Origin of the sequence: Frankia sp. Allo2, assembly GCF_000733325.1 — a bacterium.
GTDB classification, from domain to species: domain Bacteria; phylum Actinomycetota; class Actinomycetes; order Frankiales; family Frankiaceae; genus Frankia; species Frankia casuarinae.
Genome location: NZ_JPHT01000013.1, coordinates 40,421 through 98,091 on the forward strand (window position 1 = coordinate 40,421; position 57,671 = coordinate 98,091).

A 57,671-nucleotide genomic window follows, 5' to 3' on the forward strand; every position below is an offset into this window, starting at 1 on the left:
GACCTGCCGGCTGCCGGCCGGCGAATCTGGGGGACCTGAGCACAGTTTGCGGTCCCTGGACCGTGACGGGCTCCCCCAAATTCGGCCGCCGCGCGATGGTGGTCACTGCATGAGCTGACCGTCTACCGGACTTCGCGGCCGCCGACGTCGCGGGGCTTCCGGATCCGGATCTGGTCTGGCCTGGCCTGGTCTGGCCTGGGTTATCCGGCTCGGACGGTCTGCCCGCATCGCCTGCCCGCATCGCCCGGAGGTGTCCGCCCGGGACAGGTCGGGACGGGGTTGGCAGGTTGTTACGCCGGTTTCGCGCCTATGAAGCCATTGTTTCCGTCCGCAGGTTGCGGGTTATCCCGTCGACGGGGTCGTGGTGGGTGGTTTGGGTCGGTACTCTCGGGGTGGAGAAACCTAGGATGATCGGGGGTGTCCGTGCTCCTCTGGTCCAGGTAAGTATGAAGCGAAGTCACCGAGACTGATGTAGCGCCGATCGAGACGTGAGGGCCGGGTAACGGTGGGTGCACCAATACTGGTGGATAATGCCGATCTGGCGGTCAAGACCCTGGGGGTCTGCCGGATTGACTCCCCGCTCCTGCCGCTGCTGGGGGAGCGGCCGACGACGCAGCATTACATCGATGAGTCGGACAAGGTCCTCTACGACGACACCGCCCTGATGATCTCCTCGCGTGGTGTCGCGCTCGATGACCTGCCCGGATTCGAGCCGGCCGGGCCGCGCCGNAAGATCTACTTCGACCCGTCGAAGACCCGGGTGGGCATCGTCACCTGCGGTGGGCTCTGTCCCGGGTTGAACAACGTGATCCGCGGTCTGGTGCTGGAGCTGACCTCGCACTACCGGGTTCGGCGGATCTTCGGATTCCGCAACGGGTACCAGGGCTTCATCGCCCGCTACGGCCACGACGTCGTCGATCTCACCCCGGAGAGCGTCGCCAACATCGACGAGGACGGCGGGACGATCCTCGGCAGTTCCCGCGGCCAGCAGGATCCCGCCGAGATCGTCGACTGCCTCTCCCGGATGAACATCAACATCCTGTTCGTCATCGGCGGNGACGGCACCCNGCGCGGGGNCGGGNAGATCGCCCNGGNGGCCGAGACGCGCGGGGNGAAGATCGCCGTGGTCGGCATCCCGAAGACGATCGACAATGACATCCCCTACATCGACCAGAGCTTCGGCTTCCAGACGGCCTTCGGCAAGGCCGCGGAGTCCATCCGGGTCGCGCACGCCGAGGCGACGTCCGCGCCCGGCGGGCTCGGCGTGGTCCGGCTCATGGGCCGCCACTCGGGATTCATCGCCTGCTACGCGACGCTGGCGAAGAGTAACGCGGACGTGGTGCTCATCCCGGAGTTGCCGTTCAAGCTGGAGGGCGACGGCGGTCTGCTGAACTACGTGCGTCGCCGGGTGGCCGAGCGCGGCCACGCCGTCGTCGTCGTCGCCGAGGGTGCCGGCCAGGAGCTTGTCGTCGGCCAGCCGGAGAGCACCGACGCGTCCGGGAACCGCAAGCTGCACGACATCGGCCCGGAGCTCTCCCGCCGGATCAAGGAGTACTTCGACGCCGAGGGCATCGAGCTCAACCTGAAGTACATCGATCCCAGCTACGTGATCCGCAGCGTGCCGGCGAACCCGTACGACAGCGTCTACACGATCCGGCTCGCCCACGCGGCCGTGCACGCCGCGATGTCCGGCCGCACGGAGATGGTCGTCGGCCGCTGGCGGCGGCGGTTCATCCACATCCCGATCCCGCTCGCGATCAGCCAGCGCAACCAGGTCGACCCGGCCGGCGATCTGTGGATGTCCGTCCTCGAAGCGACCGGCCAGCCCCCCCGCTTCGAATAGCCGAGTAGCCAGCCCCCTCTCTTGCCTTTCCAGAGGGATAAAAGGGACGTCGAAGCCTCTGGATAGGCAAGATTCCCGGTGTGGCCGTGCGTGTCCACAAGGACGAATCGGGCTCGGGGCCTCTGGACAGACACCCACCGGAACAGCCCACGGTGTGCCGCGATCAGGTCGGGCCGGGTCAGGCCGGGTCGGGCCGGGTCAGGCGGCGGATCCACCAGAAGCAGAAGCCGGTCCGTCATGCCGGACGACGGGCGCCGATCACCGTAGGGTACGACGACAGACGCACCCGGCCCGCCGCGCCCGACCTGGATGTGCTGGCCGGACACTGTTCGGACCTGGTGGGTAGGAGGGCAGGGAGTACGTGGAGGTCTTCGAGACTCATCGGAGCCTGATCGAGGACTATGCGGCCTTCACCGACTCCCTCGTCGAGGTTCGCGACGAGAAGATCAAAGATTATCTCGAGCGGGAGCGGGCGGCGAAGGTCCGCTGGCCTGACCCGTGGATCTCGCTCAACCCTGCGTTCGCCTCCGGCGGCACGGTCGACGAACTGGTCGGCACAGGTCTGCTGCACCCCGACTGCGGCAGATTCTTCCGGGTCAAGAGGGATTCCGGCGATCCCGGCGGGCGGTCGCTGACGCTGTATCGGCACCAACGGGAAGCCATCGAGGCGGCCCGGGACGGCAGCAGCTATGTGCTCACCACCGGCACGGGATCCGGTAAAAGCCTTTCCTACATCGTGCCGGTCGTGGATTCCGTCCTCCGTGACCCCCGCCCGAACCGCATCTCGGCGATCGTGGTCTACCCCATGAACGCGCTGGCGAACAGCCAGCTCCACGAGTTGAAGAAGTATCTCGAATGGGGAATACCCGTGGATGGCCGGTCGGTCACCTTCGACCGGTACACCGGGCAGGACTTGGCCGAGTCCCGGCAGCGGATCCTGGATCGGCGTCCCGACATCCTGCTGACGAACTACGTGATGCTCGAGTACATCCTCACCCGGCCACCCTCGCAGCCTTCGGCGCGCACAAGGCACGGAGCCACCTCCCGGCGACCAGCACGCCCTCTGGTAGCCGCGTCCCCGGATCTCTGCGTACGATCTCAGCGCCGATCTGACTTCACCCGATACCGACGGGTTCTGTGGGCCGCCGGGATCAGCCGCGAAGCCTCACAGGTCGGTATAGCGATCGACATACAGAGTGGGCTTCTTGTCGCCGAAGATGCGCTTGGTCTCCTCTTCTTCCTTCTCGCGCATCCGCTTCTTGACGGCCTCNCATTTATCTGGGTCGAAGGTTTGGAGTCGGTCCATCCCCTCATCGAACTTCTGTGAACGACGAGCGTCGAACTCCTCGTCGGTTTCCTTGCCTTCCATGCTATGCTCCTTTTTCTCGTGAAACCATCTGTCTGATATTCGGATTGTGCGGGTAGCTGGTCGTCGAAGTGAAAATTATTGGTTTTCGCCTCGATCGGTGTACAGTGATGCCGGCCCCATGGCTTCTGGATTAATGTTTATTTTATTTTGAAATTTATCGTACGATCCTTGGTCGAGAATTGTCAAAATTTCGCCCGCCCTCTTGCGGGCGATCTGTCGGGGTTCAGAGTTGGTGTCATAAAGACGTACTTTATCGGCCTTCTCGGCATAACCTTCGAAGCCCTGGGAGAATCCACGGTGTGCCGCAAGCTGGTGGTCAACGGGAACATAGCGGCCGGACTTTGCGGCGCGGTCCGCGGCGCGCGTGACCGCGAGCTCCGGATCGGCACTCACCCCGAATAGGCGAACCTCGTATCCCTTCGCATGCGCGTCATCGATCAGCTTGGCGGTCTTCTCCGGGTTGCCGAGGGTGCTATCGTAGATGATATTGAGGCGGCGGTCCATGGCCTGTTGAAGGACTCCCTTCGCGAGTGAGCTGCTCTCTTCATGGACCACCTCAGCCGCGCGCGAGTCTCCTGCACCCATGATCTCGTCGAACTCGGGGATCATTTTCTTGATCTCGTCGGGATCAAGATGGACTACGTTCTCGGTGGGTACTTGGCCTTCGTCCTTGAGGTACTCCAGCACGAAGCCCTTGCCGGAGGCTCCGCCGCCGCCCATGAGGTCGAGGGTGGGGCTGCCCTGCTCCGGCGGCTTGGCATCGCCGATCACCTCCTTCACCAGATTCTCCCGGAGGGCGGCGCGTTCGGGGGTGTTGATGGTGTCCGTCGGGGTGAGGAGCGGATGGTCGTCCGGCAGAGTCCGCGGTGCCTCGCGGACGGCCCAGCGCTCCCGACCGGGGGCGGGCGCGTCCGGGGGCTCGGGGCGGTAGCGGCGGGCCGCGTCCTCCAACAGCGCCAGCTTGGCCTCGGTCCGAGCCCGGTCGCTGTTCCCGGGCTCGGTGGGCGGGCGGACCTCGGACGGCCGGTCGCCGGTGGTGTCCGCCGGCGTAGCCGCGCCGCCGCCGGAACGGGCGAGCGCCGCCCTGTCGAGAAGGTCCAGCTTGGCGTCGATGCTGGAGGTGTTCCGGCTGGGAGCATCCCGGCCGGCCGGTCGCTCCTGATGGCAGGGCTCGGGTGAGTCGCCCGGGGAGGCGGCGCGGTCCAGCAGGTCGAGCTTTCTGTCGATCTCGGTGACCCGAGACTGCTCCGGGACCGGCCCACCGCCTGCGTCGGGTCGTTCCGGGGCGGTTTCGAGGCCACGGAACTCGGCCGGAGTCACCGCGGTAACCTGGCCGGAGACCGGCGAACAGCCATGGACGCTCCCGGGGCAGAAGAGAGCCATTCTCGTGACCGGGCCAACGGTATCGTATTCAGAAGCGCCTGGCACTTGTACGGCATCCCGGCGCGGAGAAGCGAGCCGGGCGGGATTGCCGCCTGTAATCACCTCCGGCGATCGGGGGGCGTATTTCTCCGCGGTCCACGTGAGCCGGCGCCGCGCGAAACAGATCGGTTCGCGCGCCTTCATGCTCGCGGTGAGGACGCTCCTGCCGGCCTGTGTGCCTGCTCACGGCAGCATCGATCTTCGGTTGCCGGCAGGCCTGCCGGGGGCGACGGGCGTTCGGTGCGTGAGGCGTGTGGACGGCGACAGCGGGAAACGGACGGCTCGATACCTCTCCGGACGGCCTGGCTGGCTCACCAGAATGATCACTCTGGGTAGTGGAAGTTTCGTTCGCTATGAGTGCTTCGTCGTTGTCTGATGACCTGATGAATAATTGCTCCCGATCAGATCCTGCGGGTGGATCGTCTCGGGGGCGGGTGCATGGCGGATCAGCTAGAGATCATCGGCGGGCTGCTGTACCGGGTTATGCGGATCTTGGCGGAGGTCGGCGAGGCGTCTCCGGACGAGCTGTGGATGCGGATGCGTGCGTCCGATGCTGGCGCCGATCCCGGATGGCGGCGCGGATCAGGTGACGACCCGCGGAGCGCCGTCGCAAGGAAACTCGTCCTGCGGGGCGCTGTCTNCCTGGCCNGGGCCGGTCATCTGAGTGAGAGCAACCGCCGGTGGCAGGCTACCGGAATCGGCCGGGATGCGTTGCGGGCGTCCCCGGACGAGGCCGCGTGGTGGCGTGATGTCACGGAGCACAACACTTACTGGCGGGAACACCGGAGCAGCCTTGGCCTGGTGGACGACGTCCTCGCGGTGCTGCCCGAACAGACCTGGGTCAGCGTCACGGATCTCTCGACGGTGGCCGATCTGACGGTCGATGGCCTCGTCCGCCATCTGTGCGGCTTCCGCCCCGAGGGCTGGTCGCGCGTACTCGACCCGGCGGGCCGGCCGCCGCGCGAGGCCCTCTTCACCGAGGACGAGTATCGCGACTGGCTGGACTGGTTCGAGGTCGAGGTCGGCGACCTGACGGCGGGGCGGGCTGCCGGCGAGCTGCGGCTGCCGCTCGACGACCTCCGCATGCTCGTCGAGTCCATCGCGCCGGAGCGGATCCCTCGCCGGGCCTGGCTGGTGCGCGGCGCGGACCGGCGTGGCCGTTCGCTGGCGCGGGATCTCTGGCTGGCCGACGAGGTCTGTTCCCTGCCCGGTGACCGGCTGGAGGTGCGGCCCGGGGTCGACCGGGAGCAGGTGCGCCGGGCGGTCGACCGCGAACACGCCTCGCTCACCTCGGCCCGGCGCGGCCGGCTCACCAGCGAGTACCACGCCTTCCTGAGCCGGATGCGGGAGAACGACCTCGTCGTCGTGAACGACCGTGACGAGTACTACGTCGGGGAGATCCTCGGACCGCCGGTGTTCGTCGCGAGCGTCGGGGGCGTCGCGGACCTGCAACGGCCGGTCCACTGGCGCAACGCCGACGAGCCGGTGAACTACCTCGATCTACCCGATCGGGTGGCGGCCCTGCTCGGCAACGCGGAAGCGCGCATCGTCGATCTTTCCGATTTCGTCGCCGACCTCGACGCCCTGGTGCCCGCGCCCGCGCCGGTGGCATCGATCGCGACGACGGGGGCCGCCCCCCAGAGCGCCGACGCCGACCTGGCCGGCCAGGCCCTCGCCGGCCAGGCCCTCGCCGGCCAGGCCCTCGGCGGGGACGATCTGCGCGAGGTCACGGACGAGTTCGCGGACGGCCTCTTTTACAGCCGGGACTGGTTGCGCAGGTGCGTCGAGCTTCTGCGGGACCGGCCGCAGCTCATCTTCTACGGCCCGCCCGGCACCGGCAAGACGTACCTCGCCCGGCGCTTGGCCTGGCATCTCGCCGACGATCGGCGCGAGAACGTCACCCTCGTCCAGTTCCATCCGTCCTATATGTACGAGGACTTCTTCCAGGGTTTCCGTCCGGTGCAGGTGAAGGGCGGCGACGGTGACGCGGCCACCACCAACCGGATGTCCTTCGAGCTCGTGGACGGTCCGCTGCGCCGGCTCGCCACCGCCGCCGAGCTCAATCCCCGCCAGGCGTTCTTCCTGATCATCGATGAGATCAACCGGGGTGACCTGGCCAGGATTTTCGGTGAGCTGTACTTTCTGCTGGAATACCGCGGGGAGGCCGTCACCACCCAGTACGCCTCCGCGGACACGCGCGACTTCCAACTACCGAAGAACCTGTTCATCATCGGCACGATGAACAGCGCGGACCGTTCGATCGCCGCCTTCGACCAGGCGCTGCGCCGGCGGTTCACCTTCGTCGGGCTCCATCCGGACGTCGAACCGACCGCGTCCGTGCTGCGCCGCTGGCTTGCGGCAGGCGACCTGCCCGACGAGGCGGCCCGCCTGCTCGGCGAGCTGAACCGCCGCATCGACGACCCGGACGCCCGCATCGGCCCGTCCTATCTGATGCGCGACCGCGTCCACCAGAGTGCCGACGGCCTCGACCGGGTGTGGGAACATCAGATCCTGCCGCTGCTGGCCGAACACCACGTCGGCGAGACCATCGATCTCGCGGCCCGGTACGGCCTACCGGCGCTGCGGCAGTCCCTCGGCCTGGCCGCGGTGGTTCCGGCCGCGGTGGTTCCGGCCGCCGGAGTCCCCGCGAACACCATCCCCGGCCCCGCGGCAGGCTGATGCCATGCTTGCGCCGGTGGAGCTGACCGAGGGCGCCGGGTGGCAGCGGCGGAAGCTGAGCCCGGGCCAGGCCGATGCGCTCGATGCCAGCGAGGTGGCGCAGGTGCGGCAACGGCGTGCCGACGGTACCTGCGAGGTCAAGGACAACGCCCTGGTCGGCACCGTGCGCCTCGGGTCGGGCGAGGATACGTTCGAGGTTCGCATCCGACCCAAGGTCACCATCCGCCGTCTGCTGTTTCTGCTTGGCTACGCGCAGGATCGCGGCAGGTGGTTCGAGGACGAGGTCCAGGCGGCGGAGGAACCGGATCTTCTGCCCGCGGTCGCCGCGGCGTTCGCCCGAACCGCCTCGCGGGCGCTCGCGCACGGGGTGCCGCGAGGCTATCGGCAGGTGGATGCNGCGCTTCCCGTCCTTCGCGGCCGGCTGCGCGAGTCCGCGCAGCTCCGGCAACGGTCCGGGGNGATGTTCCCCCTCGAGGTGCGCTATGACGAGCGCACCGTCGACACCGCCGAGAACCGGTTGCTGCTCGCCGCCACCCGCTCGCTGCTCGCCCTGGCCGGGGTGGCACCGGCCACCGCCCAGGAGCTGCGCCGTATCGCCGCCGCCCTGGACGGTGTGGCCGAGCCGGCGCACGGCCCCGTCAAGCCGCCGGACTGGGTGCCAACCCGGGTGAACGCGCCTTACCATGCGGCGCTCCGGCTCGCCGAGACGGTCTTGNGCTCGTCTTCCTTCGAACGGGAAGACGGGGAGACGCTCCGGGTGGACGGCTTCGTGGTGAAGATGTGGGAGGTCTTCGAGGACTTCGTGACCCACGCCGTCGACGAGGTCCTCACCCACCGCGGCGGTGAGGTCCGCCTGCAGGACCGCACCCACCACCTCGACGAGGACCGGACGCTGGAGATGTGCCCCGATCTCGTGCTGTACCGGCCGGAGGGCCCGGGCGGGCGGATGATCCCGGCGGTTGTCCTCGACGCGAAGTACCGGCTCGCGATCCGACAGGGCGCGCGCGCACACGTGTACCACCAGATGATCGCCTACTGTGCCCGGCTCGGCGCCCGGCAGGGATGGCTCGTCTACGCCGGCTCGGAGCGGGCCGACGGCCAGCCCGGCGGTCGTGGCGACGTCATCCGGAGCCGGATCGGGGGTCCCACGCCCATCGGGCTCGTGACGTACGTGCTCGACCTGAGGCTCCCCCTGGCCGAGTTGCGGGCCAGGATCGAGCGGATCGCCGACGATATGGTCACCCCGTCCGTCTGACGGAGCTCTCCGATCTCGCGGCCCACTTTCGCGGCCCACCTTGGATCGCCGTCACCNGGCCGGCCGGCTTCCTTTGGATAGGCAAGAGGCAAGAGGCGAGGAGCTGCCGCCGGGAAACGGGGCCGCGCGGTCAGCGTAGGCCGGAGCGGTCAGCGCGGTCAGCGCAGGCCGGAGCGCACGAACGCGTCGACGACCTGGCGCTGCAGGACCAGGTAGAGGGCGAAGACGGGCAGGCAGGCAAGGCCGGACCCGGCCATCACGGCGCCCCAGTTGTCGCCCTCGAGGGTCAGGAAACCGCGGATGCCCAGCTGGATGACGGAGTTCGCCCGCTGCAGCGCCAGCGCCGGCCAAAAATATTCGTTCCAGGCGGTGATGAACAGCAGGATCGACAGCGACGCCAGCGCCGGGCGCAGGTTCGGCACGACGACCGTCCACAATGTGGACCATGAACCCCGCCCGTCGATGCGGGCCGCGTCGAGCAGCTCCCGGGGGAAGGCCTGCATGTGCTGGCGGAGCATGAGCACCGCGAGCGCCGAGCACAGGTTCGGCACGATGACGCCGGCCAGCGTGTTCAGCAGGCCCAGGTTCGACAGCACCAGGTAGTTCGAGATCATCGTCACCTGGAACGGGATGAGCCAGGTGGCCACGAACGCCAGGTAGAACAGGGTCCTGCCGCGGAACTCCCAGGCGGCGAAGGCGTAGGCGGCGAGCAGGGACATCATGAGCTGGCCGGCGGCGGTGACGGCGGCGATCGTGAAGGTGTTGGCGAGCAGCACGCCGATGTCGAGACTGTCGAAGACGTAGCGGTAGTTCGCGAGGCTCAGCGGCCAGGGCAGGAGCGACTGGTCGAAGATGTCGTCCGGCCGGCGGAAGGAGGTGGCGAACATCCAGTACACCGGAAACAGGCTGATCAGGCTCAGTAGGGCCAGCATCAGATGGCTGGCCGCGGCCCGCCAGTGGGGTATCCGCGGTATCCGCATGCTGCTCATCGTGTGCGCATCCTTGGATCGGGGGACCGGGGTGTGTCGAGAAATCCGGTCGCCGAGGGTCCGGGTCAGTTGTCAGCGAAGCTGTACCGGTCGGCCAGTTTGACCAGCACTGCCGCCACCACCGCGAAGACGAGGAAGAACGCGATGCCCGCCGCGGAGGCCAGACCGGAGTCCAGGCTGCGGAAACCGAACTCCCAGAGCAGGTAATAGATGTTGGTCGAGGAGTCGGCGGGGCCGCCCTGGGTGAGCACGTCGAGCAGTGGGAATGTCCACTGCCCCGACAGCAGCACGGTTATCAGCAGCATGAACAGCAGGGTCGAGCGCAGCATCGGCAGAGTCACCCACCGGGTGACCTGCCAGCGCGACGCCCCGTCCATCTCGGCGGCCTCGGCGTAATCACTGCTGATGCCGGTGAGTCCGGCGGAGATGACGAGGGTGGCGAAGCCGAGGATCTGCCACGCGCAGATCGCCAGGATGGCGATCAGCGCCGTCCGCTCCTCCCGCAGCCAGCTGTAGTCACCAAGCCCGAGGGCGTGGTTCACCACCCCTTTGGAATCCAGCAACCAGCGCCAGACCGCGGCGGCGGGGACCGGCGCGACCAGCATCGGCAGAAAGACCAGCGCCCGGTAGACGGTGCGCGACCGACCGCCCAGGTCCCGGATGGCCAGCGCGATGGCGGTGGGCAGAACGATGGCGAACGGAACCAGGCCGAGGATGTACCACAGCGTGTTCTTCGCGGCGCCCCGGAGCTGCGGAAGGGTGAAGATCTGCCGGTAGTTGTCCAGACCGACGTAGGTCCGTGGCGAGTTCGGCAGCAGGTTCCAGTGGTAGAAGGACAGCTGGACGGCCTCGATGATCGGTTTGTAGGTCCATAGCACCAGGCTGGCCACTCCGGGCAGCAGGTACAGGTAGGGCGGGGTGGCGGCGAGCATCCGCCGGGCCAGCGACGGCCGGGCGGCCCGCACCGGCACGCGCGACGCGGCACCGGCGGAAACTGCGGCACCGGCGGGGACTGTGGCGCCGGCTGCCCCCGGGATGGCGATTTCGACGAACACGGTTCGGAAGCATCCTTTCCGGAGGCGCGGGAAGTCCGGAGGCGTGGGAAGGGCCGACGCACCGGACGGGGTCGGTGCCGGACGGGGTCAGTGCCGGACGGGGTCAGTGATAATCCGCCGCGAGCTGGACGACCTCGTCGAGGGTCATGTCGTAGACCACTTCGGAGGTGGCGATCGGTACCGCGGTGGCGACGGCCCCCTCGGGGTAGACGTCGATCCGGGTGTACTCGCCCCCCACCAGGCCGGTTATCCGGTCGGCCGGGCCGAGGGTGCGTATCCGGTAGGCGGTGGCACCCGCCACCCAGACCGGAACGCCGCTGAGCACGCCCGCGGACGCGTGGTGGGCGTGACCGGCCAGCACGATCTTCACGTCGCTGCCGGCGAGCACGTCGGCGAGGTTCTGCGGCTCGGCGAGCAGGAGCGAGTTCACCATCGCGAGCGGGGACGGCACGGGTGGGTGATGCAGGGCGAGGATGGTCCCGTCAGGGGCCGCGGTGGCCAGCTCGTCGGCGAGCCAGCGCAGCTGGGCGGTGCTCAGAAAGCCGCTGTGCTCGCCCGGTTCGGTGGTGTCGAGCATGATGATCCGCAGGTCACCGACCCAGTGCACGTAGTCGTGAGCCTCCGCCGTGGGTTCCGCGCCGAGCAGTCCCTCCCGGAACGGGCCACGCGAGTCGTGGTTGCCGACGCCGTAGAGCACGGGCGTGCCCAGGCGCGCCGCCGCCGGTTCGACCAGGTCACGCAACCGCTGGTAGGCCAGCAGATCACCGCGGTCGGCGAGGTCGCCGGTGAGCAGCAGGGCGCCGATCTTCAGCGTGGACGCCTCGATCTGGTCGAGCACGGTGCGCAGCGCGGCGTACGTGTCGACCTTGCCGTGCATCAGCTCACCCTCGCGGACGATGTGGGTGTCACTGATCTGGATCAGGATGTGGGTGGGCGTGTGCGCGGTCGGGTCCAGGAGTATTGGCATGGACATCCTTCCGGAGCGGGGTTCAGGGCGGGCGGGGTGGCGCATGGGGTGAGCCGCAGGCCCGAGGGGTGGGGACTTCGGGCCTGCGGCTCACCGGCTGGGGTTCAGCCCGCGGTCGGCGGACCGCAGTCCGGCCCGGCGTCGGAGGCCTCCGCCGGCACGAGCAGGGCCTCGACGAGGCGGTCCAGCGCGTGCGCCGTCGCCCCGTGCGCGAGCAGGTAGGTGCGGGTGTCCCCGTGCCGGGCGTGGATACGGTCCAGTGCGTGCAGGATGAGGTCGGGCGGGCTCGCCATCAGCGAGGCCGGCAGCTCCTCGCCGTCGGTGGACATCAGGGCGGANATGCGCTGGACGGCCGCCGCGGCCTCGTCCCGCAGGAAGTACGAGGTCAGCGCGAAGTCCTGCGCGATCACCTCGGCTGGCACCCCGGCGAGGTCCAGCGCCAGAGCGATGACCAGACCGGTGCGGTCCTTGCCTGCGCTGCAGTGCACGATCGCGGGCAGTGCCCCCGGTGTGGCGAGCGCGAGCATGGCCGCGGTGAGGCGGTCCCCTCGATGATCGACGACGTGGTCGTAGAGGCTGCGCAGATCGCCGGCCGTCTGGTGCCGGTCGACCGGCAGGGTGTAGACGGGCACCCGCCGATGCGTCGCGGCGAGCCGGCCGAGCTGGTCCGGATCGTGCGCCACCTCGGTGTCCTCGCGCAGGTCGATGACCGTGCGCAGCCCGATCTGCGCGAGGATGGCCTGCCCACGGCCGTCGAGCCCGCGTAGCGTGCCCGAGCGCAGCAGCGTGCGCCAGCGCAGGGAGCGTCCGTGCACAGTCGGGTAGCCGCCGACGTCGCGCAGGTTGATCGTGCCCGGCAGCGACAGGACGCGCCGCGCCTGCGGCGCCCCGCCGTCGCCCGGGGCGCTCCCGGTGCTCGCTGCGGTGGCCGTGCTCCCGGTGCTTACGACGGGCACGGCGGTCACTTCCGGGGCAGGAAGCTGGTGGCCTGCTTCTGTGCGGCGGCCAGGGTGGATGCGGGATCCTTGCCGGTGAAGACGGCGCTTTCGACCGCGGTCATCATCGTGTCCGAGATCTGGAGGTAGTTGTCACCCGGGAAGGACTCCCACGGCTCGATCCGGGCGAGCTGGTCGAGGTTCGGCTTGATGAGCGGGTTCGCCTTCGCCCAGGCCTGCAGGCTCTTCGGGTCGTCGATCAGGCCGGTCCGCAGCGGCAGGTAGCCGATCTTCGAGGAGATCTCGGTGTAGGCGTGGTCGCCGGTGAGAAACTTGATCAGTTCCCAGGCGGCGCGCTGCTTGGCCGGGTCCTTACTGAAGATCGCCAGTGCCGCTCCCGAGTTGGTGGGGATGACCGGCTTCGAGCCGAACGAGGGTTCCTGGGTGGCGTCGAGCTGCCAGTTGTTCGCCTTGGCGCCGGCCATGAACATCCCTTGCAGGGAGCTGCTTTCGAGCAGCATCCCGGCCTGACCGCTGCTGAACGCCTTGACCTGCTGCTTCTGGTCAAGGTTCGGCATCACGCCGCTGTGTACCAGGTCGGCGGCCATCGATACCGCCTCGACGCCCGGCGGATCGGCGAAGGACAGCTTGGTACCGTCGGTGGAGATCACTCGGCCGCCGGCCGAACGTACCAGGCTCTGGAAACACCAGTCCCCGACCTTCGTCAGACAGTCGATGAGGACCCCGTCCTTGCCGGTCTTCGCCTTGATGGCAAGCGCCGCGGTCTTTACCTCCGCCCAGGTCTTCGGCGGCTTGGCCGGGTCGAGGCCGGCCTGGGTGAACAGGGTCTTGTTCAGCCAGAGAACCGGGGTGGAGAAGACGTACGGGACGGCGTAGGTCTTGCCGTCAACGTCGCCGAGGGTGCGGGCTTTCGGGGCGAACGGGTGTTCGCCGCCGAAGTTCGCCTGAACGGCCTCCCGCCCGACCAACGTGTCGAGCGGCTGGGCGCCGAGGCTGCCGGCGGCGAAGCGCAGCGCGTTGAAGGTGATCTGGGCGACGTCCGGGGGGCTGCCTGCCAGCACCTGGTTCTTGATGCTGGTGACGTAGTCGCCGCTGTTCGCGCTACCGGCCAGGTTCTGCGGCGGCTGGCCCTTGACGGTGATGTTGGGATGCGCGGCCTGGAAGTCGCGCAGCAGCCCCTCGATCACCGGCTTCCACGTCCCGACGTTCGCGAGGTTGTAACTTTNGAAGACGATCGAGACCTTCTGGTCCGGGGAGAGTTCGGGGATCGTGCTGGCGTTCGCGGCCGTACTCGTGGGTGTGGACGAGGACGTCGCACACGCGGAGGCGAGCGCCGCAAGCAACGCGAGGCCAGCCGCGGCACGCAGCAGGCGTGGTCGAGCCACGGGGATGCTCCTTGGGATCAACGGGACGTTGGGATCAACGGGATCAACGGGATGGCGGACGGACCGGATCGCGATGATCTGGTCCGGTTGGTCTGGTCGCAGCTCAGACCGCGGCGGGCGCGGGCGAAGCGGGGGATGGGGACGCGGCGAGCGCGCCGGGCACGGGGATGGTCAGGGATTCCCGGGGATCCGGTGGCCGCCAGGCGAGACGACGTCCGCTCGCCCGAGCGAACAGGTGCACCCGTGAGACGTCGACAGTGAGTCGGGCCCGGTCACCGGCGGCCAGTCCGATCGGGCGGGGGCCACGCAGCGCGACGGCCTGACCGTGGACGTCGCACCAGGCCACCTCCTCGCTGCCGAGGTTCTCGACCGTGGTCACGACACCTTCGATCTGCGCGGTCGACCCGGGTGATGCCGTCAAGCCGGGTGATGCCGTCGATGCCTCGGCCGGGTGGGGCGGCTCGGCCGGGCGGGGCGACTCGGCCGAGCCGGGCAACAGCGTCAGGTTCTCGGGTCGCAGACCGACGATGACGTCGCGGGGTTCGTCGAAGCCCGGCCACAGCGGGATGCGCAGCCCGTCCGCGCGGACCGCCAGCAGGTCGCCGTCGGCCTCCACCCGGGCCTCGATCAGGTTCATCGGCGGTGCGCCGAGGAAGCCGGCGACGAACACCGAGGCCGGCGTGTCGTAGACCTCGGTCGGGCTGCCCACCTGTTCCACGCGGCCGCCGTTGAGCAGGACCACGCGGGTTGCCATCGACATGGCCTCCACCTGGTCGTGGGTGACGTAGATGAAGGTCCGGCCCAGCCGGCGGTGCAGTCCGGCGAGCTCGGTGCGGGTCGCGGTGCGCAGTTTCGCGTCGAGGTTCGAGAGGGGTTCGTCCATGAGGAACGCCTGGGGGTCACGGACCAGCGCACGGCCGAGCGCCACCCGTTGGCGCTGCCCGCCGGACAGCTCACGGGGGCGCCGGTGGAGCAGCCCGCCGAGTTCGAGCTGGTCGGCGACCTCGCGGACGCGCCGGGCGATCTCCGCCTTGGGGCGGCGCGCGGCCCGCAGCGGAAACCCGATGTTGCGTTCGACCGTCAGGTGCGGGTACAGCGCGTAGCTCTGGAAGACCATGGCGAGGTCGCGCCGTCGGGCGGGGACATGGGTGATGTCGCGATCGCCGAGCATGATGCGTCCCTCGCTCGGCTCCAGCAGGCCGGCGATCATGCGCAGCAGCGTGGTCTTCCCGCAGCCGCTCGGTCCCAGCAGAACGAGGAAGTCGCCGTCCGCCACGTCGAGGGAGACGTCGTCCACCGCACGGACGTTTCCGAAGCGCCTCGTGAGGCCCTCGATCCGGATTTCTGCCACCCAGCACCCCGTGTACGTCTGCTCCAGGAGCGCGCCTGCCTCCCGGTTCCTCGTTACAGAGGCAGTCTCGGGTACCGAGATGAATGGTCCATGACGGTCGGGAAACGGGGGACAGTCACTTACCGCAACGAATCTCCGGCCAAGCGCCTTGCCGGTGGGACGCTTTCGTAGCTGTCCGCGCGTCCCCTGACCCGACCGGTCATCGGTCAGAACTCGTAGGGATCGGCGGCCCCGAGGCCGGGATCCGCCGCGGGCCGCCGCGGGCCGTCCTCCGCCCGCACGGAGTGGCCCTGGACGTCCCGCATGATGGTTCCGGCCAGCAGCGGGTTGTCCGTGCGGCGCAGGCCGACCGCGAGTTGCAGGGCGTTGAGCAGCAGCAGGGAGGCCAGCCGGCTTGCGATCATGTCCGAGCTGATGGGCCAGTCGGGCGCCCCCACCACGAGGCTGATGTCGGCGATCTCGGCCAGGGGACCGGCCGTGTAGCTGGTGATGCCGATGACGGCGGCGCCCGCGGTCCGGGCCGCCTCCGCGGCCCGCAGACTCGGCTCGTTCGCTCCGCTGCTCGTGATAACCAGGCAGACGTCCGAGGGCGCGAGCAGGCGGGCGGTGAGTTCCTGGGCGATCGAGTCGCCCGGCGCCTCGGCCGGCCGGCCCATACCCAGGAAGCGCAACGCCGCGTCCTGGGCGACCGGAGCCGATCCGCCGTTGCCGATGACGAGCAGCCGGTCGGCCCGGTCCAGCAGGTCCACGGCGGGCGCGAGACGGGACCGGTCCAGCGGGCCGAGCGCGTCGGCGAGCACCGCGGTCGCCGCGCCGAAGACGGTGTCCACCAGGCGCTCGACCGGGTCGGCGGCGTCCGTTCGGCCGATCTCACCGCGCAGCGCCGCGGCCCCGCTCTCCCGGGCGAGCTCGACGCGGAAATGCTGGAATCCGCGGAAGCCGAGATGTTGGCAGGCGCGCACCACCGTGGCCGTCGATGTTCCCGCGGCCTCCGCGAGCTGCGCAGCGGACCATTCGACCACGTCCCCCGGACGGGCCAGACACACTTCGGCCACCCGCTGCTCGCTCGGGAGCAGGCCTGGCAGGGCCGCGCGGATGGTGGCGAACAGCCCGCCCGGGCGGGCACCCGGCGGACCGGCGGAGGGGGTCACCATGCAGCGGTTCATACACGCTCAAGGTGACGGGCCGGGGTGCCGTGCCGTCAACGTGCCGCGCCGTGCCGTCAGAGTGCCGCGCGGTGCCGTCAACGTGCGGATAAACTGTGCGGATAATCAGTTCCGGGTCAGGCCGTCCGGAGGGCGTCGTGGACGATTGCGGCGACCTGCTCGGTCTCGATCAGAAACCCGTCGTGCCCGCGCCGCGAGTGGACGACGCGCAACGGCGCGCCGACGCGCTCGGCGATGTACTCCTGCAGATGGAGGGGATAGAGCCGGTCGGAGTCGACCCCCGCGACGGTGAACGGCACCGGGCAGGACCGTAGCGCCGACGCGCGCCCCCCGCGCCCCCGGCCGACGTCCTGGGTCATCATCGCCCGGGTCAGTGCGACGTAAGTGCCGGCGTCGAACCGAGCGGCCAGCTTGCCGGCATGGTGGTCGAGGTAGGAGGCGACCTCGAACAACCCGTCGGGCCGGGTCCGATCCGCGAACCGCTCCTCCAGTTCGGCCTCGCTGCGATAGCTGATCTGGGCCACCCGCCGGGCCAGACCCATGCCGGCGTCCGGGCCGCGTCCGCCGGGCCGGCCGTGGTAGTCGCCGCCGTTCCAGGCCGGGTCGTCGATGATCGCACGAAGCTGCACCGCGGACAACCCGATCTGCTCCGCCGTCGCAGCCGCGCCGCAGGCCAGGACCACGGCGTGGTCGACCCGGTCGGGATGGCCGACAGCCCACTCCAGGGCCCGCATGCCCCCCATCGAGCCGCCGACCACCGCGGCCCAGCGCCGGATGCCGAGCGCGTCGGCGACGGCGACCTCCACCGTGACCTGATCGGAGATCGTGATCTCGGGCCATCGGCCGCCCCAGGGTCGGCCGTCCGGCGCGGGACTGGCTGGCCCGGTCGTGCCCTGACAGCCGCCCAGCACATTCGGACAGACCACGAAGAGGCGATCGGTATCGAGGGCCCGCCCAGGCCCGATCAGGCCATCCCACCAGCCTGGGGTGGGATGGCCCGGCCCGGGCGGGCCGACGGCGTGACTGTCCCCGGTGAGCGCGTGCAGGACCAGCACCGCGTTGGTGGCCGCGGCGTCGAGGCGGCCCCACGTCTCGTAGGCCACCGTCACGCCGGGCAGGATGCCGCCGCGTTCCAGCCGCAGCGGTCCCGGCAGGTCGACGAACCGGCGCCGTCCCACCGGGTCGATCCCGGCGCGCCATGCCCCGGAGGCGGGCGGTGGCGTCGGCGGTATCGGTTGGACCGTCGGCGGTATCGGTTGGACCGTCGGCGGTACCGGTTCGACCGAAAGGGCCGCACCGGTGCCACGCGACTCAGCTCTTGGCCGCACGGAACCCGGCATCGAGGTCGGCCAGGATGTCGTCGATCCCCTCGATGCCGACCGACAGGCGGACGAGATCCGGGGTGACCCCGGTCGCGGTCTGCTCGGCCTCGGTGAGCTGGGAGTGCGTCGTCGTCGCGGGATGGATAATCAGTGAGCGGACGTCGCCGACGTTCGCCAGATGGCTGAACAGCTCGACCCCCTCGACGAACTTCTTCCCGGCCTCGGCGCCACCGACGATGCCGAAGGACAGGATCGCGCCGGCGCCGCGGGGGAGCACCTTCTGCGCCCGGGAGTACCACCGCGACGATGGCAGGCCCGGGTAGGCCACCCAGCTCACCTCGTCGCGCGCATCGAGCCACTCGGCGACCCGCCGGGCGTTCGCGGTGTGCCGCTCGATCCGCAGCGACAGCGTCTCCAGACCCTGGAGCAGCAGGAACGAGTTGAACGGGGAGATCGCCGGGCCGAGGTCGCGCAGTAGCTGCACTCGTGCNTTGGCGATGTACGAGCCGTGACCGAGCGCGTCCCAGTAGACTAGACCGTGGTAGCTCGGGTCGGGAGTGGTGAAGTTCGCGAACCGGCCGGAGGCGCCGAAGTCGAACCGGCCGCCGTCGACGATGACGCCGCCGATCGCGGTGCCGTGGCCGCCGATGAACTTCGTCGCCGAGTGGACGACGATGTCCGCGCCGTGCTCCAGCGGCCGGTACAGATAGGGCGTCGCGAGGGTGTTGTCAACGATGAGCGGGATCCCGTGCGCGTGGGCGACCTCGGAGATCCCGACGGTGTCGAGGACGTCGCCGCGGGGGTTGCCGATCGTTTCCCCGTAGAACGCCTTCGTGGTGGGCCGTACCGCCGCCCGCCACTCCTCGAGATCATCGGGATCGCCGACGAAGGAGACCTCGATGCCCAGCTTCGGCAGGGTGTAGTGGAACAGGTTGTACGTCCCGCCGTACAGGCTGGCCGAGGAGACCACGTGGTCGCCGGCCTCGGCCAGGTTCAGGATCGCCAGCGTCTCCGCGGCCTGCCCCGACGCCGCCGCGAGCGCCCCGATCCCACCTTCGAGGGCGGCGATGCGCTGCTCGAAGACGTCCTGAGTGGGGTTCATGATCCGGGTGTAGATGTTTCCGGGCTCACCGAGGGCGAACAGAGCGGCGGCGTGGTCGGTGTCGCGGAAGACGTAGCTGGTGGTCTGGTAGATCGGCACGGCTCGGGCGCCGGTCGCCGGGTCCGGCTGGGCTCCCGCGTGGATCTGCTGGGTCTCGAACGACCAGCTCTCGGTGCTCATAGGGTGATTCTCCCCGGGTCGAAGTCGGTGTTCGGTGTCAGTGGTGTTGGCGGTGTTGGCGGTGTTGGCGGTGTTGGCGGTGTTGGCGGTGTTGGCGGTGTTGGCGGTGTTGGCGGTGTCGGCGGTGGGGTGCCGGCGTGTCGGCGGTGTACTGGGCGCCGGCGTGTCGGCGGTGTACTGGGCGCCGGCCGTGGGGCGCTGGCCGGGCACCGATGCCTCTGCGACTAATCCGCGATGGCTGTCCTCGTCCGCGGTTCCTCACGGTTGCTCGCGCGGTGCGGCGGTGGACGGTCCGGCTGCCGAACCGGGCCGCTTCCCCGGGGCCCGGTCGGAATGCCTAAGATCGTGTGGTACGGAAAAGGTCAGGAGCCTGGACACAGCCCGTCGAAGGCGGCCGTGCGGGATGGGTGACCATTCGGTGTACCGATGTTCGGGCATCCCCCCGAACATCGCAGAGCGGCGCGCAACCGTCCCGGATATCCGGCATACGACCTCACGGCTTCGACGCTAGCAGCGTGTCGGGTCGTTGTCCGCGGCGGGNGCAGATTTTNCACCGGAGAAGNGAANAATCGCAGGCGCGGGNTGGGCTCTGGACCGTGCTCGAGGCCGTGCCCCGGGCTGCCGGGGGAGTCGAGGGCGGCCCGGGCGGGGTGCGGGGACGGTCCCGGCCGGCAGGCCGCCGGCCATACACGTGAAGCCGAGGGCGACCGGGATCTTCGCGCAGGGCGCGCACCAGCACGCCGGTCCTCATTTCCGCTACGACCACAGCACCTAGTTACGGCAATCGAACATGAGTTCGACATCGGGGGTTGTGTGATCTACGCTTGATCCATGACCATCACTGCCGGCCCGGCCCTCGGGCAGCATTTGGTGCCGTCGGGTTTGGCGGTAGTGGCCGAGCAGGTCGGCGGCCTGTTGGACGCGCCGGTGTGGTCGTTGTCGGATGCCGAGTTGTACGGCGCCCTGGACGACTGTTCGGTGGAGCTGGCCCGCCTGGCCGCGGTACGGCTCGCGCTGGTGCGAGAGGCCCACGGCCGGAACCTGGCCGTGCGGGAGGGGGCTACCAGCACCGCGGCGCTGCTGCGGGAACGGCTGCGGATCCGGCCGGGGGACGCCCATCGCCTGGTCGATCTGGCCCTGGCCCTGGCCGTGGACGGACCGCTGAGTGCCACCGGTGCGGCCCTGGCCGCCGGCGCGATCACGGTCGAGCAGGCGGTCGAGGTCCGCACGACGATCCGTTCTCTCCCCCGCGGCCTGGACGCGCAGGTGTACACCGCGGCGGAGGCATCCCTGCTGGAGCTGGCCCGGATGTTCGACCCCCGCGAACTGGCCCGTCTTGGCCGGCACCTGCGGGAACAACTCACCCGCATCGACACCAGCCCCGGCGGCGACGGCCCCGCCAACACCGGCAGCCAGAACGGCGACCGTGAGGGCGCCGACTCCGGCACGTCTCCCGGCCCCGCAGGGGGCCCGGCCGGCGATGACAACCAGAACCCCGGCAACGACAACCAGGATTCGGGCAACGGCAACCAGGATTCGGGCGACGCCCCCGCGGATCGGCGCGGCCTGTGGATCACCGATCTGCCCGGGGGTAGCACCCGTATCACCGGCGAACTCGACGCCGAAGCCGCCGCGCTCCTACGCAGCGCACTTGACCCGCTGGCCAAACCCCGCCCCGCCGACGACGGCACCCTCGACCCCCGCACACCTGCACAGCGCCGCGCCGACGCCCTCGTCGACCTCCTTCACCGCACCCTCGCCACCGCAGCCCTGCCCGTCACCGGCGGCGTGCGCCCCCACCTCACCGTCACCGTCTCCTGGACGGCACTACTCGGCCAGGGAGGTACGCCCGCCACCACCAGTTGGGGTCAACCCCTGCCGGCCAGTGTCCTGCGCCGGCTGGCCTGTGACGCCACGGTCACCCGCGTCGTCTTCGATGCGGCGAGCGTCCCCCTCGACGTCGGACGGGCCCACCGCACCGCACCCGCGGACCTACGCCGCGCCGTCATCGCCCGAGACGTCTGCTGTTCATTCCCGGGGTGTGATCGGCCGCCGTCATGGTGCGAAGTTCACCACGTTCGTCATTGGATAGACGGTGGAAGAACCTCACTTGACAATCTGGTACTACTGTGTGGATATCATCACAGGCTCATCCACCATCACGGCTGGATCGTCCGAATCGGCCACGATCGCCGGCCCGAATTCATCCCTCCGCCCTGGGTCGACTCCGACCAGATACCCCGACGCAACCCCTACNGCCGACATACCTCCGATCTCCTCCGTGCGGCAACAGTTGCATAGACCGGCTCATAGCTGAAGGAAGGTCCGAATTTGAAGGACCAGCTCAAAAACCTCCAGAATATCCTCGCTCGCGCTGCCGTGAACGGCGCTACACGACGAGCCTGTCGTCCGACTTCCCGGAGTGGCTCGCGTGGCGCCGTCGCCAGCACCACCTGGCCGCCAGGTGCGCGCCGCCAGGTATGCGCCGCCGGCGGCTCCAGGGCTCGCGTACAGGAGTCTCCGGGAGAGGGTCGCCCAGACCGCCACCATGGTCAGCAGTCCGGTGACGGCTTCGCCCAGCGGCCACGGCGCCGCGGCCACGGCGCCGAGCCCGGTGTGGCAGGCGGTGTGCTCGCCGTCCTCGAACTCGACGGACGCGCGGCCCGGTTCCGGCTGGAGAAGACCGAGCCGGACGGCACCCCCGGCGGCCTCGATCCGGTGCTGGTGGCGGATCTCGCGCCGGCGAGGTGATCCGTGGACGGGTCAGGGGGAGAACGATCCGGGTACCTACTCGTTCCGTGTCCGTGTCCTGGTCCTGGTCCCCGGCGTCGACTGTGACGCCGACGTCGCCCTCGATGATGGGTGTCCGACAGTCGTCACGGCCGTCCCCGGCGCGGGCCACTTGACCGTCGTCGTGGCCAGGTCGCGGGGGTAGACGGTTCTGAATGTCGTACCGGTGGTCTGTTCGATCGCTGTTGCGGAAAGTGTGTTCTGGTGGGTTCCGTCGAAATGGACGCCGTTCCACGGCATGATGGTCGAACTCGCGGGTAGATTCAGGGCGGTCAACGCGGAGCGGACCAGTTCACGATCCGTACTGCCCGCGTCATCGATTGCCTGCGCGATCGTGGTCATGGCGGTGAAGGCCTCGGCCGCATTCTCGGTCATCGGCGCCCCGAAATCGTGCAGATAGCGGTCGATTACTCTCGCGGCCAGCGGATTGGCCCGGGCGATGGGCATCGACCAGGCGACCTGGCGGCTGACCCGATCGGCGAACTCGGGAACCGCGGCGAGTCGGGCGGCCTCCGCCGGGTCGCCGTACACGACAACCGCGGGCGGTATGTATCCACCATCCCGGAAAGTGTTTCCCAGAATTGCGCCCTGACCGGGAGAAATATTCGTCAGTACAATGTCGGGTGCAGTGGCTTGCAGGGCGCCGACAGCGGCGGCCAGATCGCCCGTACCCGGCTGGCCCGTACCCGGCTGGTAGGCCACGCTCGCCACGATCGGGTAACCGGTCTCCTCGGCGAACTCCGCCACGGTCGCCTGCATATCGAGGCCGGTGGCGTCGTTGGTGTAGAGCAGGGCGACGCGTCGGCGTTCCTGGCCCGGCTGCTCGGCGTCACGCAGCAGGGACAGGAAGGCGCCGCCGTAGTCGGCCGCGTCGGGTCCGATCCGGAAGAACCAGCTCAGCCCACGTTCGGTCAGCGCCGTCAGCGACGGGCCCCCGCTGACGAACGGGATCCGCAGGCGTTCGGCCCGCTGGCTGGCTTCCAGGGTGGCGTCGGGGGTGAACGCGCCGACGATGCCCACGACGCCGTGGTCGGTCGCCAAGCGTGACGTGGCGTCCGCGGTCTGGCGCGGATCGCTACTTGTATCCAATGTCACAACAGAAAGGTGGGCCCGGCCGGCTGGCCCCCAGAGGTCTCTGGTCCCGTCGCTCGCCCAGCTTTCGCCGGCGTTGATGAGACGGCTGGCGAGCTCTGCTCCGCGTTGTGCGTCACGCCCCGTCTCGGTATCGCCATGGGTCATGGGGGCGAGCAGTCCGATCTTGACCTCGCCGGAAACTCGGGCCGGCTCGGCTTTGCCACCGCTACCACAGGCGGCCAGCACGACCGCGGAGAGAAGCGCAAGGCCCGNGACCGTGCTTCGAAACCCGTGGATCATCGTGCTCCCGCATGCCCGGCTCGGTGAGGAGTGAAAGCTGGCAGTGGCCAGCGGCGACACTAGTTGTTTGTCGGACAACAACCGCAGCCGGGCTGTCCAGCAGCGCGGGTGATTGACGGGGCCAATCGTCAGGCGAGCCTACTGGCGACCCCACCGGCGGCGACATCGGGCGCCCACATAGTCTTTGCCGGCCAAGGCATAGTCTTTGCCGGCCAGGGCCGGGACTGGCCTGGCGGGACAGTTCCAGAGGGCGATCCGAGAGGGCGAGAGGTACGGATCTCGTGGTCCAGCCGGGAAGAAGGCGGGTCGCGGCGGATGACCCGCCGGGCTCCTCTGCCGAGAGCCGGCATTGTGGCGCGGGCACACCCGGGGACCGGGAGCAGCCATCCCCGGTGCGGCGTCGGCGGCACTCGGCGGGGGCCGTGACCGTGACCGTGACCGGGGCCGTGACCGGGGCCGCGGCCCCCGCCGTGGCTACGACCGGGGCGGGGGAGTTCCGATCGCGTCCGTGGCGGCGGCTGCGCCTGCACGACCTCCCCGTGCGCGGGAAGCTCTTCGCGGCCTTGGCGGTGCCCATGGCGGCCTTCTTGGCGGTAGCGATTCTCGCCGGCGTGACCTGGCTGTCCGACGCGGCCAGCTACGGTCACGGGGTGACCTCGGCGAGGCTCGGCCGGGATGTGACCGCGGCGGTGCACGAGATGCAGCTCGAGCGGGACCTCGCCGCGGGCTTCATCATGAGCGGGCGTGGCGCCGCCCCGACCAGCAGGGCGCTGGCCGACCGGCTGAACACCGAGCAGCGTGTCGTGGACAAGGTGCTAACCCGTTTCCAGGCCTCGCTGGGGTCCTCCTCCGGCCGTCTCGGCCGAGGGGCCTCCCCGCTGTCCGTGCGGGTGCGGCAGAGCATCGCCGCACTGCCCGCGCTGCGTCAGGCCGTCCGGGGCGGGAAGCTGCCCATCGGCGCGATCCTGAGCGAGTACTCGACCACGATCAGCCGCCTGCTCGCCTTCGACCGCCGGATCGGGCAGGACCGGGACGACGACGAGCTCCGCTACGCCACCACGGTCCTCAATGACCTGTCGACCATCAAGGAGATCAACTCCCAGATCCGCGGTCAGCTCTACGCCGCGGCCCTCACCGGCCGGTTCGAGTTCGGCGCCGCCGAACGGATGTCCGGTCTCCTCGCCGAGGAGCAGACGGCCCAGGACGCGTTCCGCGCCGCAGCCCGACCCAGCGACCGGACCCGCTATGATCAGATCGTCAACGGTCAGGCGGTGCTGACGGTCAAGCGCACCTCCGACCGTGCCATCCAGCGTCAGCGGCTGCCCGACCTCGGCATCGATCCCGACCAGTGGTTCGCGGCCAGCACCACCCACATCGAGCTGCTGCGCACCGTCGAGACCGGACTGCTCGACGACGTCATCGGGTCCGCGAGCGACCTGCGCTCCACCGCCTGGGAGCGAACCGCCATCCTCGGCGCGCTGATCATCATTATCATGGCCGGTGCGATCGTGTGGACGCTGGCGATCGCGCGCACGATGACCGGCCCCCTGCGCAGACTGCGGACGGGCGCCCTCGACGTCGCCCACGAGCGCCTTCCCCGCCTGATCGAGCAGCTGCAAACCGCGTACCCGGACCAGGTCGACACGACGATCCGGTCCATCGCCGTCGACTCCCGCGACGAGATCGGCGAGGTCGCGCGCACCTTCGACGAGCTGCAGCACGAGGCGGTGCGGCTGGCCACCGAACAGGCCGGCCTGCGGCGCAACGTCAACACCCTGTTCCTGAGCCTGTCCCGGCGCAGCCAGAGCCTCATCGAACGGCAGATCGCGCTCATCGACCGGCTGGAGGCCAGCGAGGAGAACCCCCTCCAGCTGGAGAACCTGTTCAAGCTCGACCACCTGGCGACCCGGATGCGCCGCAACAGCGAGAACCTGCTCGTGCTCGCGGGGGCCGGCCCGGGCCGGCGCCGGGCGGGTCCGGTACCGCTGGGTGACGTGCTGCAGGCCGCGATCGGCGAGATCGAGCAGTACGAACGGATCCAGATCATCGAGGTGCCGGAGGTGCAGGTTGCGGCCGACTCCGTCAACCACGTCGTCCACCTCGTCGCCGAGCTGTTGGAGAACGCCGCCCAGTTCTCCCCGCCATACCTCGCGGTCGACCTCGCGGCGTCCCGCCTTGACGACGGCGGATTGCTCATCATCATCGACGACGCCGGCCTCGGGATGTCGGAGAAGGAGCTGACCGCAGCCAACCAGCGGCTGGCCGAGCCTCCGGTGTTCGACTTCTCGATCGCCCAACGCCTCGGCCTGTTCGTCGTGGCCCGCCTGGCCGCGCGGCACGACATCGAGGTGCGGCTGGCACGCTCGGATACCGGCGGGGGTCGCGCGCTCGTCCATCTGCCCGCCGTGCTGCTCGTCGCGGGCAGCGCGTCTCGTGGCAGCGCGTCTCGTGGCAGCGCGTCTCGTGGCAGCGCGTCTCGTGGCAGCGCGTCTCATGGCAGCGCGTCTCATGGCAACGGCCTGGCGGCTCCCGGCCTGGCGGGGCCCGGTGCGACGGGCCTGAACGGTTACGGGCCTGCGGGGCCTGCTGGGCCTGCGGGGTCGCTCGGCGGTCCCGATACGCCGCCGGCCGCTCTCGGCTCCTACACCTCCTACACACCGACCGAGGAGTGGTTCCGGCCGCGCGGTGTCGATCTCGACGTCGTTGACGAGCTCGCCGACGACGCCGACCTGCCCACCGCGGCCGAGGCGGGTGGCGGGNCGCGTCCGGGCGCCGCCACGGGATCGGATGGCGGGGCCGCCCTGCCTCCGATAGAGGAGGCGGTGGCCGCGCTCCGTCGTCGGCGCGAGCGTGGGGCGGACAGAAGGATGCGCGCCGCCGCGGTGCGGTCGCCCGAGCCCTCCGAGCCCTCCGAGCCCTCCGAGGTCCCCGAGGTCCCCGAGGTCCCCGAGGTCCCCGAGGAGAAGTTCAACTGGTTCACGCGAGATCCGGCACCGTCGCGTTCCGCGGAGCGCATCCCACCCGCGTCCCTTGAGCCACCCGCGTCCCTTGAGCCACCCGCGTCCCTTGAGCCCTCAGCGGCCGGTGGGGCGGCACGGTCAGGCGGGGCGATAACCGTCGGTGGGGTACCGGGCTCAGGCGAAGCGGCGGTGAGTGACCATCCCCCCATCGGGCCAGACGGTCCCAGGACCCCCTCCGGGCTGCCGATCCGCGCCCCGCAGACCCACGGGCTCCTCGGCCCGGACCCGTTGGGCACACCCCCGTCCAGGTCCGCGACCGCTCGCCCCCCCGATGCCGGTCCCGACCTTTTCGGCCCGGCAGCGGCGCTCACGCCGGCCCCGGAACGGCAGACGGTGGCGCCCGAACGGATCCGCGGCCGCCTGAGCCGACTGTACGAAGGCGTTCACCATGCCCGTGGTGTCAAGGGAGACCCCTGACGAGCCTGGCGGGGACGGATGACCATCCGCACCCTTCCTGCCTGCGCGCGGACACCACACCGTCTGATTCGCACCGTCTGATTCGCATAGTCTGGAGGACGCGTGACCCGCGCGGATCCCGAGCATCCCTCGCTCGACTGGCTCGTCAACAACTTCGTCGACTTCGTGCCCGGCGTGGCCAATGCGATCGTCGCGTCCTCGGACGGGCATCTCCTCGCCGTCTGCACTGGTCTCCCGCGGGAGCGGGCGGAACGGCTGGGTTCTCTCGCGTCCGGTCTGTTCAGCCTGACCCTGGCCGCCGCCGACTTCGTGGACGGCGGCCACGTCACCCAGACCATCGTCGAGATGGCCCAGGGCTCGCTGCTGCTCATGGCAGTCGGGGAGGGGTCCTATCTGGCCGTGCTCGCCACCAACACCTGCGATATCGGGCTCGTAGGGTACGAGATGACGGTGCTCGTCGCCCGGACCCGGGAGGCGCTCACCCCGGCCCGCCGCGAAAGTGTGTGACCAGGTGTCCACCAGGTGACATCCCCCATGACCCCATACCCCTATGACCAGGTGATCAGGTGATCACGTGAACGGGGACGCGGTGGAGCCGTCGGGCGAGCTTGTGCGGCCGTACACGGCGACCCGCGGCCGGGCGCGCCCGTCCCGTCTGCTGGCGCTCGAGGCCATGGTGACCACGACACCGCTCGGCCGCGGGCGGCTGTCCGTCCTGCTTCTCGAACAGAAGTCGATCGTCGCGATGTGCGTGCAGCCTCAGTCGGTGATCGAGATCGCGGCCGAGCTGCGTTTGCCCGTGGGCGTCGTCCGCGTGCTCGTCGCCGACGCGGCGGCGGACCGCCTGGTAGAGATCTCCCAGCTCACCATGCCGACGGGAGCCCCGCAGCTCGAGTTGCTCGACCGGGTACTCGCCGGCCTGCGTCGCATCTGAGACGGCGCGCTCTGAGACGGCGCGCTCTGAGACGGCGCGCTCTGAGACGGCGCGCTCTGAGACGGCGCGCTCTGAGACGGCGCGCTCTGAGACGGCGCGCTCTGAGACGGCGCGCTCTGAGACGGCGCGGCATTCCGCGCCGCTGGGCTGGACAGAGCATTGAGCTTACGTGAAGCTTCGGATCGCGCTCATTCTGTCACGTCGCCTCAGAGGGACGATCGATATGATCCAAAAGCTGATGCCTCCCGTGTCCCGCCATCCGCTCACCCGCGCGCTCGTCACACGTACCCCCCTCGCCCGGGGGATCATCGATCGCTTCGTCGCCGGCCCGTCCGATACGGACGCGATCGCCGCGGTAGCCGGACTTGCCGACCTCGGCCTCCTGGCGACAGTGGATCTGCTCGGTGAGGACATCACCCGTGCGCAGGACGCGGCCGACACTCTGCTGGCCTACCTCGGGCTGCTCGACCTCGCCGACCGCGCGGGGATCGCCGCCGGTCTCGACGTCTCGGTGAAGCTGTCCGCGCTCGGTCAGGCCGTGCCCCGCGACGGCCGCAAGCTGTCATACGAGAACGCCGCCGAGCTCTGCGCGCGGGCAGCGGCGGCGAACGCGACGGTCACCCTGGACATGGAGGATCACACCACCACGGACTCGACGTTGGACACCCTGGTGGAGCTGCGTCGCGACTTCCCCTTCGTCGGCGCCGTCCTGCAGGCGCAGCTTCTGCGCACCGAGACGGACTGCCGTGACCTCGCCACCGCCGGGTCACGGGTGCGGCTGTGCAAGGGCGCCTACCGCGAACCGTCCGCCGTGGCCTACCAGGGACGTCCGGCCGTCGCCGCCGCGTACGCCCGCTGTCTGGGAATCCTGCTCACCGGATCGGGCTATCCCATGATTGCCACTCACGATCCCGCCCTCCTGAACCTCGCCGGCCGGTTCGCCGAGCACGTGGGACGCCTGCCCGCGACCTTCGAATACCAGTTGCTGTACGGGGTACGCCCGGGCGAGCAGCGGCGGTTGGCGTCGACCGGGGCCACGGGGCGGGGGTATGTGCCCTACGGGGCGGACTGCGTGCCGTACCTGACCCGGCGGCTGGTGGAGAGACCCACGAACCTGCTGCTTGCCGCCCGCGCGCTCCGGAGTCGGGCCTGAGACGCGGCGGGCCTGGGATTATGGGCGGGCCTGGGACGCGGCGGGCCTGGGACGCGGCGGGCCTGGGATTATGGGCGGGCCTGGGACGCGGGCTGGTTGGACGGGGGACGGAGCGTGCGACGGGACGAAGCAGAGCGCGTGGCGACCGGACCGGTGACGGTTCCGGTCGCGCGTAACGAACCGACCCGTTCCTACGCCCCGGGTAGCCCGGAACGTGCCAGTCTGCGGCGGGCCCTGCTCCGGCTGGGCGGTGAGCACATCGAGCTGACTAACACGATCGGGGGACACCAGCATCTCGGCGGCGGCCCGGCCCGCGACGTCGTGCAGCCTCATGCATACCGGCGGGTGCTCGGAACGCTGCGAGAGAGCACCCACGCGGACGCGGCCGCGGCGGTCGCCGCGGCGAAGAAGGCCGCCCCCGGCTGGCGGGATCTGGGTTTCGCGGGACGGGCCGCGGTGCTCCTGCGCGCCGCGGAGGCGCTCGCCGGCCCGTGGCGGGACACGCTGAACGCGGCCACCATGCTGGGCCAGTCGAAGACCTGCCAACAGGCGGAGATCGACGCCGCCTGCGAGCTGATCGACTTCTGGCGGTTCAACGTGATGTTCGCCGCCGAGTTGCTGGCCGACGTGCCGGCCAGCGGGATCGGGGAATGGAACCGGCTGGATCTGCGTCCACTGGAGGGATTCGTCTACGCGGTCAGTCCGTTCAACTTCACCGCCATCGCCGGGAACCTGGCGACCGCGCCGGCGTTGATGGGGAACACTGTCGTCTGGAAGCCGGCTCCCACGCAGGCGTTCGCCGCACATTTCCTGATGCGGCTGCTGGAATCGGCGGGGTTGCCGCCCGGCGTCATCAACCTCGTCGGCGGTTCGGGTGAACCGGTCAGCGACGTGGTGTTCTCCGACCCGGATCTGGCCGGCGTTCATTTCACCGGTTCTCCCGCCGTCTTCGCCCGGCTGTGGCGGGCGGTCGGCGAGAATCTGGACGGCTACCGTTCCTATCCGCGGATCGTCGGGGAGACCGGTGGCAAGGACTTCGTGGTGGCGCATCCCTCGGCCGACGTCGACGTGCTGCGTACCGCGCTGCTGCGGGGGTCCTTCGAGTACAGCGGCCAGAAATGCTCGGCGGCCTCCCGGGCGTACCTGCCCGCAAGCCTGTGGCGGCGCCTGGACGCCGAACTCGCCGCCGCGACCGAGGCACTGTCGGTGGGGGACGTCAGCGACTTCGACCATTTCACCGGTGCGGTCATCGACGCGCGCGCCTACGATCGCCTGGCCGCCGCGTGCACCCGCGCTGCCAGCGATTCGACCGTCACCGTTCTCGCCGGGGCACAGTGCGATGACGCTGTCGGCTGGTTCGTCCGGCCGACGGTGCTGCTCGGCACCGATCCCGGGCGGGAGTGGTTCACCCGCGAGCTGTTCGGCCCGATCCTGTCGGTTCACGTCTACGACGACAACCGGCCAGGTGCCTGGGACGACGTGCTGACACTGATCGATCGGACCTCGTCCTACGCGCTCACCGGTGCCGTCGTCGCGACCGACCGCTCGGCGATCGCTCGCGCCGAACACGTGCTGCGCTTCGCGGCCGGCAACTTCTACGTCAATGACAAGCCGACCGGGGCCGTGGTCGGCAGGCAGCCGTTCGGCGGCGCTCGCCGTTCCGGTACCAACGACAAGGCCGGTTCCGCGCAGAACCTGCTGCGCTGGGTCAGCCCACGGGTGATCAAGGAGAATCTCGCTCCGCCTGCCGACCACGTGTATCCCCACATGGGGCCCGGGGCCTTTGGCGCGTCCGGCGGTGGCGCGTCCGGCGGCGGTGGCGTGGGTGGGCTGCCGGACGACTCCGCCGGGGGTCCCCCGGCCCCTGACCGTGCCCCCTGACTGCGCCCCGTGTCCGTGCCCCCGGAATCCGGTAAACGCGCAGACGTTTCCCTGAGAGGATCTTAGACTGATATTCCTGATTGGTCCGCTACCCCGGGAGGCGACATGTCCGGATCTACTCATGGGCGTCACATTTTGACCTTCTGCGGAAAATGCAACTGTGGTTGCCCGGAGCTCTTCGTCGACCACGAAGCTCCGGCGGAGCGGCGCATCGTGCTGACCGACGACTTCGGCCAGCGGATCCAGATGAGCGTCGAACAGCTCCAGGCCATCATCGACGAGGCCCGTGCCGGCAGCATCACCGCACTGGTCGATGCCGAACTTGCCCTGGGCGTGAGCTGACGTGCGACGTGCCGTAACTGGACGGGAGCCCGCGGATCGGGGTGTCACCGGGTGGGGTCGGCGGGGGCCGTCGGATCGGTGACACACCACCACCCGGCAGCGGCGCACGCACTGGCCCCACCGCAGGCGGTGGCCGTCGTTGCCGCGGCCGTCTGCGCGTTGCTGGCGATGTTCCACGCCGGACGTCTTGCCGGCGCGCTTGCGCGAGCCCGGCGGAGGGCCGTGTACCCACCGGTCGAGATCGGGCACACGGTGGTGGCCGCGGGAATGGCCGTCATGTTCGTCGGCCCACGCTGGATGACGTCGTCGGTGGTGTTCGCCGTCGCCTATCTGGCGCTGGCCGGCGTCTTCTTCCTCCTTGTCCTGACGGACCCGACCTGCGAGCCGTCGCGGTGGTCCTGTTGCTCGATGCTCGTCATCGAGGGCTTGGCGATGGCGTGCATGGCCCGGGCGGGCAGGTGGCCGGTCGATGATTCGACCGGTCTGACGAATCTGACCGACTGGTTCGCGGTGATCTTCGCTGCGGCGGTGGTGGCTGCTGTCGGTGGCCCGCTGGTCCGCAGGGTCAGGCCGGGCTGGGTGACCCNCCCGCCGCCGGCGACATCGGCCGCGTCCCGGCTGGTCATGGCCGGCGCGATGCTGCTGATGCTGCTCTGACGGACGGGTGCCGGTCCTGACGGGCGGCTGCCGGTCTACCCGCCTTATTCCCGTCGGTATTCCTACCGGTGTGGCCCGAACGGGTATGGATGGGCGTTGAATGGAGGCCATGAGCCAGCCACTCGCCACCTTCGCGGGGGGCCCCGCCGCGGGCCCCCCGTTCGCCCTGGAAGAGGGCGATCGCATGCTGCGGGTACGCCTCGACGGCGGCGAGATGTACGCCAAGCAGGGATCCATGGTGGCCTATCGCGGCCGCGTCGACTTCGCCTACAAGGGCCAGGGAGTCGGTGGATTCCTGCGGCGGGCGGTGACTGGTGAGGGCCAGGACCTGATGAGGGTGGCCGGCCACGGAACCGTCTGGTTCGCCGAGTCCGGAAGCCACATCTCGGTCTTCACGCTCGACAACGACAGCCTGACGGTCAACGGCCGCAGTCTGCTCGCGCTGGAGTCCGGCATCCGCTACAAGGTCACCACGACGTCCGGCGGCATCGGCGCCATGATCGCCGGTGGGATCTTCAACACCGAGGTTTCCGGCAGCGGCGGCGTCGCCGTGCTGTGCCTGGGCGCTCCCCTGGTGTTGTCGACGGACGAGCCGGTCTGCGTCGACCGGGATGCCGCGGTCGCCTGGACGGCGGGCGTGCGTACCCGGGTGGTCTCCTCGTTCAAGATAGGCAACCTCGTGGGGCGTAGTTCGGGGGAGCTCGCGCAGATCGAGTACTCCGGTCGGGGGGGATTCGTCGTCGTCCAATGTGGTGAGACGCCGGCCGCCGGGACCGGCACCGACCGGCACTGAACCGACTGCCGGCAGCGTGCCGGCAGGGGCTCGTCTGGTCGGGCGAAGTCGCTGCGGGGGAATAACGCCATGATTATGACGGTTCGTCGCACGCTGCCCGCACGCTTCCTCTGTGCGGGATTTCTATCCTACAGTAAAACTTACCTGCACTTACGTTCATGCGGATGTGAGGGGTCCGGGTTCAGGTTCGCTGCGAAATCCGTATCCGTGTGATGTGCTGTCCGCTGGAGGTTCCGCCCGTCGGCTCGCGCGGACCGTCGGAGGTCATCGCCGCTGGTTGAGGCGCCACGACGGGTCGATCAAGCGGCGTGGGACGGGGCACTCCCTCGGTGTGATGACGAACGACGTCCGGCCGGCGATGCCCGACGGGAGGTGGAGGTTATATGGTGACGCGTGGTGACGCGGAAATCATCGAACTTCTGAACAGCGTGCTGACGAACGAGCTCACGACCGTCAACCAGTATTTTCTGCACAGTCGTATGCAACGTAACTGGGGATATCGACGGATCGCCGAGCACTATTATCACGAGTCGATCGACGAGATGAAGCACGCGGATCAGCTCATCGAGCGGGTGCTGTATCTCGGCGGTCTGCCGAACTTGCAGCGTCTGCACACGCTGCGTATCGGGGAGACGGTGCCCGAGCAGCTCGAGGTGGACCGGTCCGGGGAGTTTGAGGCGGTTGACCTGCTGCGCCGGGGGGTCGCACTCTGCCGGGAGCGGGGCGACGTCGGATCGGCCGTGCTCCTCGAGCGGATCCTCGTCTCCGAGGAGGAGCACATCGACTGGCTCGACGCCCAGCTGGAGCTGATCTCCCAGCTTGGTGCGGCCCATTACCTCGCCCAACAGATCCATGAGGAGTAGCGGAAGGTAGTGGATGGTGGCGATGAATGGCGGAGTAATCCCGTTTTCGTTTCCTCGTCGTTACGCACCGTTGTTGGCGATGTGAACGGGCCGATCCTTTGAGTGTCATGGTGTCGGGTCTCGCCATGCAGGACCCATCCGACTGGCGATAGTGTCCAGTCGGGGGGATCGCGCGGAGGATCGCAGCAGCGAAGCCGACCGTCCACAGGGTGCCGTTGAGGCGGTGCCGCGGGAGAGGGGAGGGGCGAGCCGATGAGCATCGCCAGGTTCTGTCCGCCTCCTCCGCCCCGGGTGGCCGCCGGCTCCACCGCACCGCCCATCTGACCTCCGAGAGCTCCACGCGGGGACTCCTCGGATGAATTCCTTATGAATGGAAAGGATCGTGCGCTAGTGGCGACGTACACGCTGCCGGACCTGAACTACGACTACGGTGCTCTGGAACCGTCCATTATCGGGCAGATAGTCGAACTGCACCACGACAAGCACCACGCGACCTACGTCAAGGGTGCCAATGACACCCTTGAGAAGATCGCCGAGGCGCGCGACAAGGGCGACTTCGGTGCCATCGTGGGCCTGGAGAAGACGCTCGCCTTCAACCTTTCCGGGCATATTCTCCACTCGATCTACTGGGAGAACCTCTCGCCGGACGGCGGGGACAAGCCGGACGGTGCGCTCGGTGAGGCCATCGCCGCCGACTTCGGTTCCTTCGACGCCTTCAAGGCGCAACTGAACGCGGTGACCACCACGGTGCAGGGTTCCGGGTGGGGCGTCCTGGCCTACGACGCCACCGCGCAACGTCTGCTCATCGAGCAGGTGTACGACCACCAGGGCAACGTCGGCGTGGGCAACACCCCGCTGCTCGTGTTCGACGCCTGGGAGCATGCCTGGTACCTGCAGTACAAGAACGTCAAGGTCGACTACGTGGCGGCCCTGTGGAACGTCGTCAACTGGGCCGACGTGGCCGCCCGTTTCGTGAAGGCCAAGGGCGCGGCGGCGGCCTGACCGTGCGGGCTGGTTCCCCGAGGCACAGGACCGTGCCCGGAGAGCCGAGATAGTTGATCATCAAACGTGCGCGAAAAATGTGTACGGATCATGACAAGGGCAGCGCCTCCGGCGGTGCCCTTGTCGTCGTTTTCCGGTGTTTCGGGGCGGGGGCCACGAGGTCCGGTCACCGGCTTCGCGGCCGGCTTCCCAGCTGACCTTGCCGCCGGTCCGGCCGACCGGACACCTTTCGGTCGACGTCACGTCAGCGTCTGGTCGGCGTGTCGTGGAGTGATGTACGACACACCGTGAACGGCTTGACGGCTTCCCTTCCCGCTACGCAGGGTAGTAGACATGTTCGTGGACGTGCTCCGGCCCGATCGACGCCAGTCCGAGATCCTTCCGTCGCCGTCGTCCTGGCGACGTTGTCGCTGATCTGCCGGCGGTCCCGAGCCTGCCGGCGGTCCCGAGCCGAGCGATCCGTCCCGGCCGCGGGCGGCCAGCGGTTCGGCATCCTCCGCAGCCCGATGAGCTCCTGACGTTCGCCGGCAGGCGACGTGCGGCAGCCGCGTGTCCCTCCGGTCGCCGGGCCGTCGGACCGATCATCGGCGGGCCGGACACCTTCCCTCTCCCACTCTTCAAGCCTTCTCCGCGTCCGCGAGCTTTCACCGCGTCCTCAAGCCTTCTCCGCGTCCTCAAGCCTTCTCCGCGTCCTCAAACCCTCACCGAGTCTCCGAGGCGAGATCAACGATTGATGTCACCTCGACGCCGCGCACGCGGCACGTCCGGCCCGTCTGCCGCGACGATCCGTTTCGTCCGAAGGAGATCTGGCGCCGATGCCGTCGCCGACCACTCAGTTGTCCGTCGATGATCCACGGATGGCCTCGCCCACCTCGCCCACCTCGTCCGCGGCGGGCAGGCAGTCCCGCGCCCGCACCATCGTCGGTCCGCAGCGGGGCAACTCCGTCGTGCCGACCGCAGGCAGGCCGGCCGCGACACCCATCGCACCCATCGTCTCTCCGGCGTCGATCGTCTCTCCGGCGTCCACCGCCGTCCCGGCCGCGACCCCGGTTCCGTCGACGCGTCGGCTCCCGGCGGCCTCTCCCGCCTCCGGAGGGGCACCCGGGGAATACGTGCGTGCCGTGGTCGCGGTGCTGCTCGGGCGCGGTGAGCAGGCCGGCCCGTTCCACCTTCTCGCCGATCGGCTCGCGCTGGACGGCTACCTGGTGACCGTCGTTCCCGACGGTGGCCGCCGGGTGCCCGCGGTGGCCGAGAACCGGGTGCCGGGTGTCCCGTTCGTCCTCCTCGGTTCCGACACGGGGGCCCTCGCGGCGCTGGCGATGGCCGCCTCCCCCGCGGTACGTCCCGACGGTGTGATCATGGTCGGCCTGCCGCTCCTGCAGGTTCCCGTCGCGGGGGTGGCCATCGAGGAACCGTTGCCGCGTGCCCTGCCCGACCTCCCGATCCTGCTCATCCACGGTGCGCAGGACGAGGTCAGCCCGCTACCCCTGATCCGGATGACGACGCGCACCGCGTCCCGGGCGGAGCTCGTGGTCGTCCCGGGCGGCCACGACGTGCTGACGGGTCCGGGGCGTCGCAGCGTCGCCGCGCGGACCCTGCTCTTCCTGGAGTCCCTCCGCGAGGCCTGACCCCGGCGGGTCTGCCGGCCCGGGGAGGGCAGCGGGTCGTGATCGTCGCCGCCCGCATACTCGGCATGGCCGTTCGGCCCACTCGGTAAGGGCCGAACGGCCAGCCGGGCGTGACATCCGGCGGATCGGCTGGTCCGTCCCGGCAGGGCACTGCTGACGACACCGCCGCCGGACCCCCGCGGGTCCTGAAGATGCCCAAACCCGTCGTGGTCGGATCCGTGGACCTGCGACGGCGACAGGCACGGGAAGACGCCTGCCAGACCGAGGTGGCCCTCAACCGGCGGCTGGCGCCGGACGTGTACCTCGCCGTCGCGGACGTCCGCGACGAGGCCGGCCTCCTGCGTGATCACATGGTCGTCATGCGTCGGCTGCCCGTCGCGCGCCGACTGACGACGCTGGTCGAGCGGGGCGGGTGGGTTGATCCACAGCTGCGAGACCCCGGTGCGGATCGGTGCGGATCGGTGCGGCGGGCAGCCTGGCGGCTATGCAGGCTCGCTGGCTGGACCTGCTGCGCGCCGAGGAACGTTCCCGCCGGTTCCGGCGATACGAGCCCCTCGTCGTTGCTTAGAGTAATCGGATCGGGGTGAAGCGCGTACGCTTAGTTGCTGTGACGGCTGTAACGTCGCTGCCGCCCACGCAGAGTGGGGGAGCCTCCCCGGCCGGTCGCCGAGCGACCGCGCGTCGTCGCCGTGGCGGTGGGGAGCCCGGTGGCCCGGGCGGCCCGCGAGCGCGGTGGGGCACGCGGCTCGCGCGGGCCGTGCTGGGCATCGCGGCGCGATGCGACGCGGGTGTCCGGCTCGTCGGGCTGCTGGCGTTTCTCGTGGTCGCGCTCGCGTTGTTCGGGTTGACGCTGCACGGAGTGGTCACTCATCGGCTGGACGCGACCGACGGCCTGGTGAGTCGGCACGGCCGAGCGCTCGCCACGGCTCAGGAGCTGCGGGCCGCCCTCTCCCAGGCGGATGCCGCCGCGGCGGCGGAGGTCTTCGCGCCCGTCGAGCTTCTCGTCGGCAGGGGAGAGTCCGCCGCCGAGCTGCGGCAGCGCTATGATCGGATCAAGAACGGTGGGCTGTTCGAGGCGAGTGTCGCCGATGCCGCCCGTGACGTCCTGGACCTGCGCCGACTAGACCCGGCCCTGTGCGCCGCGGACCCGCCCTGGTCCGACCCCGCGGCGCCGCCACCCGGACCCGACGGCGCAGGGACCCGGCCGTCGTCCGGGCGGATCGCCTCGTCGTGCCCCCTGGACGTGCTTGCCGGCGGCATTCCCGTCTACAACGGGATGGTCGAACGGGCCCGGGCGAACAACCGGGCGGGGCTGTCCGTCGGCGAGGCCAACCTGCGGGCCGCCTCGACGATGATGCGCACGGAGATCCTTCCGGCGACCGAGGTGCTCGTCGCCCGGTACGCCGACGCGGTGGACACCGCCTACCAGCAGGCCACCGGCTCACGGGGGGAATGGGCGATCGTGATCACGGCCGCCCTCGCGATCATCGCGCTCGTCGGCGTCCAGCTGCTTCTGGTCCGACGCACGAACCGACTGGTCAACCCGGGCCTGCTGCTCGGCACCGGGTGCATCCTGGCCACGGTCACCTGGACCGCGGTCGCCTTCGGGACCCAGCAGACCCGTCTTGACACCGCGCAGGACTCCGGGTATCGACCGATGAGCCTGCTCGCCCGATCGAAGACCCTGGCTCTGGAGGCACGGGTCGATGAGAACCTCTCGCTGACGGCGCTCGGCAACGGCACCCGTTTCGACGAGCACTTCGCCTGGGTGACCCGAGGCCTCGGCTTCGACGTGACCGGTGACCGCCTACCGCCCGAACCGGTCACCCGTCGTGGTTCACTCGTCGTCGCCCTCGACGCGCGCGGGGGGGCCGGGATACCGGCGGGACTCGAGAGCGATCTGCGCTCCTGGCTGCGTAGCCGGGCCTCGGTGGTGGCTCTGCTGGCCTCGTCACCGGACTCGGTCGTCGCGGCCGCGCGAGGACCGGGAGACGCCGGCTCCTCCGTCGGGGACCCGCGTTCCTCCGACACGTTCGGACAGGCGGTGACCCGGACCCTCGGGCCGGGCACGACGGCGTTCACCAGCTTCCTCGGCAAGCTCGACGTCGCGATCGACGCCGCCCGGGGCAGGTTCGAAGGAGATGTCCGCCGGGCCGCCGCGGCGTTGCGCGATCTCGAGCTGGCCGGCCCGGCGCTTGTCCTCACCGCGATCGTCGCGGCCGCGGCGGGGATGTGGCCCCGGCTCCGGGAGTACCTGTGAGCCCGCCCGGTCGGACCGGGCGCCGGACCGGGCGGACCACCCGCCGGCACCCTTCCATCCCGACGGGGGCAGTGGGCCCGCTGCTTGGGGGGATCCTCGTTGGCTGCATGGTCCTCGTGGGCGGTACGGGCTGCAGTACCGCCCGTAGCCCCCTTCCGCTGGAGGCCGCCCCGATGCCGCCATCACCGGTGCCGGACGCCGAGCCCACGCGGGCGTCGGCGGAATCGGCCAACCCGGATGGAACCTGTCGCCGGGATGGCAGACCGCTCCGGTCGAGCGAACCACCCCTCACCCCGATGCCTCCCCCCGGCCGGATGCCGGTGGGCAGCCGCATGCGCGCGATCGCGCGGGACCGCGGCTACCTGCGCGTGGGCATCGCTACCGACGCGCCCCCGGCCGGGTTGATGAACTGGCGCACCCTGCGACTGGAGGGTTTCGACGTCGGCATAGCCCGCGCGGTCGCAGCGGCCATCTTCGGCGCCGAGCGGGTCGACGATCATGTCCAGTTCCGTGCCGTCACCACCTCCGAGCGGGAGGACCTGCTCCGTTCCGGCATGGTCGACATGCTCGTGGCTACCATGACCATCACCTGCGAGCGCAAGCGGCAGGTCCGGTTCTCCGACGTGTACTACGAGTCGACCCTGCGGTTGCTGGTTCGGGAGAACGCCGGGTTCCGCGGTATCGCCGATCTCGTCGGACGGCCGGTCTGCTCGTCGGCGGGGAGCACGTCCAGCGAGAAGCTGGCGCGGCTGCCGGCGCCGGGACCCCGACCGGTGACCCGGGCCCGCCTCGCGGACTGCCTGGTCGCGCTCCAGCACGGTGACGTCGACGCGATCGCCGGCGACGATGTCCTCCTCGCCGGACTGGCCGCCCAGGACCCCTACACGACGGTGCTCGGGCCGAGCGCCTTCGGCGCGGACTTCGAAGCCGGCGGCCGGCTCGACGAGCCCTACGGTATCGCCATGCCGATCACCGGGGACACGGCGGGAGACGACGAGTTCGTCGCGTTCGTCAACGGCGTGCTTCGCGAGATCATGCTCGACGGAACCTGGTCCCGCCTGTATGACGAGTGGCTGCGACCGGGCCTACGCGTACCCGGCCGCCCCCCGCTGCTCGACGGTGGCCGTCCCTGACCGGGCCGTGAGCTGGCGGGCCGGGCGAGCCACGAGATCGAAACCGGTGATTCATGATGAATGACGCGCACCCGAGCCCTGGTGCCCGAGCCCCGATGGTTGTCACAGTTCGGACGGTAGACCGACAAGCCGTGCGCCGGCGTCCCAGAGCTGGTTGCAGCGCGCGACGTCGGTGGTGTGCGATGCGGTTATGACCGTCTCGTGCCGGACGAAGAAACGCCCGCTGACACCATTGATTTCGGGACTGGTCGCGAGCCATGCCGGCGTATCGGCACCGACGTCGGGGCCAGGCCTGAACGGATCGAGCATCGCGCTGAACACCCGCAGTGCGCCGCGGGAATCTCGGCCGAGTCCGTCTTGCTGATAATGCCCGGATGAGCGCCGTTCACCGTGATGCGGGAGCCGGTGAGCCGCCGACCACGACGAAGCGCGCTGGCCGGTCACTCATGGGGCCGATCAGCGAGCGCAGCAGCAGGTACGGCGCGAGATGGTTGGTGGCCAGGGTTCGCTGGATACCTTCGGAGGTGATATCGCCGAGCTCCACAGCTCAGTGCCTATGAGCAAGGAAGCCACCGTCAGAGCAGCGTGCGGGGCCGGATGCGGTTCGCCTGGTCGACGAGGCGGACCCGGCTCGCCCGGTCACCGGCCAACCGGGCCATCTCCCGGTAGGTCTCGGCCAGCCCGAAGCGGAGGTCCCGTTCCACCATGACCCGACTGAGCAGGGTCGGTGGCCGGGGCGCATCCGCGGCCGGGTAGGCGGCCGGGTAGGTCATGACGAGGGCCAAGGCGGCGGTGAACAGGTCACGGTGCAGTTCGGCCCGGCGTCGTTCGCCCAGGTCGAGCCTTGGATCGGCCAGTATCGTCGCCGCCCGATGCAGGGCCGCCGATCCCGAGGCCGCGCGGTCTGGTCGGGCGGCCAGGCCGACGAGCACCCCGATCATGCGGATCCGCGACGCGGTGTAGGCGGCGGACGACGGAGGGACCCGTAGATAAGCGTCGATCTTGTCAGTCGGATCGGTCCGGCATCGGGCCAGCCCGAACGCCGCGCTGGTCGTGCTCGGATCGATGGTGGAGACGACGTCGAACAGGGCCGCGGCCCGGTGCCGGGCCGCGTCACGTTCAGGCGCGGTGTCCGCGGTGTCCGCGGTGTCCGCGGTGTCCGCGGTGGTCGCCACGTCCGCGAGTGCGGTCGCGAGGGCGAGGCGCGGAGCGAGCTCCCCGGGGACCCGGGAGTAGACCCGGTCGAACGCCGCGGCGGCCACGGCCGGTCGTCCTCCGACGAGGGCATGTAGGCCCNGGTACCAGTCGNCCCGCCATTCCCGCGGCTGCTCCACGGCCGCGTCGTCCAGGGTGCCCGCCGCCTCATGGAGCTGCCCGGCCCGGATCTGGGCGCGGGCCAGGGACAGCCGCACCTCGGTGGTCCTCGGGACGATCGCCGCCAGCCGGGTGGCCAGGGAGGCCGGTTCCTCGTCCGAACCGGCGGTCAGTCCGGGCGCCCATGGATCGTCCTGGTCGATCCGCAGATCGGGGAGGACCTCCCACCATGCGGGGGTCCCGGCGGGCCCCGCCTCCCCGGTGGGGTGCCCGACGGCGTCGAACCACCGGCTGGCCAACGGGGGGACCGGCCCCTCCGTTCTGGCCACGATCTCGTAGAGCACCCCCACCAGTTCGTCGGCGAGCTCCGTGGTGCTCTGGAAGCGCTGGTCGGGATCGGTCGCGGTGGCTCGGCGCAGGAGCCGGTCCAGGGATTCGAAGTCCCGCAACGGGGCATGGGCCCGGCGCGGCGGCAGGGCGTGCCGGTAGGCGCCGAGGAAGCCCGGGAACCGGCCGAGGACGAGACGGGCCAGGGTCCGGGCGACGGCGAAGATGTCGGTGGTGACCGTGGGCGCGGTGCGCGCGATGCCCGCCGGGCGTTCCCCGTCGTCGTCGAGTTCGGGGGCCCGGTAGCCGGGCGTGGACAGGTATCCCGACACGCGGTCGTCGAGCCGGCGCGCCCCGCCGAGGTCGATCAGTTTGACGTCCTCGGCGGTGACCATCACGTTTTCCGGTTTCAGGTCGCAGTAGACCAGCCCGAGGCGATGCAGATGCCCGAGGGCCGGAAGCACCCGCAGCAGGTAGCGGATCACGTCGGCGGCCGACGGCGGAGCCGACCGCCCGTCCGGTCCCGCCACCCCGACCTCGGCCAGGCCGGCCAGGGACACCCCCGGCACGTACTCCATGACGATGTAGTCCTCGCCATGGTGGGTGACATAGTCGAGGATCTTGACGATGCCCGGATGGGACACCGTGGTCAGAATGCGCCGCTCTCCCTCGGCGATCCGACGCGCCTCCGGGTTCGCCGCGTCGAGCAGGCCCTTGAGCACCACCCAGGCCCGCACGCCGTCGCCGCCGAGGTTGTCGTCGGTCGCGGCATACACCCAGCCGAGCCCACCGTGCGCGATGACGCCGTGCACGGTGTAGCGGCCGACCCGTTCGCCCGGTCGCAGCTTGACGGTGAACGAGTAGCGGTGGCCGCATCCCGCGCAGCTGCCTTCCAGGGCGACGCTCTCGTCCTGCTCGTCCTGCTCGTCGTGGCCCGGCCGGGCCACGGGCGCGCCGCACCCGGCGCACTCCCGAAGGCCCGTGGGAACGCTGGGCGCGTCCAGGAGGGGCGGGGTCGAACCGGGGGGCGGGCCGACCAGGTGTGGGAGCCGGAGCGGATCACGGTGGGCGCCGGGCGCCGGGAACCGCCGGGGTAGCGCGGTCACCCGGGGAGCCGGCAGATTCACCGACCCGGATTCCCCGACGATGGGAGGCCCGGCAACGGGTCTCGCGCTGTCCTCCGTCATGGCCCCTCTTCGCCAACGGGCACCATTCGCGTACCGGGTCCACCCGCCACCGTGCCGTCATTCCCCGACGGGTCGTCCCCGAGCCGCCGTCGTCCGGTCCGTTCGTCGCCTTGTCCGTGCGACGGCTTGTCGGAATGCCGTGGCGCGGTGGATCCCCGTGGTCGGGCGGTGTGCGCTGGTACGCGACCAGCCTGCCATGCGGTCGGGTTGTCCGCCGTGACGGAGCCCGGTTGCATCGGCTACGGGTTGTTTGGAGAGCGAGTTTGGCGGGCGAGGGCCCTGGGACGCGTCCCACCGAAATGCCGCGCCCACGATCGGGTGGTCGAGGATCGGGTGGTCGAAGCCGGTGCCGACCCGGTCACCGCCGGCGCTCGACGGCGCGGGCCTTCACGGTCGCCCCGAGGCCGCGCGCGGTGGTTTCGGCACGCTGCTTCAGCGGCCCGAGGGTGCGGCGCAGCCGATCGATCCGTCCCTCGCCGCCACGGGTGACATCCGCCGCCTCGCCCTCCCCGTAGTCATGATCGGGATGGTCCGCCGCACCCAGCCGCCAGTAGCCGCGGGTCGACAGGTCGGCGCGGTCCAGCCCCGCGGCGAGCAGGTGACGGCGGATCCGGCGTACCGCCGTGGCCTCGCAGGCCACCCAGGCCGCGGTGCCGGCGGGCAGGGGTACGGCCTCGACGGCCTCGGCCAGCAGCGTGCCGGGAACCCCGCCGTCACGGTGCAGCCAGGTGACGGTCGTCGCGGGGGTGACCGGGAGAGCCCGTCGGCGGCCGGCGTCGCGAACCTCCGCCACCACGGTCACCGGTACCCGAGCGGGCAGCCGTTCCAGCACCGTCGCCAGCGCGGGCAGGCCGGTCTCGTCGGCGGCGAGCAGGTGATGCGCGGCCGACGTCCGCACCTCGTATCCACCCCCCGGTCCGGCGATGGCGAGATGGTCACCGGGCCGAGCGGTACCCGCCCACCGCCCGGCCGGACCCTCGCCGTGCAGGAGCATCTCGATGTCCAGTTCGAGGGCCTCAGCGTCGAACCGGCGCGGGGTGTAGGTCCGCACGATCGGGCGGGGCGTACCCGCCGGGAAGACGGGTCGTCCGTCCGGCCCCCAGCTCGGAACGGTCGGTTCGGTCTGCCCGTCGGCCGGCAGGAAGATCTTCACGTGCTGCGCGGCCCGGGGCAGCGCGAATCCGGCCAGCGCCGGCCCACCGAGCGTCACCGTCACCATGTCCCCGGTGAGCGGGGTGACGCGGACGACCCGCAGCCGGCGCGGGGCCGGCCGGGCGCGCCGCGGCGCGGGCCGGTTTTCCGCCGACGTCGACGGGCGGCCGTCGCGCCCGTCCGGTAGTCCGGTCGGGTGGGGCGTGGATGGTGGCGTGGATGGTACGGAGGAGTCCGGCCCGAAGGTCGACATCGGTTCTTGCGTCCTGTCTCTCGTGACCGCGGGCTGGACTGGTCCTGGCCCGCACGGACGGGCTTCAGGCCCGAGACGGGGCTGTCCCGACCTCCGCGAGCCCGGGTGGCATTTCAGGACGAACCTACGCCCCGCCATTCGGGCGATGACTCGCGGAGGGGCGCGACGGTCGTTCCGTACCTGCTTCGGGCCTGCTTCGGGCCTGCTCCGGATCTGCTTCGGGCCTGCTCCGGATCTGCTCCGGATCTGCTCCGGATCTGCTCCGACATGATTGTCCTCCTTGACAAGGAAAATTTTCGGCAGGACGATGAGGCGCATGTTGGAGGTCGCAGTGATCGATGACCCGGCCGCCGCGGGGGCCGCGCTCGACCCGGTCCGGGCGAGGTTGCTGGCCGCGCTCGCGGAGCCGGGTTCGGCCAGCACCCTGGCCACTCCCGTGGGGCTGTCACGTCAGCGGGTCAATTACCACCTGCGGGCCCTGGAGCGTCACGGGCTGGTCGAACTCGTCGAGGAACGCAGAAGGGGCAACTGCACCGAGCGCGTATTACGGGCGACGGCGGCCTCCTATGTGATCTCGCCGACCGCGTTGCCGGCGGTCGCCCCGGATCCCGGCCGGTCGCCGGATCAGCGCTCTGCCCGATGGCTGCTCGCGCTCGGTGCCCGGCTGGTGCGGGAGATCGGCGACCTCCTCACCGGTGCCACCGCCGCCCGGCAGCGGCTGGCGACGTTCGCGATCGACAGCGAGATCCGGTTCGCCTCCGCCGCGGACCGCGCCGCGTTCGCCGCGGAGCTCGGGGAGACGGTTGCCGCCCTCGTCGGCAGGTACCACGACACCACCGCTGCGGGCGGGCGCTCCCACCGTTTCGTCGTCGCCCTGCACCCGAGCGTCACGCGGCCCGAGCGGGTGGCTGTCGGGTCCAATGCGGGATCCGAGGNGGGAGAGGGCATCCTCGGCCTCGGCACCGCCGGTCCCACTGGCATCGACGGTCCCACCAGCGCAGCCGGCCTTACCAGCGCAGCCGGTCCCACCGGAACCGATGGCCCCACCGCAACCAAGGAGAACTAGAGATGTCCCGTGGGTTCGAGATCCGCCGCGAGGGCGTGCTGCCCACCTCCCCGGAGGAGTACTGGGACGCCGTGACCACCGGTAACGGCGGATGGCTGTGGCCGATGGAGTTCGAGCCCCGCCAGGGTGGCGCCGCGCCCTTCGGGGGCACGGTCACCGTCTGGGATCCGCCGCACCACCTCGTCACCCGGGTGGAGGGTGCGGATGGCTGGTTCAACCAGCTGGAACATGTGATCGAGGGCCGGGACGGCGGCACGACCTCCTTCCGCTACGTCCACAGCGGGATCTTCGTCGACGACTGGGAGAACCAGTACGACGGCGCCAGCCAGCACACCGACTTCTACCTGCACACGCTCGGCCAGTACCTGCGGTACTTCAGTCGCCGGCCGGTGACCTACGTCGCGGCCGACGCGCCGGCGTCCTCGACCGCGCCGGACGCGTTCGTCCGGCTGCGCCGCGAGCTCGGCGTCGCCGACGAGGTCGGCCAGGGCGACGCGGTGCGCGTCACCCTCCCGGGCATCGACCCGCTGGACGCCGTGGTCGACTACCTGCATCCCCACTTCCTCGGCCTGCGGACCGGCGACGGGCTGTACCGCTTCTTCGGCCGCAACGCCTTCGGCGCCCCGATCGGCATCGCCCTGCACCTGTTCGCCCCCGGCGCCGACCAGGCGAAGACCACCCAGGCCTGGACCGACTGGCTACAGGACGTGTTCGCCTAAGCGCCTTTGCGGCGGTCTCTATCGTTTCGTCGGTCCCCGCCGTTTCGTCGATCTCCGCCGGCTCGTGTCGGGCCGGCACCGGCACCCGGTCAGGGATGACGGTCATACTCCGAACGCCCGTGCCAGCCGCGTCAACCCCTTCGTGATCTCCACCGGCGGGNGCGNGGNGAAGGACAGGCGCAGCGTCGCGGGGNCCGGCGGCCCCGCGAAAAAANGAGCACCGGGAACGTAGGCCACGTCGTGCTCCACCACGCCGGGCAGCAGGGCGGTGGCGTCGTGACCATCGGGGAGGCGGGCCCAGACGAACATGCCGCCCTCGGGCCGGTTCCAGCTGCTCCCGGGCGGCAGCGCCCAGGCGAGCCCGTCGAGGAGCGCGTCGCGGCGTTCGCGGTAGGCGGCGCACATCCGAGCAATGTGCAGGTCGGGGTCGGCGTCGGCCAGATACCGGGCGGCGGCGGCCTGATCGACCGTGGAGGTGTGCAGGTCCGCGGCCTGCTTGGCGATCACGCAGGCCCGCCGCAGCATGGCCGGGGCCCGCAGCCAGCCCAGTCGCATCCCTGGGGCTATGATCTTGGAGAAGCTGCCGAGCAGGACGGTGCGGTCGGCGGCGTCGGCGAACGACGCGATCCACGGCTCCCGCGTGCCCTGGAAGCGCAGCTCACCGTAGGGGTCGTCCTCGACGATCCACAGGCCCTGCTCCGCGGCCACCCGGGCGACGGCCGCGCGGCGCGCCGCGGACAGCGTCCGACCGGTGGGGTTCTGGAAGGTCGGCACCAGGTAGAGCAGTCTGGGACGCTCGCGGGCCACCGTCTCCGCCAACCGGTCGGGGAGGATCCCGTGCTCGTCGGTGGGGACGGGCACCACCCGGGCACCCGCGAGGCCGAGGCACTGCAGGGCAGCCAGATAGGTCGGATCCTCCACGAGGACCGCGTCACCCGGCTCCACGAGCGTCGCCGACAGCAGCGTCAGGGCCTGCTGCGAGCCCGTCGTGATCAGCAGGTCGTCCGCTCGGGTGGGCAGGCCGCGGCGCGCCAGGCGTTCCGCGACCGTCTGGCGCAGGTCCGGGTCGCCCTCCGTGGCGGAGTACTGCAGCACGCGCCGCGGCTCCTCGGTGAGCACCCGGTCGTAGGCGCGCCGGATTCCGTCGGCGTCGAAGAGCTCGGGAGCGGGTAGACCGCCGGCGAAGGAGATCACCTCCGGGTGGGCGGTCAGCGCGAGGATCTCCCGCACTGGCGAGGTGCGCACGGCGCCGGCTCGGGCGGCGAGACCGGGCACCGCAGCGGCGGGTGGAGCGGCGTTGGTCATGGCGGCTCCTCGAACTCCTTCTCCGGGTTCTCCCCGACGTACACGACCACTCGCCGCCAACCGCCGGGACGGCCGTACAGCGGCGTTCCAGCCTGTGGACTGTGCTTCCCGCATCCTGGACTTTCTGGCGATCATAGCCATCGGCGCCGGTTTACGTGGCCGCCCGCGACTCCGAGCAGGCCGAGCAGCACGTTCACCAGGAATATCGAGTCCCACCAGAAGTGGTCGAGCAGGACACCGGCGAGGACGGGCCGCCGGCCAGCCCGGCACCCGCGGACGACGAGAACAGCGCGAACGCCGACGCCCGGGCCGGACCGGGGATGGCAGAGGTCATCATGCCCCTTCGTATCGGGCGCAGACGATGTCTCCGATCGGGCTGGTTGAGGGGAGGCTGGTTGAGGGGGCTGCTCGTGAACAGGCACCGAACGCCGACGGTGTGGGTAAGACGTCCGCACGGAGAAAGCCAGACTGCGGACCTGGACGGAATGGCGACGGGGAATTCTCCTGTCGCAGTGGTTTATGCGGAACTCATGGAACAGAAATAGAGCGCCCGGATCGCAGAGAATGCCTGCCGACTGGACCATGACCTCGACGGTCGCGATCGGGCGGGAGATGATCAGGGGAGCGTGTCGGACATCAAACTGATACAGTCCGGCGGAGTCGGGCGTCGTCGACGCTGAGTGTCGCGCTGGTCGCCGGGAGCCGGTCACCCGGCACCGGCCAGGGTTCCTTCCCGGGAGATTTCACATGCGCAGCGCCAAGGATTTCTTCGCTCCCCTCGCCGTGGGGGCGCCACCCCCGCCTCGCGAGATCCCGTGGCGGCCGTCCCGGATGATTCACTTCTTCGACCCGAGCAACGAGAAGATGGCGGCGAAGCTGCCGCAGATCATCCCCCGGGTCGACGTGCTGCTCGGGAACCTCGAGGACGGGGTCCGAGCGGACAACAAGATCGTTGCCAGGGAGAACCTGATAAAGATCGTCGACGGCGCGGACTTCGGTGAGACGCAGTTCTGGATCCGCCTGAACAGCCTCGACTCACCCTGGGGGCTCGACGACCTGCTCACGCTCGTGCCCGCCATCGGCGAGAATCTCGACGTGGTGATGGTGCCCAAGGTCCAGGGGGCGGAGGACATCCACTATGTGGACCGCCTCCTCGCCCAGTTGGAGGCGAAGGCCGGCCTGTCCCGGCCGGTGCTTGTCCACGCGATTCTGGAGACCGCGCGAGGGGTCGCGAACGTCGAGGAGATCTGCGCGGCAAGTCCCCGCATGCAGGGTCTGTCCCTCGGCCCGGCGGACCTGGCGGCGGACCGGCGGATGAAGACAACCCGTGTCGGCGGTGGGCACCCCGGCTACCTGGTACGCCAGGATCCGCGGCCGGACGACCCGGCGGCTGTCCGAGCCACGTTCCAGCAGGATCCCTGGCACTACACGCTCGCCCGGATGGTAGACGCCTGCGCGGCGAACGGGATCATGCCGTACTACGGGCCGTTCGGTGACATCGCCGACGTCCTCGCCTGCGAGGACCAGTTCCGCAACGCGTTCCTGCTCGGGTGTGTCGGGGCGTGGTCACTGCATCCCGTTCAGATCGACATCGCGAAGAAGGTCTTCAGCCCCGAGCCCGCGGATGTCGAGTGGGCAAAGCGCGTCGTCGCGGCCATGGGCGACGGAACGGGTGCCGTGATGGTGGACGGTACGATGCAGGACGACGCCTCGGTGAAGCAGTGCCGGGTCATCCTCACTCTCGCCACTCGCCTCGCCGCCCGGGACGCGCAGCTCGCGGCGGCCTACGGACTACCCGCGCCGGAGGCACGATGACCGGCACCGCGGCCGCGGGTTCCCCGGGTTCCCCGTCCGCGGGCCGCCCACCCGCCGCGTACCGTCCGCGGCGTTCCGTCCTCTACATGCCCGGGGCCAACGAGCGCGCCATGGAGAAGGCCAGGAATCTGCCGGCCGACGCGCTCATCCTGGACCTCGAGGACGCGGTGGCGCCCGTCGCCAAGGAGCGCGCCCGGGAGCAGGTCTGCGCGGCGGTGGCCGATGCCGCCTACGGCCACCGGGAGGTCACGGTTCGCGTCAACGCCCGCGGCAGCTCCTGGCATGCCGACGACCTGCGCGCCGCGGGACGGGTGGGCCCGGACGCCGTCGTGGTGCCGAAGGTCGAGTCGCCGTCGGACGTCCACGCGATCGAAAAAGGGCTCGAAGCGGCCGGCGCGCCGGACCGCACCATGATATGGGCGATGGTGGAGACACCTGGTGCCATCCTGCGCGCCCAGGAGATCGCCCAGGCGTCGCCGCGGCTCACCGTCCTCGTGATGGGCACCAACGACCTGGCCAACGAGCTGCGTGCCGAATTCGTGCCCGGCCGCGCCCCGCTGCTGACCGGCCTGGGGCTGTGTCTGCTGGCCGCGCGCGCGAGTGGAACCGTGATCCTCGACGGTGTCTACAACGACATCCGCGACGCCGACGGCTTCGCGGCGGAATGCCGCCAGGGCCGCGAGATGGGCTTCGACGGTAAGACGCTTATCCACCCCAACCAGATCGAGACGTGTAACCGCACGTTCTCACCCACTGAGGCCCAGGTCGCGCAGGCCGCGGAGATCGTGCGGGTCTGGGAGGAGGCGCTACGCGAGGGCCGCGGAGTGGCGACCGTCGACGGCCGGCTGATCGAGAACCTGCACGTCGACAACGCGCGCCGGATTCTCGCCGTCAGCGCGGCCATCGCGGGTCTGGCCGACGGCCAGGCGGCCTCCTGACGGTGACCGTTCTGGCGGTGACCGTTCTGGCCGCTTCGACGGCTGTAGGGATGCGACAGCCCCTCCACCGCGGTGGAAGCCACCGCGGTGGAAGCCACCACCGTTCCCTGCCAGCGTGATCCGGACGCTCGGACGCTCGGACGCTCGGACTCGCGGGCGATGTCTCCTGTCGGTCAGTGCAGGGGCCGGTGCGCGGTCTCGGGGAGCCGGCTGAAGACCACGGTGCTGACCAGGGCGACGGCGGTGACGTACCAGCCGAAGGAGGCGGCGTGGCCGATGTCCACGAGGTAGGTGGCGACGTAGGGGCCGGTGCCGCCGAAGAGGGCGACGGAGAGCGCATAGGGGAACCCGATACCGGAGCTGCGCAGGCGCGCCGGGAACAGCTCGGCGACCACCGCGCTCGAGATGCACGACCAGCAGGCGAGGAACACCAGCCCCATGATCTGAACCAGGAGCAGTCTGGTGGTCGAGCCGTCCAGTAGGGCCAGCATCGGAACCGTGCCGACCACGAAGAAGGTGCCGAAGATGAGCAGCATCGGCCGCCTGCCGACGCGGTCCGAGATCGCTCCGAAGACCGGCTGCAGGGCGAGGAAGATGGTCAGCGCGACGACACCGGAGAGCAGGCCGTGCTTGAGGTTGGAGCCCACCGTGATGTTCGCGTACGTCGGCAGATAGGCGGTCCATACATAGAACACCAGGGCCGGGGCCGCGGTCAGCCCGAACACCTGGAGGGATTCCCTGGGGTGCCGGCGGAGGAACTCGAACATGTCGGCACGACGGGCACCGGCCGGCTCGTCCGCCGTCTGGGTGAGGGTCTCCTTGGCGTGCGTCCGGATCCACATGCCGACCATGGCCGCGACCGAGCCGAGCAGGAAGGGGATCCTCCAGCCCCAGCTGGTCATGTTCTGCGAGTCCAGCGTGCTGGCGAGTAAGGCGCTGATCCCGATCGCCGCCAGGTTGGCCGAGGTCGCACTGATGTAGAAGAAGCTCGAGTACAGTCCCCGACGGCCAGCCGGCGCGGACTCGATGAGAAACGCGCTTCCCGCGGCATACTCGCCCCCCGCGGAGGCACCCTGGATCAGCCGGGCCAGCAGGAGCAGTGCCGGGGCGGCGACCCCGACCTGCTTGTAGGTGGGGGCAAGCCCGATGATGAGACTGCCCAGGCCCATGCCCATAATCGTGGTGCTGAGCGTCCTGCGGCGGCCGATCCGGTCGGCGAGAATCCCGAGGATCNGCGCTCCGACCGGGNGGGCGAAGAATCCGACGGCGAAGATCGCTAAGGTCGACATCAGCGGCACCAGGCTGCCTCCCGGGCTGGCCGGGAAGAACTGCGTGGAGAAGTACACCGCAAGCATCGAGTAGATGTACCAGTCGAACCATTCGACGGCGTTGCCGACGGAGGCGGCCAGGAGCTGCCGATAGTGGTTGGTCCGCTCCCGGAGGCCGGTTGTTGCTGTCATCGAAGCGGTCATGGGTTGCTCCCCTGTTGGGCGGGGCCGAGACCACCAGCTCGGAACGTCGAGCTCTGATGGGCCCGGTAACGGGTACGAATTTCCAACAGGATGTGGCGTGCGACACATCGAAGGCTACGGGCGGGATGCCAACGCGGCGCCCTTCGCTTCGTACGCGGCTACGAAACCGGCGGGGCTGCCGTCTCCGCATGGAAGGCCCAGGACAGTTCCACCAGGGTGTCGGTGTCGTCCAGGGACCGCCCGGTCAGCTCCTCGAACCGGGCTAGTCGGTAGCGCAGCGTGTTGACGTGTACATGCAGCGCCTCGGCGGTCCGCGGGATGTTACGGCCATTGGCCAGGTAGCAGCGGAGCGACTCGACGACTTCCTCCCCGAACGCACCGGTGTCCCGGAGCGGCTGGAGGTAGCGGGCCCGCATCAGTGCGGTCACGTCCGCCGCACGCGGCACGGCCACCCGCCAGCCGAGGCTCTCGAGGGTGTGCACGCCCTCGTCGTGGCGCAGTCGGGCCGCGGCCAATACGTCGTTGGCCACCGAGAAGGACGCCGCGACCCGGCCCAGCGGCCCCTCGGGCCCGGCGGCGACCAGCAGCCCCGGGACCGCGGGTGGCGGCCCCGACACGATCCCCACGAGCCGGCCTTGGGAGGGCACCAGGAGCAGGACCATGTTGCTGCGCCGGCACCCCTGGTTGATCAGGTTGAGGGCCTGGTCCAGCTCCGCTTCCGACAGGGTGGCAGTGCACACCGCCCGCAGGCGTGTGTCGCGCCGCACGTGGTAGCGGATGCACCCCTGCTCAATCTGCGTCGGAGACAGGGTGCCGGCGAGCAGCCCGGCGAGCCATTCGTCCCTGCGCCTTCGGTCCGCCACCGCATGCGACAGGCCGTACTCACGGTAGGCGCTCGCCGCACGAGCGGAGAACACGTCACTCAGCTTCCACAGCAGCGAGGTGAGAGTGAGCGACTCGGGGTGGTCGACCCCGAACTCCTGGGCGCGATCCACCAGCCGGTCCTGGATACTCGCTATGCAGATGCGGAAGCCGCCCATGATGTCCTCGATCGGCACGCCCTGCCGGAGCCGTTCCAGCGTTGTGCGCTCGGCCTGCCAGATCTCCGAGCTCGGCGGCACGACGCCCGCCCGCAGGGTGCGGCACGCCAGCACGACGTTGCGGTGGATGCTCGTCACCAGCGCCTCGGTCGGGACCACCTCATAGGCCGGGATCTCGCGCCGGACACGCTTGATCGTGGGATCCACCAGTCCCTCGTCGTGTTCCAGCGCAGCGGTGAGTTCTCGCACACGGTCGTCGGACATCCGCATCATCAGGGGATTATCCTGCCCGGCGGTGTCATCGGCACCCCGGTCCGCGCCCCAATGGCGCGCGTGGCACCCGCGCTTGTCGCGTATGTTCAGGGATCTGTCACCGCTGTTCTATCTCGGATCTTTTGGTGGGTCCAGAATCAAACCCTACCGCTCGCCTAGCCGGCTGTTCCCCGCCGGATCCAGACGATTCCGAAGGCAGGGATCGACGACAGCCACCCGAGGAGATGCAGATGACGACACTGGTCAATCCCCTCCAACATTTCGCTCCAACGTACACGGGAGTCGATGATCTTCCCTGGGTTCCGTTCACGCCTTACACGAACGAGGTGGAATTAAAGATCCTTCATGTGGATCTGATCAAGAGCGAGACGCAAATGCTTCTGCGGGCGCCGGGGGGAGCTTCGCTGGGTGTGCACGACCATTATGGCCGCGTGCTTGTCTACACCGTTCGAGGGAAATGGCGGTACGCGGAGCACGCCTGGGTGTCGGGGCCGGGTGACTTCGTGTACGAGGTCGCCAACAGCAGGCACACGTTCATTGTGGAGCCTGACGAGGGCATCGAGGTGTTCATCTCGGTTGAAGGAGCTATTGCTTTCCTCGGCCCAAGCGACGAGATCATAGGCATCGAGCAGGCCCATACGTTCGCCGAACGATACAACGAGTACTGCAGGAAGCACGGGATCATACCGGTTGACCTGACCAGCTTCGCCCTCTCGTAGCCAGTCGGTTGGTGGGGCCGGTGATCACGCTGGTCCCACCAGTAAGCCTTGCGAGTCCCACCGGCCACCCTGGCCACCCTGGTGAGCCTTGTGCGACCCTCGCCTTCGACGAGTCGCCAGCCGGTCGCTATTCGTACACCACGAGCGTGGATTCCGCTATCGCGACTTACCTGGGCTTCCCCCACGTCTTCCCACTGCTTATGCTTGCGGGCGCGGCGGCCCAGGTTCCCGGTAGGAGGCCATCATGCGAATCTACGAGACGTACGACCTCGTCGATGTACCCCATCGCGACCGTCCTGGACGCTGGGAGGAGATCCTGGGCAGCGCGGTGACGCCATTCCACACTGATGTTCCTCCAGGGCGATTACCCTACCGTGCCTCGATTGAGCGTCGCTGGTTCGATGACATCGCGCTGCTGGATATCGCATGTGATCCGTGCAGGGGTGAACGTAGTCGAAATCTGATCAGCCGGACCAGCGAGGACAATATCGCGATATTCTTCGCTACCGCTGGGACTGAACGGCTTGCCATCGAGGACAAGAAGATTGTTGTCACTCCAGGAAGCTTCGTCATCTGGAACAGCATGCAAAAGGTGCGGTTCGAAGTTGTCGAGCACTTCCGCAAAATTACCCTGGTAATCCCGAGAGTGGCGCTGGAAGAGGTCTTGGAGAGCCCGTGGTTGGAAGCCGACCTCGTGGTGGATGTGAACGCTCCCGCGATTAGGTTGTTGCGCAGCTATGTCGCATCACTTGCCGGCCTCCCGCACGAGGTTCCCGCCCCCACCATAACGGCGGCCCGCAACGCGGCATTGGAGCTGGTGGCCGCGGCGGTGCGCCCCGAGGCCACGTTCACGAGTGCGATCACTGGGGAAGCGCTGCGGCTCGCAGTGGAACGCTGGATAGCTCGAAACCTTGGCCACCGCGACGTCAGCGCCGCCGCGGCGGCCGCTGCGCAGTGTGTGTCTGTCCGCACGCTGCAGCGCAGCTTCGCCGCGACAGGAAACAGCTACAGCGCCGTCGTCCGCTCCCAGCGACTCGCACGAGCCCGCCGGGACCTGATCGAGGGATCATGCTCCATTCAGGCGATCGCCAGCCGTTGGGGTTTTGCGGACACGAGTCACTTCTGTCGAGAATTCAAACGGCTGTATGGTGCGACGCCGACTTGTTACCGTGATTCGGTCGCCTTACCGTTCGCCCACGTGGGAGATCCCGATTTTCGGGACAATCCGGACGGTGGTACGCAGCCCTCCAGAACCGCGTCCCGGACCTCCAGGCCGCATGACTGATCGTGTCGTCCGTCCGGCCGGCACTGGTCCCGGATGTCCAGGACGGGCCGGACCGGCGGCGGGGCAGGTCGGGTCGGATCAGGTCGGGTTGGGTCGGTTTGGATCAGGTCGGGTTGGGTCGGATCAGGCGGGGCGAGCGGCCGGTTGGCCCAGCCAGCGTCGCACCAGACCGGTCAGAAGCAGGATCACGGCCGTTCCGACCACTTCAATGATCACATTCGCGAGCAGGTGACTCATCGTGTAACCTCCCAGGCGTACCGTGTCGCTCCCCGACCCTGGTCGGGGCGCGCCAGACCGCCACGAGGCGGGCGGTCTGTACTTCCGGGTGACACGGTGCGGGTCGCAGATGAACAGAAAGTGAGCGATTCCGTTCGGTTGTATGGCCAGAGCGTGAACCCGCTCNTTTGTCGCGGTCCGTGACTGTCCGACGAACCGCCAGGTCAGCCCATGTGGGGGCCTGCTGCGGGGTGGACTCGGCCCGATCCGGCCGAACCCCGATCGGACCAGGTCGATCGGACCAGGTCGATCGGACCAGGTCGGAGGATCGGAGAAGGCGGGGACGCCGTCACCCAGCATCCGCCCGCATTTCACCCTTCGCTACGGTGAAGCCGTGGTCGGGTATGCGTGGATGACGCGAACAGGCCGGGCGCGGAGCCGGCAGACCAATCGTCGTTCGGCGTGGCCTCCGGACCCGGCGGCCTCGCCGGACGGGCTGAACGGACCGGATGGACCGGATGAACCGGACTCGTCTGGCTCGTGGGCCAGGTCGGCGCGTCGATGAACTTCTTCGAGGGAACGGTCCTCGGTCTCGTTCAGGGGCTCACCGAGTTTCTCCCGGTCTCGTCCAGCGCCCACCTGCGCATCGCTGCCGCGCTCGCCGGCTGGGAGGACCCGGGCGCCGCGTTCACCGCCGTGACCCAGATCGGCACCGAGACCGCCGTGCTGATCTACTTCCGCAGGGACATCGCCCGCATCGTGGCGGCGTGGGCGCGCTCGCTCACCCGCCGGGAGATGCGTAAGGACCCCGACGCCCGGACGGGCTGGCTGGTCATCCTCGGCACCCTTCCGATCGGCCTGCTCGGGGTGACGCTGCAGGACGCCATCGAGGGTCCGTTCCGCGACCTGCGGCTGATTGCCACGACGCTGATCGTGCTCGGCCTGATCCTGGGCGGCGCGGACTGGTACGCCTCGAAGGGGCGGCCGCAGGGTCGTCATTCGCCGCTCCGCCCGCGCAAGGTGCTTGAGGACTTGTCGGTGCGTGACGGGCTCCTCTATGGTCTCGCTCAGTCTGCCGCGCTGATCCCCGGCGTCTCCCGGTCCGGTGCGACGATCAGCGGGGGCCTGCTTCTCGGCTATACTCGCGAGGCTGCGGCCCGGTACTCCTTCCTGCTGGCGATGCCGGCGGTGCTGGCGTCCGGGGTCTTCGAGCTGCGTTCCATCGGTGGGAAGGATGCCGACGTCGCCTGGGGCCCGACGATCCTCGCCACATTCGTGGCGTTCGTCACCGGCTACGCCGCGATCGCATGGTTCCTGCGGTACATCTCGACGCGCAGTTTCGCGCCCTTCGTGCTGTATCGCGTGGGGCTGGGGCTGCTGCTGTTCTCCCTGCTGGTCGGGGGTGCCCTCAGCCCCGACGCCGGTGCCCCCCCGGGCTGAACGGGCGGGGAGCCCCCAGGCGCGACCCACGCGCCTACGGCCGTCAACTACGGTGAGGGTCGGCGGTCCGCGTGTGCAGACGGTGGAGGCATCTACGGGACATATCCAAACGAGTCCGAGACCCGCCCGAGGTCGGTCGGGAAACCGATAACGATTCCGCTGCCAAGCCTCCGGCAGCGGCCGCGACGGAGCGTGGAGGGACACCATGGTTCGGCGAGGGGCCGCGGGAGCGCGGCTGTCTCCGGGACGGCTCGACGACCGGAACCCGGCGCCTCCCAGCGATTCCGCGTCCGCCGCCGGGGCCGGGTCCGGACCCATCGCGATCGGTCGATCCGCCGCTGGGTTGACCGCCGCCGAGGTCGCCGAACGCCTCGCGGACGGCCGCGTCAACGACGTGCCGGTCCGCTCCAGTCGCTCGCTGCGCGACATCATCCGTGCGAACGTCCTCACCCGGATCAACGCGATCATCGGTGTTCTACTGGTCTTCGTCGCCATCGTCGGTCCATTCCAGGACGCCCTGTTCGGCGGCGTGATCATCGTGAACACCCTGGTCGGCCTGTTCCAGGAGCTGCGGGCGAAGCGCACCCTGGACCGGCTCGCCGTGGTGGGGGAGTCCCGGCCCGTCGTGCGGCGTGACGGTGTCACCCGCGAGCTCCCCGCCGCCGAGATCGTGCTGGACGACGTGATTGAGCTCGGCGCCGGCGACAAGATTCCCGTCGATGGTCTGGTCCTGACGGCCGATCACCTGGAGGTCGACGAGTCGCTGCTCACCGGCGAGGCGGATCCGGTGCACAAGCAGCCCGGTGACATCGTCATGTCGGGCAGCTTCGTCGTCGCGGGGTCGGGGGCGTTCCGGGCGACCCGGGTTGGCCGCGAAGCCTACGCGGCCCGGCTCGCCGAGGAGGCGAGCCGGTTCACCCTGGTGCGCTCCGAGCTGCGGGGCGGCATCAGCACCATTCTGAGGGTCGTCACCTGGATGATTATTCCGGCCGGCATCGCGCTGATCGTCAGCCAGGTGGTCGTTAACGACGACGACCTGCCCGAGGCCATCCGCCGGATGGTCGCCGGACTCGTGCCGATGGTGCCGGAGGGCTTGGTGTTGCTTACGTCGGTCGCCTTCGCGGTCGGCGTGGTACGGCTGGGCCGGCGGCAGTGCCTGGTGCAGGAACTGCCCGCGATCGAGGGGCTGGCCCGCGTCGACGTCGTCTGTCTGGACAAGACCGGCACCCTCACCGAGGCTGCGATGGACGTCGTGGAGCTGCGGATCGTCGAGCCGGGCACCGGCGCCGCCGTTGGGGCAGGCGTGGCCGCAGCGCCGGGCACCCTCGTGCCGAGCGTGCTCGGCGCCCTCGGCGCGGCCGACAGCCGGCCGAATCCGAGCATGCAGGCGATCATCGATGCCTATCCCGCCCCGCCGGGCTGGCAGGTGCGGGCGGACGCGCCGTTCTCCTCGGCGCGCAAGTGGAGCGGCGCGACCCTCGCCGCCGTGGGCGGGACCGAGGGCACCTGGCTGCTCGGCGCGCCCGACGTGCTGCTGGCGGCCGGTGACCGGGTGCTCGCCACCGTGGACGAGTACGGGGCGCAGGGCCTGCGGGTGCTGCTGCTCGCCCGGTTCGGCGCGTCGCTGGCGGACGCGCTGGCGGACCCGGCGACGGTGCCGGCCGGCGTCGTCCCGGTGGCGCTCGTGGTCATCGCCCAGCGGCTGCGGGCGGATGCCCCGGATACCCTGCGGTACTTCGCCGAGCAGAACGTCGCCGCCAAGATTCTCTCGGGGGACAACGCGCTGTCGGTCGGCGCGGTCGCCCGCACGCTGGGGCTGCCCGGCGCCGACGATCCCGTTGACGCCCGCACGCTGCCGACCG

At 69.8% G+C, this 57,671-nt stretch carries 47 protein-coding genes (1 of these 47 cut by a window edge); 28 read left to right on the forward strand and 19 right to left on the reverse strand.

All coding sequences use genetic code 11. The annotated features are described in order from the left end of the window. Window positions 1–505: 505 nt before the first annotated feature. Window positions 506–1,843 (forward strand): ATP-dependent 6-phosphofructokinase, encoded by a 1,338-nt coding sequence (locus ALLO2_RS11305; protein WP_035731850.1) that lies wholly within the window; start codon window positions 506–508, stop codon window positions 1,841–1,843. Between the two features lie 361 nt (window positions 1,844–2,204). Further along, window positions 2,205–3,170, forward strand: a complete 966-nt coding sequence (locus ALLO2_RS11310) for a DEAD/DEAH box helicase (RefSeq protein ID WP_035731852.1) — start codon at window positions 2,205–2,207, stop codon at window positions 3,168–3,170. 117 nt (window positions 3,171–3,287) lie between these two features. On the opposite strand, the gene ALLO2_RS11315 is transcribed toward ALLO2_RS11310, so the two are convergent. Further along, a complete protein-coding gene (locus ALLO2_RS11315) occupies window positions 3,288–4,778 on the reverse strand; it encodes a zeta toxin family protein (protein WP_139168596.1) in 1,491 nt (496 codons plus the stop codon). 294 nt (window positions 4,779–5,072) lie between these two features. On the opposite strand from ALLO2_RS11315, the gene ALLO2_RS11320 reads away from it, so the two are divergent. Both ALLO2_RS11320 and ALLO2_RS11325 read left to right on the forward strand, forming a co-directional pair. Beyond that, window positions 5,073–7,313, forward strand: coding sequence for an McrB family protein (locus tag ALLO2_RS11320; protein WP_051875098.1), 2,241 nt, complete (start codon window positions 5,073–5,075; stop codon window positions 7,311–7,313). 16 nt (window positions 7,314–7,329) lie between these two features. Continuing rightward, window positions 7,330–8,568 carry an McrC family protein gene (locus ALLO2_RS11325; protein WP_232235033.1) on the forward strand — a complete coding sequence of 413 codons (1,239 nt, stop codon included), beginning with the start codon at window positions 7,330–7,332 and terminating at the stop codon, window positions 8,566–8,568. A gap of 158 nt (window positions 8,569–8,726) precedes the next feature. On the opposite strand, the gene ALLO2_RS11330 is transcribed toward ALLO2_RS11325, so the two are convergent. From ALLO2_RS11330 to ALLO2_RS11370, 9 genes are all read right to left on the reverse strand, one after another. After that, on the reverse strand, window positions 8,727–9,557 hold the full coding sequence (locus ALLO2_RS11330) for a carbohydrate ABC transporter permease (RefSeq protein ID WP_011437225.1): 831 nt from the start codon (window positions 9,555–9,557) through the stop codon (window positions 8,727–8,729). A gap of 65 nt (window positions 9,558–9,622) precedes the next feature. After that, the gene (locus tag ALLO2_RS11335; RefSeq protein WP_011437224.1) at window positions 9,623–10,612 is read right to left on the reverse strand and encodes a carbohydrate ABC transporter permease; all 990 of its coding nucleotides are present in this window, start codon (window positions 10,610–10,612) and stop codon (window positions 9,623–9,625) included. A 103-nt stretch (window positions 10,613–10,715) separates the two neighbouring features. Next, window positions 10,716–11,579, reverse strand: a complete 864-nt coding sequence (locus ALLO2_RS11340) for a metallophosphoesterase (RefSeq protein ID WP_011437223.1) — start codon at window positions 11,577–11,579, stop codon at window positions 10,716–10,718. Between the two features lie 104 nt (window positions 11,580–11,683). Then, complete coding sequence (locus ALLO2_RS11345) at window positions 11,684–12,535, reverse strand: tyrosine-protein phosphatase (RefSeq protein ID WP_035731937.1); 852 nt, start codon at window positions 12,533–12,535, stop codon at window positions 11,684–11,686. 5 nt (window positions 12,536–12,540) lie between these two features. After that, window positions 12,541–13,920: an ABC transporter substrate-binding protein gene (locus ALLO2_RS11350; RefSeq protein WP_035731855.1), complete on the reverse strand. Its 1,380-nt coding sequence runs from the start codon at window positions 13,918–13,920 to the stop codon at window positions 12,541–12,543. A gap of 103 nt (window positions 13,921–14,023) precedes the next feature. Then, the gene (locus ALLO2_RS11355) at window positions 14,024–15,271 is read right to left on the reverse strand and encodes an ABC transporter ATP-binding protein (protein WP_011437220.1); all 1,248 of its coding nucleotides are present in this window, start codon (window positions 15,269–15,271) and stop codon (window positions 14,024–14,026) included. Between the two features lie 206 nt (window positions 15,272–15,477). Continuing rightward, entirely contained in the window at window positions 15,478–16,425 is a 948-nt protein-coding gene (locus tag ALLO2_RS11360; protein ID WP_108913751.1) for a MurR/RpiR family transcriptional regulator, read from the reverse strand. 128 nt (window positions 16,426–16,553) lie between these two features. Continuing rightward, on the reverse strand, window positions 16,554–17,777 hold the full coding sequence (locus ALLO2_RS11365) for a homoserine O-acetyltransferase (RefSeq protein WP_082456677.1): 1,224 nt from the start codon (window positions 17,775–17,777) through the stop codon (window positions 16,554–16,556). Further along, complete coding sequence (locus ALLO2_RS11370; RefSeq protein WP_035731942.1) at window positions 17,749–19,041, reverse strand: bifunctional o-acetylhomoserine/o-acetylserine sulfhydrylase; 1,293 nt, start codon at window positions 19,039–19,041, stop codon at window positions 17,749–17,751. Before ALLO2_RS11370 ends, ALLO2_RS11365 begins: the two co-directional genes overlap by 29 nt. An 831-nt stretch (window positions 19,042–19,872) precedes the next feature. Between ALLO2_RS11370 and ALLO2_RS11375 the strand changes: the two genes are divergently transcribed. Beyond that, entirely contained in the window at window positions 19,873–21,342 is a 1,470-nt protein-coding gene (locus tag ALLO2_RS11375; protein ID WP_035731858.1) for an HNH endonuclease signature motif containing protein, read from the forward strand. A 315-nt stretch (window positions 21,343–21,657) separates the two neighbouring features. Then, entirely contained in the window at window positions 21,658–21,792 is a 135-nt protein-coding gene (locus ALLO2_RS27810; protein WP_023840763.1) for a hypothetical protein, read from the forward strand. 36 nt (window positions 21,793–21,828) lie between these two features. Here the strand turns inward: ALLO2_RS27810 and ALLO2_RS11380 are convergent, their stop codons facing one another. Continuing rightward, the gene (locus ALLO2_RS11380) at window positions 21,829–23,205 is read right to left on the reverse strand and encodes an ABC transporter substrate-binding protein (protein ID WP_035731861.1); all 1,377 of its coding nucleotides are present in this window, start codon (window positions 23,203–23,205) and stop codon (window positions 21,829–21,831) included. Between the two features lie 422 nt (window positions 23,206–23,627). Between ALLO2_RS11380 and ALLO2_RS11385 the strand changes: the two genes are divergently transcribed. The 10 genes from ALLO2_RS11385 to ALLO2_RS11430 all read left to right on the forward strand — a co-directional run bounded on the left by ALLO2_RS11385 (window position 23,628) and on the right by ALLO2_RS11430 (window position 34,267). Then, the gene (locus ALLO2_RS11385; RefSeq protein WP_232235034.1) at window positions 23,628–26,642 is read left to right on the forward strand and encodes a nitrate- and nitrite sensing domain-containing protein; all 3,015 of its coding nucleotides are present in this window, start codon (window positions 23,628–23,630) and stop codon (window positions 26,640–26,642) included. 102 nt (window positions 26,643–26,744) lie between these two features. Next, on the forward strand, window positions 26,745–27,149 hold the full coding sequence (locus ALLO2_RS11390) for a roadblock/LC7 domain-containing protein (RefSeq protein WP_011437212.1): 405 nt from the start codon (window positions 26,745–26,747) through the stop codon (window positions 27,147–27,149). Between the two features lie 67 nt (window positions 27,150–27,216). After that, window positions 27,217–27,576: a DUF742 domain-containing protein gene (locus tag ALLO2_RS11395; protein WP_011437211.1), complete on the forward strand. Its 360-nt coding sequence runs from the start codon at window positions 27,217–27,219 to the stop codon at window positions 27,574–27,576. Between the two features lie 223 nt (window positions 27,577–27,799). Further along, entirely contained in the window at window positions 27,800–28,729 is a 930-nt protein-coding gene (locus ALLO2_RS11400; RefSeq protein ID WP_035731866.1) for a proline dehydrogenase family protein, read from the forward strand. Between the two features lie 138 nt (window positions 28,730–28,867). Further along, window positions 28,868–30,610: an L-glutamate gamma-semialdehyde dehydrogenase gene (gene pruA / locus ALLO2_RS11405; RefSeq protein WP_200923100.1), complete on the forward strand. Its 1,743-nt coding sequence runs from the start codon at window positions 28,868–28,870 to the stop codon at window positions 30,608–30,610. A gap of 105 nt (window positions 30,611–30,715) precedes the next feature. After that, window positions 30,716–30,952: a hypothetical protein gene (locus tag ALLO2_RS28215; protein WP_011437208.1), complete on the forward strand. Its 237-nt coding sequence runs from the start codon at window positions 30,716–30,718 to the stop codon at window positions 30,950–30,952. A gap of 78 nt (window positions 30,953–31,030) precedes the next feature. After that, a complete protein-coding gene (locus ALLO2_RS11415; protein WP_232235036.1) occupies window positions 31,031–31,609 on the forward strand; it encodes a DUF5134 domain-containing protein in 579 nt (192 codons plus the stop codon). A 100-nt stretch (window positions 31,610–31,709) separates the two neighbouring features. Further along, entirely contained in the window at window positions 31,710–32,402 is a 693-nt protein-coding gene (locus ALLO2_RS11420) for an AIM24 family protein (RefSeq protein WP_011437206.1), read from the forward strand. A 383-nt stretch (window positions 32,403–32,785) separates the two neighbouring features. Then, window positions 32,786–33,265: a bacterioferritin gene (bfr, locus tag ALLO2_RS11425; protein WP_011437205.1), complete on the forward strand. Its 480-nt coding sequence runs from the start codon at window positions 32,786–32,788 to the stop codon at window positions 33,263–33,265. Window positions 33,266–33,655: 390 nt separating this feature from the next. Continuing rightward, entirely contained in the window at window positions 33,656–34,267 is a 612-nt protein-coding gene (locus tag ALLO2_RS11430; RefSeq protein WP_011437204.1) for a superoxide dismutase, read from the forward strand. A gap of 832 nt (window positions 34,268–35,099) precedes the next feature. On the opposite strand, the gene ALLO2_RS25565 is transcribed toward ALLO2_RS11430, so the two are convergent. Then, window positions 35,100–35,294, reverse strand: coding sequence for a hypothetical protein (locus tag ALLO2_RS25565; protein ID WP_070982736.1), 195 nt, complete (start codon window positions 35,292–35,294; stop codon window positions 35,100–35,102). An 85-nt stretch (window positions 35,295–35,379) separates the two neighbouring features. On the opposite strand from ALLO2_RS25565, the gene ALLO2_RS11435 reads away from it, so the two are divergent. The 4 genes from ALLO2_RS11435 (at window position 35,380) to ALLO2_RS11450 (ending at window position 39,288) form a co-directional block, all read left to right on the forward strand. After that, on the forward strand, window positions 35,380–35,895 hold the full coding sequence (locus tag ALLO2_RS11435; RefSeq protein WP_049760943.1) for an alpha/beta hydrolase: 516 nt from the start codon (window positions 35,380–35,382) through the stop codon (window positions 35,893–35,895). 191 nt (window positions 35,896–36,086) lie between these two features. Beyond that, the gene (locus ALLO2_RS28220) at window positions 36,087–36,482 is read left to right on the forward strand and encodes a hypothetical protein (protein ID WP_011437202.1); all 396 of its coding nucleotides are present in this window, start codon (window positions 36,087–36,089) and stop codon (window positions 36,480–36,482) included. Between the two features lie 20 nt (window positions 36,483–36,502). Then, a complete protein-coding gene (locus tag ALLO2_RS11445; protein ID WP_232235037.1) occupies window positions 36,503–38,155 on the forward strand; it encodes a hypothetical protein in 1,653 nt (550 codons plus the stop codon). Between the two features lie 332 nt (window positions 38,156–38,487). Continuing rightward, window positions 38,488–39,288, forward strand: a complete 801-nt coding sequence (locus ALLO2_RS11450; RefSeq protein ID WP_232235038.1) for a glutamate ABC transporter substrate-binding protein — start codon at window positions 38,488–38,490, stop codon at window positions 39,286–39,288. A 102-nt stretch (window positions 39,289–39,390) separates the two neighbouring features. On the opposite strand, the gene ALLO2_RS11455 is transcribed toward ALLO2_RS11450, so the two are convergent. The 4 genes from ALLO2_RS11455 to ALLO2_RS11465 all read right to left on the reverse strand — a co-directional run bounded on the left by ALLO2_RS11455 (window position 39,391) and on the right by ALLO2_RS11465 (window position 43,521). Continuing rightward, window positions 39,391–39,597 (reverse strand): hypothetical protein, encoded by a 207-nt coding sequence (locus ALLO2_RS11455; RefSeq protein ID WP_023840757.1) that lies wholly within the window; start codon window positions 39,595–39,597, stop codon window positions 39,391–39,393. Window positions 39,598–39,673: 76 nt separating this feature from the next. Next, the gene (locus tag ALLO2_RS25575; RefSeq protein ID WP_023840756.1) at window positions 39,674–39,832 is read right to left on the reverse strand and encodes a hypothetical protein; all 159 of its coding nucleotides are present in this window, start codon (window positions 39,830–39,832) and stop codon (window positions 39,674–39,676) included. Between the two features lie 31 nt (window positions 39,833–39,863). Further along, window positions 39,864–42,116 (reverse strand): serine/threonine-protein kinase, encoded by a 2,253-nt coding sequence (locus ALLO2_RS11460; protein ID WP_232235039.1) that lies wholly within the window; start codon window positions 42,114–42,116, stop codon window positions 39,864–39,866. 358 nt (window positions 42,117–42,474) lie between these two features. Beyond that, a complete protein-coding gene (locus ALLO2_RS11465) occupies window positions 42,475–43,521 on the reverse strand; it encodes a siderophore-interacting protein (RefSeq protein ID WP_011437197.1) in 1,047 nt (348 codons plus the stop codon). 316 nt (window positions 43,522–43,837) lie between these two features. On the opposite strand from ALLO2_RS11465, the gene ALLO2_RS11470 reads away from it, so the two are divergent. Together ALLO2_RS11470 and ALLO2_RS11475 are read left to right on the forward strand one after the other, a co-directional pair. Then, entirely contained in the window at window positions 43,838–44,587 is a 750-nt protein-coding gene (locus ALLO2_RS11470; protein ID WP_035731889.1) for a helix-turn-helix domain-containing protein, read from the forward strand. Window positions 44,588–44,589: 2 nt separating this feature from the next. After that, window positions 44,590–45,306, forward strand: coding sequence for an SRPBCC domain-containing protein (locus ALLO2_RS11475; protein WP_011437195.1), 717 nt, complete (start codon window positions 44,590–44,592; stop codon window positions 45,304–45,306). Window positions 45,307–45,408: 102 nt separating this feature from the next. Here the strand turns inward: ALLO2_RS11475 and ALLO2_RS11480 are convergent, their stop codons facing one another. Continuing rightward, window positions 45,409–46,611, reverse strand: a complete 1,203-nt coding sequence (locus tag ALLO2_RS11480; protein WP_035731892.1) for a PLP-dependent aminotransferase family protein — start codon at window positions 46,609–46,611, stop codon at window positions 45,409–45,411. 747 nt (window positions 46,612–47,358) lie between these two features. Between ALLO2_RS11480 and ALLO2_RS11485 the strand changes: the two genes are divergently transcribed. Continuing rightward, the gene (locus ALLO2_RS11485) at window positions 47,359–48,426 is read left to right on the forward strand and encodes a CoA ester lyase (RefSeq protein WP_011437192.1); all 1,068 of its coding nucleotides are present in this window, start codon (window positions 47,359–47,361) and stop codon (window positions 48,424–48,426) included. Then, window positions 48,423–49,364, forward strand: coding sequence for a CoA ester lyase (locus ALLO2_RS11490; protein WP_011437191.1), 942 nt, complete (start codon window positions 48,423–48,425; stop codon window positions 49,362–49,364). The genes ALLO2_RS11485 and ALLO2_RS11490 overlap by 4 nt, the downstream gene beginning before the upstream one ends. 173 nt (window positions 49,365–49,537) lie before the next feature. Here the strand turns inward: ALLO2_RS11490 and ALLO2_RS11495 are convergent, their stop codons facing one another. Together ALLO2_RS11495 and ALLO2_RS11500 are read right to left on the reverse strand one after the other, a co-directional pair. Next, window positions 49,538–50,824 carry an MFS transporter gene (locus tag ALLO2_RS11495; protein ID WP_035731895.1) on the reverse strand — a complete coding sequence of 429 codons (1,287 nt, stop codon included), beginning with the start codon at window positions 50,822–50,824 and terminating at the stop codon, window positions 49,538–49,540. A gap of 170 nt (window positions 50,825–50,994) precedes the next feature. Continuing rightward, complete coding sequence (locus ALLO2_RS11500) at window positions 50,995–52,140, reverse strand: CdaR family transcriptional regulator (protein ID WP_035731897.1); 1,146 nt, start codon at window positions 52,138–52,140, stop codon at window positions 50,995–50,997. Between the two features lie 239 nt (window positions 52,141–52,379). Between ALLO2_RS11500 and ALLO2_RS11505 the strand changes: the two genes are divergently transcribed. From ALLO2_RS11505 to ALLO2_RS11525, 4 genes are all read left to right on the forward strand, one after another. Continuing rightward, complete coding sequence (locus ALLO2_RS11505; RefSeq protein WP_011437188.1) at window positions 52,380–52,868, forward strand: 2,4'-dihydroxyacetophenone dioxygenase family protein; 489 nt, start codon at window positions 52,380–52,382, stop codon at window positions 52,866–52,868. A gap of 244 nt (window positions 52,869–53,112) precedes the next feature. Then, window positions 53,113–54,153: an AraC family transcriptional regulator gene (locus ALLO2_RS23300; RefSeq protein WP_023840753.1), complete on the forward strand. Its 1,041-nt coding sequence runs from the start codon at window positions 53,113–53,115 to the stop codon at window positions 54,151–54,153. A 777-nt stretch (window positions 54,154–54,930) separates the two neighbouring features. Then, entirely contained in the window at window positions 54,931–55,809 is an 879-nt protein-coding gene (locus ALLO2_RS11520) for an undecaprenyl-diphosphate phosphatase (RefSeq protein ID WP_011437185.1), read from the forward strand. Window positions 55,810–56,014: 205 nt separating this feature from the next. Next, on the forward strand, window positions 56,015–57,671 hold the 5' portion of the coding sequence (locus ALLO2_RS11525) for an HAD-IC family P-type ATPase (protein WP_051875103.1). The gene runs 1,055 nt beyond the window's last position; only the first 1,657 of its 2,712 coding nucleotides appear in the window; its start codon is at window positions 56,015–56,017; the stop codon falls past the right edge of the window.

Bases quoted from the DNA above. Each gene is read 5' to 3' on its own strand.
- ALLO2_RS11315 (WP_139168596.1), bottom strand. From the start codon at position 4,778: ATGAAGGCGCGCGAACCGATCTGTTTCGCGCGGCGCCGGCTCACGTGG.
- ALLO2_RS11330 (WP_011437225.1), bottom strand. From the start codon at position 9,557: ATGAGCAGCATGCGGATACCGCGGATACCCCACTGGCGGGCCGCGGCC.
- ALLO2_RS11340 (WP_011437223.1), bottom strand. From the start codon at position 11,579: ATGCCAATACTCCTGGACCCGACCGCGCACACGCCCACCCACATCCTG.
- ALLO2_RS11360 (WP_108913751.1), bottom strand. From the start codon at position 16,425: ATGGTGACCCCCTCCGCCGGTCCGCCGGGTGCCCGCCCGGGCGGGCTG.
- ALLO2_RS11365 (WP_082456677.1), bottom strand. From the start codon at position 17,777: ATGCCGGGTTCCGTGCGGCCAAGAGCTGAGTCGCGTGGCACCGGTGCG.
- ALLO2_RS11400 (WP_035731866.1), top strand. From the start codon at position 27,800: ATGATCCAAAAGCTGATGCCTCCCGTGTCCCGCCATCCGCTCACCCGC.
- ALLO2_RS28215 (WP_011437208.1), top strand. From the start codon at position 30,716: ATGTCCGGATCTACTCATGGGCGTCACATTTTGACCTTCTGCGGAAAA.
- ALLO2_RS11420 (WP_011437206.1), top strand. From the start codon at position 31,710: ATGGAGGCCATGAGCCAGCCACTCGCCACCTTCGCGGGGGGCCCCGCC.
- bfr (WP_011437205.1), top strand. From the start codon at position 32,786: ATGGTGACGCGTGGTGACGCGGAAATCATCGAACTTCTGAACAGCGTG.
- ALLO2_RS28220 (WP_011437202.1), top strand. From the start codon at position 36,087: ATGCCCAAACCCGTCGTGGTCGGATCCGTGGACCTGCGACGGCGACAG.
- ALLO2_RS11450 (WP_232235038.1), top strand. From the start codon at position 38,488: ATGCGCGCGATCGCGCGGGACCGCGGCTACCTGCGCGTGGGCATCGCT.
- ALLO2_RS11455 (WP_023840757.1), bottom strand. From the start codon at position 39,597: ATGCTCGATCCGTTCAGGCCTGGCCCCGACGTCGGTGCCGATACGCCG.
- ALLO2_RS11465 (WP_011437197.1), bottom strand. From the start codon at position 43,521: ATGTCGACCTTCGGGCCGGACTCCTCCGTACCATCCACGCCACCATCC.
- ALLO2_RS11475 (WP_011437195.1), top strand. From the start codon at position 44,590: ATGTCCCGTGGGTTCGAGATCCGCCGCGAGGGCGTGCTGCCCACCTCC.
- ALLO2_RS11485 (WP_011437192.1), top strand. From the start codon at position 47,359: ATGCGCAGCGCCAAGGATTTCTTCGCTCCCCTCGCCGTGGGGGCGCCA.
- ALLO2_RS11490 (WP_011437191.1), top strand. From the start codon at position 48,423: ATGACCGGCACCGCGGCCGCGGGTTCCCCGGGTTCCCCGTCCGCGGGC.
- ALLO2_RS11500 (WP_035731897.1), bottom strand. From the start codon at position 52,140: ATGTCCGACGACCGTGTGCGAGAACTCACCGCTGCGCTGGAACACGAC.
- ALLO2_RS11505 (WP_011437188.1), top strand. From the start codon at position 52,380: ATGACGACACTGGTCAATCCCCTCCAACATTTCGCTCCAACGTACACG.
- ALLO2_RS23300 (WP_023840753.1), top strand. From the start codon at position 53,113: ATGCGAATCTACGAGACGTACGACCTCGTCGATGTACCCCATCGCGAC.
- ALLO2_RS11520 (WP_011437185.1), top strand. From the start codon at position 54,931: ATGAACTTCTTCGAGGGAACGGTCCTCGGTCTCGTTCAGGGGCTCACC.